This is a genomic window from Haemophilus parainfluenzae (assembly GCF_036288925.1).
GTDB lineage: Bacteria > Pseudomonadota > Gammaproteobacteria > Enterobacterales > Pasteurellaceae > Haemophilus_D.
Genome location: NZ_CP127167.1, coordinates 400,841 through 458,511 on the forward strand (window position 1 = coordinate 400,841; position 57,671 = coordinate 458,511).

50 protein-coding genes, 7 tRNA genes, 4 rRNA genes, 2 pseudogenes and 1 riboswitch (2 of these 64 running past the window's edge) are annotated in these 57,671 nt (G+C 40.6%); of the genes and pseudogenes, 17 read left to right on the plus strand and 46 right to left on the minus strand.

What is annotated here, in order from left to right:
* The 3 genes from QQS40_RS02015 to mazG all read right to left on the minus strand — a co-directional run.
* On the minus strand, positions 1-2,332 hold the 5' end (the start) of the coding sequence (locus QQS40_RS02015) for an Ig-like domain-containing protein (RefSeq protein WP_329505842.1). It extends 2,756 nt beyond the left edge of the window; only the first 2,332 of its 5,088 coding nucleotides appear in the window; its start codon is at positions 2,330-2,332; its stop codon lies beyond the left edge, outside the window.
* A gap of 21 nt (positions 2,333-2,353) precedes the next feature.
* Positions 2,354-3,244, minus strand: a complete 891-nt coding sequence (locus QQS40_RS02020; RefSeq protein ID WP_289902532.1) for an OmpA family protein — start codon at positions 3,242-3,244, stop codon at positions 2,354-2,356.
* A 288-nt stretch (positions 3,245-3,532) separates the two neighbouring features.
* Positions 3,533-4,321, minus strand: a complete 789-nt coding sequence (mazG, locus tag QQS40_RS02025; RefSeq protein ID WP_329505844.1) for a nucleoside triphosphate pyrophosphohydrolase — start codon at positions 4,319-4,321, stop codon at positions 3,533-3,535.
* Positions 4,322-4,600: 279 nt separating this feature from the next.
* Between mazG and QQS40_RS02030 the strand changes: the two are divergent.
* Together QQS40_RS02030 and QQS40_RS02035 are read left to right on the plus strand one after the other, a co-directional pair.
* Positions 4,601-4,924: pseudogene (locus QQS40_RS02030) on the plus strand (hypothetical protein); the annotation flags it as partial.
* Positions 4,825-5,372: pseudogene (locus QQS40_RS02035) on the plus strand (phage late control D family tail protein); the annotation flags it as partial. The pseudogenes QQS40_RS02030 and QQS40_RS02035, both read left to right, overlap by 100 nt.
* A gap of 16 nt (positions 5,373-5,388) precedes the next feature.
* Here the strand turns inward: QQS40_RS02035 and QQS40_RS02040 are convergent.
* From QQS40_RS02040 to QQS40_RS02110, 15 genes are all read right to left on the minus strand, one after another.
* Positions 5,389-7,446: an RNA/DNA-binding domain-containing protein gene (locus tag QQS40_RS02040; protein WP_329505846.1), complete on the minus strand. Its 2,058-nt coding sequence runs from the start codon at positions 7,444-7,446 to the stop codon at positions 5,389-5,391.
* Between the two features lie 45 nt (positions 7,447-7,491).
* Positions 7,492-7,719, minus strand: a complete 228-nt coding sequence (locus QQS40_RS02045) for an excalibur calcium-binding domain-containing protein (RefSeq protein WP_329505848.1) — start codon at positions 7,717-7,719, stop codon at positions 7,492-7,494.
* A 10-nt stretch (positions 7,720-7,729) separates the two neighbouring features.
* Entirely contained in the window at positions 7,730-8,137 is a 408-nt protein-coding gene (locus QQS40_RS02050; RefSeq protein ID WP_329505850.1) for a hypothetical protein, read from the minus strand.
* A 49-nt stretch (positions 8,138-8,186) separates the two neighbouring features.
* A complete protein-coding gene (locus QQS40_RS02055) occupies positions 8,187-8,429 on the minus strand; it encodes a hypothetical protein (RefSeq protein WP_329505852.1) in 243 nt (80 codons plus the stop codon).
* A 34-nt stretch (positions 8,430-8,463) separates the two neighbouring features.
* On the minus strand, positions 8,464-8,700 hold the full coding sequence (locus QQS40_RS02060; protein WP_329505854.1) for a hypothetical protein: 237 nt from the start codon (positions 8,698-8,700) through the stop codon (positions 8,464-8,466).
* Between the two features lie 332 nt (positions 8,701-9,032).
* A tRNA-Trp gene (locus QQS40_RS02065) sits at positions 9,033-9,108 on the minus strand.
* 15 nt (positions 9,109-9,123) lie between these two features.
* Positions 9,124-9,200, minus strand: a tRNA-Asp gene (locus tag QQS40_RS02070).
* Between the two features lie 14 nt (positions 9,201-9,214).
* Positions 9,215-9,330: ribosomal RNA gene (gene rrf, locus QQS40_RS02075) — 5S ribosomal RNA — on the minus strand.
* 50 nt (positions 9,331-9,380) lie between these two features.
* Positions 9,381-9,496 (minus strand): 5S ribosomal RNA (gene rrf / locus QQS40_RS02080).
* A 142-nt stretch (positions 9,497-9,638) separates the two neighbouring features.
* A 23S ribosomal RNA gene (locus tag QQS40_RS02085) occupies positions 9,639-12,536 on the minus strand.
* A gap of 179 nt (positions 12,537-12,715) precedes the next feature.
* Positions 12,716-12,791, minus strand: a tRNA-Glu gene (locus tag QQS40_RS02090).
* A 112-nt stretch (positions 12,792-12,903) separates the two neighbouring features.
* Positions 12,904-14,443, minus strand: a 16S ribosomal RNA gene (locus QQS40_RS02095).
* Together the 16S, 23S and 5S rRNA genes with 3 tRNA genes alongside form the textbook arrangement of a ribosomal RNA operon.
* Positions 14,444-14,783: 340 nt before the next feature.
* Positions 14,784-15,290, minus strand: a complete 507-nt coding sequence (gene hemG / locus QQS40_RS02100; RefSeq protein ID WP_329505856.1) for a menaquinone-dependent protoporphyrinogen IX dehydrogenase — start codon at positions 15,288-15,290, stop codon at positions 14,784-14,786.
* Positions 15,290-16,753, minus strand: a complete 1,464-nt coding sequence (locus QQS40_RS02105) for a TrkH family potassium uptake protein (protein WP_329505858.1) — start codon at positions 16,751-16,753, stop codon at positions 15,290-15,292. The genes hemG and QQS40_RS02105 overlap by 1 nt, the downstream gene beginning before the upstream one ends.
* 10 nt (positions 16,754-16,763) lie before the next feature.
* On the minus strand, positions 16,764-17,375 hold the full coding sequence (locus QQS40_RS02110; protein WP_049356230.1) for a YigZ family protein: 612 nt from the start codon (positions 17,373-17,375) through the stop codon (positions 16,764-16,766).
* Between the two features lie 116 nt (positions 17,376-17,491).
* Between QQS40_RS02110 and tusA the strand changes: the two genes are divergently transcribed.
* On the plus strand, positions 17,492-17,731 hold the full coding sequence (tusA, locus tag QQS40_RS02115) for a sulfurtransferase TusA (RefSeq protein ID WP_049356232.1): 240 nt from the start codon (positions 17,492-17,494) through the stop codon (positions 17,729-17,731).
* A gap of 28 nt (positions 17,732-17,759) precedes the next feature.
* Here the strand turns inward: tusA and QQS40_RS02120 are convergent, their stop codons facing one another.
* The 3 genes from QQS40_RS02120 to selA are packed head-to-tail and all read right to left on the minus strand — an operon-like array spanning position 17,760 to position 21,909.
* A complete protein-coding gene (locus QQS40_RS02120; protein WP_329505861.1) occupies positions 17,760-18,662 on the minus strand; it encodes an RsiV family protein in 903 nt (300 codons plus the stop codon).
* Between the two features lie 8 nt (positions 18,663-18,670).
* Positions 18,671-20,530, minus strand: coding sequence for a selenocysteine-specific translation elongation factor (selB, locus tag QQS40_RS02125; RefSeq protein ID WP_289902524.1), 1,860 nt, complete (start codon positions 20,528-20,530; stop codon positions 18,671-18,673).
* Positions 20,527-21,909: an L-seryl-tRNA(Sec) selenium transferase gene (gene selA, locus QQS40_RS02130; RefSeq protein WP_289902523.1), complete on the minus strand. Its 1,383-nt coding sequence runs from the start codon at positions 21,907-21,909 to the stop codon at positions 20,527-20,529. Before selA ends, selB begins: the two co-directional genes overlap by 4 nt.
* Positions 21,910-21,981: 72 nt before the next feature.
* Here selA and QQS40_RS02135 point away from each other — a divergent pair.
* A tRNA-Sec gene (locus QQS40_RS02135) sits at positions 21,982-22,076 on the plus strand.
* A gap of 148 nt (positions 22,077-22,224) precedes the next feature.
* Here the strand turns inward: QQS40_RS02135 and tuf are convergent.
* From tuf to rpsL, 4 genes are all read right to left on the minus strand, one after another.
* The gene (tuf, locus tag QQS40_RS02140) at positions 22,225-23,409 is read right to left on the minus strand and encodes an elongation factor Tu (RefSeq protein ID WP_049362643.1); all 1,185 of its coding nucleotides are present in this window, start codon (positions 23,407-23,409) and stop codon (positions 22,225-22,227) included.
* A 65-nt stretch (positions 23,410-23,474) separates the two neighbouring features.
* A complete protein-coding gene (gene fusA / locus QQS40_RS02145) occupies positions 23,475-25,577 on the minus strand; it encodes an elongation factor G (RefSeq protein WP_128787828.1) in 2,103 nt (700 codons plus the stop codon).
* Between the two features lie 84 nt (positions 25,578-25,661).
* Positions 25,662-26,132 (minus strand): 30S ribosomal protein S7, encoded by a 471-nt coding sequence (gene rpsG, locus QQS40_RS02150; protein ID WP_005699184.1) that lies wholly within the window; start codon positions 26,130-26,132, stop codon positions 25,662-25,664.
* Between the two features lie 146 nt (positions 26,133-26,278).
* Positions 26,279-26,653, minus strand: a complete 375-nt coding sequence (rpsL, locus tag QQS40_RS02155; RefSeq protein WP_005543325.1) for a 30S ribosomal protein S12 — start codon at positions 26,651-26,653, stop codon at positions 26,279-26,281.
* A 253-nt stretch (positions 26,654-26,906) separates the two neighbouring features.
* On the opposite strand from rpsL, the gene QQS40_RS02160 reads away from it, so the two are divergent.
* Together QQS40_RS02160 and dusA are read left to right on the plus strand one after the other, a co-directional pair.
* A complete protein-coding gene (locus QQS40_RS02160) occupies positions 26,907-28,292 on the plus strand; it encodes a chloride channel protein (protein ID WP_149785897.1) in 1,386 nt (461 codons plus the stop codon).
* A gap of 3 nt (positions 28,293-28,295) precedes the next feature.
* Positions 28,296-29,282 carry a tRNA dihydrouridine(20/20a) synthase DusA gene (dusA, locus tag QQS40_RS02165; RefSeq protein ID WP_289902435.1) on the plus strand — a complete coding sequence of 329 codons (987 nt, stop codon included), beginning with the start codon at positions 28,296-28,298 and terminating at the stop codon, positions 29,280-29,282.
* Between the two features lie 68 nt (positions 29,283-29,350).
* Here the strand turns inward: dusA and ribB are convergent, their stop codons facing one another.
* A complete protein-coding gene (ribB, locus tag QQS40_RS02170) occupies positions 29,351-29,998 on the minus strand; it encodes a 3,4-dihydroxy-2-butanone-4-phosphate synthase (protein WP_289902434.1) in 648 nt (215 codons plus the stop codon).
* Between the two features lie 88 nt (positions 29,999-30,086).
* A riboswitch (FMN riboswitch) is annotated at positions 30,087-30,260 on the minus strand.
* 127 nt (positions 30,261-30,387) lie between these two features.
* Between ribB and nadR the strand changes: the two genes are divergently transcribed.
* Both nadR and QQS40_RS02180 read left to right on the plus strand, forming a co-directional pair.
* Positions 30,388-31,494 carry a multifunctional transcriptional regulator/nicotinamide-nucleotide adenylyltransferase/ribosylnicotinamide kinase NadR gene (nadR, locus tag QQS40_RS02175; RefSeq protein WP_289902433.1) on the plus strand — a complete coding sequence of 369 codons (1,107 nt, stop codon included), beginning with the start codon at positions 30,388-30,390 and terminating at the stop codon, positions 31,492-31,494.
* Between the two features lies 1 nt (position 31,495).
* Positions 31,496-32,176, plus strand: a complete 681-nt coding sequence (locus QQS40_RS02180; RefSeq protein WP_329505868.1) for a metallophosphoesterase family protein — start codon at positions 31,496-31,498, stop codon at positions 32,174-32,176.
* A 52-nt stretch (positions 32,177-32,228) separates the two neighbouring features.
* Here the strand turns inward: QQS40_RS02180 and QQS40_RS02185 are convergent.
* The 7 genes from QQS40_RS02185 to waaA all read right to left on the minus strand — a co-directional run bounded on the left by QQS40_RS02185 (position 32,229) and on the right by waaA (position 36,716).
* Positions 32,229-32,305: transfer RNA gene (locus tag QQS40_RS02185), tRNA-Arg, on the minus strand.
* A gap of 53 nt (positions 32,306-32,358) precedes the next feature.
* Positions 32,359-32,435: transfer RNA gene (locus tag QQS40_RS02190), tRNA-Arg, on the minus strand.
* 23 nt (positions 32,436-32,458) lie between these two features.
* Positions 32,459-32,552 (minus strand) — tRNA-Ser (locus QQS40_RS02195).
* A 160-nt stretch (positions 32,553-32,712) separates the two neighbouring features.
* Positions 32,713-34,725, minus strand: coding sequence for a DNA helicase Rep (gene rep / locus QQS40_RS02200; protein ID WP_289902431.1), 2,013 nt, complete (start codon positions 34,723-34,725; stop codon positions 32,713-32,715).
* A gap of 13 nt (positions 34,726-34,738) precedes the next feature.
* The gene (locus tag QQS40_RS02205; protein ID WP_005694824.1) at positions 34,739-34,951 is read right to left on the minus strand and encodes a lipoprotein; all 213 of its coding nucleotides are present in this window, start codon (positions 34,949-34,951) and stop codon (positions 34,739-34,741) included.
* Complete coding sequence (gene coaD / locus QQS40_RS02210) at positions 34,948-35,424, minus strand: pantetheine-phosphate adenylyltransferase (RefSeq protein WP_289902430.1); 477 nt, start codon at positions 35,422-35,424, stop codon at positions 34,948-34,950. The genes QQS40_RS02205 and coaD overlap by 4 nt, the downstream gene beginning before the upstream one ends.
* Positions 35,421-36,716, minus strand: a complete 1,296-nt coding sequence (waaA, locus tag QQS40_RS02215; RefSeq protein WP_329505871.1) for a lipid IV(A) 3-deoxy-D-manno-octulosonic acid transferase — start codon at positions 36,714-36,716, stop codon at positions 35,421-35,423. Before waaA ends, coaD begins: the two co-directional genes overlap by 4 nt.
* 61 nt (positions 36,717-36,777) lie before the next feature.
* Between waaA and QQS40_RS02220 the strand changes: the two genes are divergently transcribed.
* The 3 genes from QQS40_RS02220 (at position 36,778) to QQS40_RS02230 (ending at position 38,783) form a co-directional block, all read left to right on the plus strand.
* Positions 36,778-37,536, plus strand: coding sequence for a glycosyltransferase family 2 protein (locus tag QQS40_RS02220; RefSeq protein WP_329505873.1), 759 nt, complete (start codon positions 36,778-36,780; stop codon positions 37,534-37,536).
* Positions 37,537-37,623: 87 nt separating this feature from the next.
* On the plus strand, positions 37,624-37,977 hold the full coding sequence (locus tag QQS40_RS02225; protein WP_128787400.1) for a helix-turn-helix domain-containing protein: 354 nt from the start codon (positions 37,624-37,626) through the stop codon (positions 37,975-37,977).
* Positions 37,965-38,783, plus strand: a complete 819-nt coding sequence (locus QQS40_RS02230; protein WP_253257864.1) for an IS3 family transposase — start codon at positions 37,965-37,967, stop codon at positions 38,781-38,783. The genes QQS40_RS02225 and QQS40_RS02230 overlap by 13 nt, the downstream gene beginning before the upstream one ends.
* 60 nt (positions 38,784-38,843) lie before the next feature.
* Here the strand turns inward: QQS40_RS02230 and hslU are convergent, their stop codons facing one another.
* Positions 38,844-40,178: an ATP-dependent protease ATPase subunit HslU gene (hslU, locus tag QQS40_RS02235; protein WP_329505875.1), complete on the minus strand. Its 1,335-nt coding sequence runs from the start codon at positions 40,176-40,178 to the stop codon at positions 38,844-38,846.
* A gap of 9 nt (positions 40,179-40,187) precedes the next feature.
* Positions 40,188-40,718 carry an ATP-dependent protease subunit HslV gene (gene hslV, locus QQS40_RS02240; protein WP_329505877.1) on the minus strand — a complete coding sequence of 177 codons (531 nt, stop codon included), beginning with the start codon at positions 40,716-40,718 and terminating at the stop codon, positions 40,188-40,190.
* A gap of 220 nt (positions 40,719-40,938) precedes the next feature.
* On the opposite strand from hslV, the gene aphA reads away from it, so the two are divergent.
* Positions 40,939-41,646: an acid phosphatase AphA gene (aphA, locus tag QQS40_RS02245; protein ID WP_014064597.1), complete on the plus strand. Its 708-nt coding sequence runs from the start codon at positions 40,939-40,941 to the stop codon at positions 41,644-41,646.
* A 64-nt stretch (positions 41,647-41,710) separates the two neighbouring features.
* On the opposite strand, the gene tpiA is transcribed toward aphA, so the two are convergent.
* Entirely contained in the window at positions 41,711-42,478 is a 768-nt protein-coding gene (gene tpiA / locus QQS40_RS02250) for a triose-phosphate isomerase (protein ID WP_329505879.1), read from the minus strand.
* A 199-nt stretch (positions 42,479-42,677) separates the two neighbouring features.
* Between tpiA and QQS40_RS02255 the strand changes: the two genes are divergently transcribed.
* Together QQS40_RS02255 and xerC are read left to right on the plus strand one after the other, a co-directional pair.
* Positions 42,678-43,112: a GNAT family N-acetyltransferase gene (locus QQS40_RS02255; protein WP_329505881.1), complete on the plus strand. Its 435-nt coding sequence runs from the start codon at positions 42,678-42,680 to the stop codon at positions 43,110-43,112.
* Positions 43,112-43,999: a tyrosine recombinase XerC gene (gene xerC, locus QQS40_RS02260; RefSeq protein ID WP_329505883.1), complete on the plus strand. Its 888-nt coding sequence runs from the start codon at positions 43,112-43,114 to the stop codon at positions 43,997-43,999. The genes QQS40_RS02255 and xerC overlap by 1 nt, the downstream gene beginning before the upstream one ends.
* 87 nt (positions 44,000-44,086) lie before the next feature.
* Here the strand turns inward: xerC and lptD are convergent, their stop codons facing one another.
* From lptD to QQS40_RS02290, 6 genes are read right to left on the minus strand one after another with little or no spacing between them, the layout of a single operon-like run.
* A complete protein-coding gene (lptD, locus tag QQS40_RS02265) occupies positions 44,087-46,429 on the minus strand; it encodes an LPS assembly protein LptD (protein WP_329505885.1) in 2,343 nt (780 codons plus the stop codon).
* Positions 46,430-46,475: 46 nt separating this feature from the next.
* A complete protein-coding gene (locus tag QQS40_RS02270; protein WP_308601806.1) occupies positions 46,476-47,027 on the minus strand; it encodes a DNA-3-methyladenine glycosylase I in 552 nt (183 codons plus the stop codon).
* On the minus strand, positions 47,024-47,842 hold the full coding sequence (gene aroE / locus QQS40_RS02275) for a shikimate dehydrogenase (protein ID WP_329505890.1): 819 nt from the start codon (positions 47,840-47,842) through the stop codon (positions 47,024-47,026). The genes QQS40_RS02270 and aroE overlap by 4 nt, the downstream gene beginning before the upstream one ends.
* 3 nt (positions 47,843-47,845) lie before the next feature.
* Positions 47,846-48,397 (minus strand): L-threonylcarbamoyladenylate synthase type 1 TsaC, encoded by a 552-nt coding sequence (gene tsaC, locus QQS40_RS02280; protein ID WP_329505892.1) that lies wholly within the window; start codon positions 48,395-48,397, stop codon positions 47,846-47,848.
* Between the two features lie 15 nt (positions 48,398-48,412).
* On the minus strand, positions 48,413-48,949 hold the full coding sequence (locus QQS40_RS02285) for a DNA topoisomerase family protein (RefSeq protein WP_049356812.1): 537 nt from the start codon (positions 48,947-48,949) through the stop codon (positions 48,413-48,415).
* 9 nt (positions 48,950-48,958) lie between these two features.
* On the minus strand, positions 48,959-50,875 hold the full coding sequence (locus tag QQS40_RS02290) for an ABC transporter ATP-binding protein (RefSeq protein WP_049356814.1): 1,917 nt from the start codon (positions 50,873-50,875) through the stop codon (positions 48,959-48,961).
* 139 nt (positions 50,876-51,014) lie between these two features.
* On the opposite strand from QQS40_RS02290, the gene QQS40_RS02295 reads away from it, so the two are divergent.
* Positions 51,015-52,055 (plus strand): LLM class flavin-dependent oxidoreductase, encoded by a 1,041-nt coding sequence (locus tag QQS40_RS02295; RefSeq protein WP_049356816.1) that lies wholly within the window; start codon positions 51,015-51,017, stop codon positions 52,053-52,055.
* Between the two features lie 32 nt (positions 52,056-52,087).
* Here the strand turns inward: QQS40_RS02295 and QQS40_RS02300 are convergent, their stop codons facing one another.
* Positions 52,088-52,990: a LysR family transcriptional regulator gene (locus QQS40_RS02300; protein ID WP_049356818.1), complete on the minus strand. Its 903-nt coding sequence runs from the start codon at positions 52,988-52,990 to the stop codon at positions 52,088-52,090.
* A 128-nt stretch (positions 52,991-53,118) separates the two neighbouring features.
* Between QQS40_RS02300 and hchA the strand changes: the two genes are divergently transcribed.
* On the plus strand, positions 53,119-53,985 hold the full coding sequence (hchA, locus tag QQS40_RS02305) for a glyoxalase III HchA (RefSeq protein WP_049356820.1): 867 nt from the start codon (positions 53,119-53,121) through the stop codon (positions 53,983-53,985).
* A gap of 136 nt (positions 53,986-54,121) precedes the next feature.
* Here hchA and glpE read toward each other — a convergent pair whose 3' ends face one another.
* The 3 genes from glpE to ilvY are packed head-to-tail and all read right to left on the minus strand — an operon-like array spanning position 54,122 to position 56,227.
* A complete protein-coding gene (gene glpE / locus QQS40_RS02310) occupies positions 54,122-54,439 on the minus strand; it encodes a thiosulfate sulfurtransferase GlpE (protein WP_049356822.1) in 318 nt (105 codons plus the stop codon).
* On the minus strand, positions 54,429-55,316 hold the full coding sequence (rarD, locus tag QQS40_RS02315; protein ID WP_049356824.1) for an EamA family transporter RarD: 888 nt from the start codon (positions 55,314-55,316) through the stop codon (positions 54,429-54,431). The genes glpE and rarD overlap by 11 nt, the downstream gene beginning before the upstream one ends.
* 32 nt (positions 55,317-55,348) lie before the next feature.
* A complete protein-coding gene (gene ilvY, locus QQS40_RS02320; protein WP_297568969.1) occupies positions 55,349-56,227 on the minus strand; it encodes an HTH-type transcriptional activator IlvY in 879 nt (292 codons plus the stop codon).
* Positions 56,228-56,915: 688 nt separating this feature from the next.
* Between ilvY and ilvC the strand changes: the two genes are divergently transcribed.
* Positions 56,916-57,671 carry the 5' portion of a ketol-acid reductoisomerase gene (ilvC, locus tag QQS40_RS02325; protein ID WP_005627251.1) on the plus strand. Its footprint extends 726 nt past the window's final position, so 756 of the gene's 1,482 nt are visible here — the first part of the coding sequence; the start codon lies at positions 56,916-56,918; the stop codon falls past the right edge of the window.

A 57,671-nucleotide genomic window follows, 5' to 3' on the forward strand; every position in this document is an offset into this window, starting at 1 on the left:
CATCATTTAATTCAGTCGCCGTCACTTTACCATCGTCCGCTTCAGCAATAGTAAGCTCAGGTTTACCACTTAGATCATCACTATTTGGTTTTGCTTCTGCTGAAGCATCATCACCTGTGTTACCTGCATTATCTTTTGCTTTTGCAGTAACAGTTGAACCATCTTTTACCTTATCTTTGGCAATAGTTGCAACACCTGTGTCTTTATCGACAACAACATCTGGATTATCTGATTTCCATTTACCATCATCACCCTTCGTTAACGTTGCAGGATGTTCGTTACCATCTTCGCCTGTATAAGTAATTTCAACCGTTTTGGTATCTTCATCTGCTGGCGGTGCAATGGTCATTGAACCATCATCATTCGCTGTCACTGTTGGTGCTGCTGGTGCAGTTTTGTCCACAGTAAATCCTGCTGGGGTACTTTCCGCACTGCTGTTACCCGCTGGATCGGTCACTTTCGCTGTTACTGTATAATCACCTTCACTCGGTACCTTATCTTTAGGAATAGTAACTTCCGCTGAGCCATTATCAATATCATCTTTAGTTACTTTATGCGTAACTTCTGACTTATTACCTTTTGGATCGGTTACCGTTAATGTAATTTCATCGCCCACTTCGGTATTTGCAGGGATAGTGACTTTTGTTGTAACACCATCTTCAAGCTCTTTCGCATTGATATACTCGTCACCGTTACCATCTGTGATAGTTACGATTGGTGCGCCATCTTTGGTGTTACTGTCAGTGTCGCCATTACTTGCTTCACCGTTGTTATCAACATCGCCTGGGATGCCCGTATCGACTGTGACTTTTTTCGGTTCGCTGGTTGCACTTGTATTACCTGCAGGATCAGTCACTTTAGCTGTAATGGTGTAATCACCATCTGTTGGCACGTTGTCTTTCGGAATCGTAATATCTACTGAACCATTTTTGATATCATCTTCTGTCACAGTATGTGGAATTTCAACTGTCTTACCGTTTGGATCGGTCACCGATACAGTGATGGTATCACCTGCTTTTGTTCCTGTTGGGATAGTTACTTTCGTTTGAATACCATCTTCAAGCTCTTTCGCATTGATATAGTCGTCACCGTTACCATCTGTGATGGTTACGATTGGTGCGCCATCTTTGGTGTTGCTGTCAGTGTCGCCATTACTTGCTTCACCGTTGTTATCAACATCGCCTGGGATGCCCGTATCTAATTCAAAAGATTCGGTATCACCTGAAACGGCTGGATTATTGCCTTGTTGAATGGATACACCGACTTTATAATTACCATCAGCCGGTAAGCTTTCTTTAGGGATAGTAAGGTCAATTTTACCATTAGTTACTTCGTCACCTGTCACAGTGTGGCTGATTTGTTCTGTAGTACCATCTGGTTTTGTGATAGTCACAGTTACAGTAGCGCCTTCAATTGTACCTTTTGGTAAAATAATCTGAGTTTGAACACCATCTTCCAATTCTTTACCATTGATATAACCATCTTGAGCTTCTGGAATAATAATACCTGGTTTGCCTTCTACTTGGTCAATACCTGAGATTGCATCGCCTTCAGAACCTTTATTGCCTGAATTATCCGTTGCATTCGCAGTTACTTTAGTATTATCTTTTACTTTATCAGCAGGAATAGTGGTTTTACCTGTATTTTCATCAACAATTAAATTTGTATCTGTTGAGGTCCATTTACCATTATTACCTTTTTCCACTGTAGAGGTATGCTCAACACCATTTTCATCAGTATAGCGAATAGTTACCGTTTTGGTGTCTGCTTCACTCGGTGGCACAACATCTACGGAACCGCCTACGTTCGCAGTTACAGTTGGCGCTCCTGGAGGGGTTGTATCTTTACTACCACTACTGCTATCATGACCCGCAGCAATCGCAATACCCGCAATAGGAACAAGAGCTAATAACCACCAAGGATTAAACGCCCACATTGCAGACTTCAGCGCTTCTCCACCTAACGCTTGACCAACTGACACTTCCTGAGCTAATAAAGTTACAGCATCAGTTTGTACACCAGTTTCTGGTACATATGGATAAAGATTTCCATTTTCATGTGTACCGACAAGCAAATTTGAATTATCTTGATCATAGTAATCTTCGATAATTAAATCTGGTTGTTCAATATCAGAACCTTCAAACGCAATTTGTAAATCATTACCAACACGCTTTGTGGTAATATTTTCAGGCGCATAGCCCGTGTTTTGATCAATTAATTGATAATTAACATCATTTTGTGCTTGTACACGAACTGCTTGCTTAAGATTTGTATTTAAATTAATGCTTTGAACTGTTTCAGATGCATTATTAATTTTTAGAATGATATTCATTATTCTAATTTTCCCTATCTATTAGTTATTTACTGTATGTAATTTAATTTCTACACGACGGTTTGGTTGATTACAGACTTGTAATTCAGATGTGTTACCAGCATGTTGTGCTTCGCAATTCGTGACTTTTAAATTTTGAGCACCGTAACCAGCTGCATGGACAAGATTAGATTTTACACCGCCATGAACCAATAACTCTTTTACGGTTTTTGCTCGTTGTTGAGAAAGTGTTTGGTTGTATTCAGCGCTACCTTGGGGATCAGTATAACCAGATACTTCAACCGAACGAATGTTTGCTGGATATTCCTGAATATCTTTTGCAATAGCGCGAATTTCATCACGTCCATTAGGAAGAATACTGTTAGCACTATATTGATCGAATGGGAATAATGCTGAAGCATTTAATACATAGCTTTTCGGCCCACAAGTATTTGCATATTCAACACGAGAGAGCGTATTGGCTTGGAATCTAGCATTAGCCATCTCTTCTTTTGCTGTATTTTGATCAACCTCTGTCATGGCAACATTGCCCATCTCATCTACACTCACTCGGAAATAAATTAATTTACCGCCTTCCAAGGTATAGTATTTACCGCCAGTGTGTTTAAAAACATAAGCAGGATCTTGCATCTTTGTAAATGCGCCAATACGTTGAGGCTGTGCACATACCACTACCTCTGAAAAGCCATTACGTTGTAATGATGTTTGATATTCACCATTTACAGCAATATTGACTGCTGGAGTAGACTCGCCACTGTTATCACGATAAACAACAATACCGGCATCAGTACTACTAATGTTTTCATTTAGAGATTTATTATCAAAATTTTGCCATTTTTCATTTGTTGCTGTACTACAAGCAGCTAATACCGCCGTCAAACTTACAACAAGTAAAGTTTTCTTTAAGAGCATATTTACACCTATTCGAATACGAGTTATTCATTTTATGAATCACCACTCAACACTTCGATAAAAAGTATTTAGACAAGTGGCTTGGCCAATATATGTTTAAATAATAACCTTGTCAATAACCAAAATGAGAATAAAACAAAAATGATGAAAATATAATCAGTCATCGAAAAGCTGATTACATTGAGTGGATAAATAACCGAATTTAATTATGGTAATTAGCATAAAAGGAATAGTTATCCATTTTATAGAATAAAAAATGGCAGAGGAAAGCACCCTCTGCCATTTCAATTATTTTTCTTCTTTTTTTACTTCATCCCACAAAATATCCATTTCGATTAAAGAAAGATCTTTAATTGATGAACCTCGTTCTAATGCCTTTTCTTCAACTTTTCGAAAACGTTGTTCAAATTTATTATTCGACTTACGCAAAGTTTCTTCCGCATTGCATTTGAGATGGCGAGACAAATTAACCGTTGCGAAAAATAAATCCCCGATCTCCTCTTCTATTTTTTCTTGATTACGAGAAGTTTGATTGATTTCATCCCTTACTTCTTGCAATTCTTCTTCAACTTTAGCTAGTACAGGTTCAACATCATCCCAATCAAAACCAATCTTTGAACATTGTTTTTGCATTTTTTGTGCTCTTAACAATGCAGGAAAAGCATTCGGAATATCATCTAGAATAGAGTATTTTTCTTGAACTGATTTCTCTTGTGCTTTGATACTATTCCAACGAGCTACTGCCTCTTCTTCATTTCCAGCTGTGGCATCTCCAAACACATGAGGATGACGACGTACAATCTTTTTAGAAATATCATTAAGAACATCATCAAATGTGAAATAACCATCTTCAGAAGCAAGCTGGCTAAAAAATACAACCTGTAATAAAAGATCGCCAAGTTCTTCCCTTAAATTAACAATGTCTTTCTTTTGGATGGCATCAATGACTTCATAAGTTTCTTCGGTTAAACAAGGAATCATTGATTCATAATTTTGTTTAAGATCCCAAGGACAACCGCCATTAGGATTACGTAATTGGGCAATTAATTGAATAAAATCTTGAATGGAATAATGCATAAGAATATCTCTGAAATACTAAAAATGCGATTAGTATAAAACGAATAGCAAAATAAACAATATTCTTAAAAAAGTTAAAGATAATTTGATATAAAATAATGGCAGGGGCGGAGAGGCTCGAACTCCCAACACCCGGTTTTGGAGTTATGTAAACTGTGAATAGTTAGCAGCCATTAAGAAAATAAATAACAAAAAATTCAATCAGTTATCCAATCAATCAAAATTTAATCACTTCCCAAATATTAGCACAAAGTTTATAGTCTTTGTCACATCTAAGACACATCACGCCTTGGCGTCAATACACTCAATGCACTTAATTATGGCAAACGAGCGCTTATTACGGGCGGTTTGGGGATCAGCGTTGCAACTGCCGCCCCTGTGCAAGTTGATACTCGTACCCCAATTTCTTCTCGTCCAATGATGGCACAAACCAGCCAACCAATGAGCGTAAATATCACTATCAATGCCGCACAAGGCATGGACGAACGCGCCATTGCACAACAAGTGGCAATAACTACAATTTCTCCATTGCAGAAAGCGAAAACTACAAAGCCGTGCGGGCGTATTGGCACGATACGGACAGCGGCAAGCGTGGCGAAATAACAGTGGATGAAAACACCAAGATTGTGAAAAAACAGCGAATGAAAAAAGGCAGAACGCTAAAAAACGCACAGTGAAAGGCAGACGATTAAGCAAACGCAAATACAACAAAATTGAGAAACAAGAACCCATTACAAGTGACAGTTCTCAAATAAAATCATTGCGACACACCTATGCAAGCGAAAAAACCGCCATTACTGCCGCAAAATCTGCCTTTGATAAGCTAAAACGTGGCGTGGCAACTTTTAGCCTTAATCTCGCCTTTGGTGAACCTGATTTAATGCCAGAAACGCCGATTGAGCTGTTAGGCTTTAAAGCCGAAATTGACGCCACAAATTGGCTGATCACAAGAGTAACGCACAATCTTTCAGACGGCAGCTTTATCAGTCAAATTGAATACGAATTGAAAGTGGAAGATGAAGAAGTGGAAGTGAAGAAGGTGAAAAAATAAAGCGGTCGATTGACCGCTATTTAACAACCCGATAGGATTGATCTTTATGAGTTGGCTGCTGTGGAAACGCAAGTTCTAGCACGCCTTGGTCTACAAATTCTTTTAGATGTAACCATAAAGCTGATTCTGTTATCCCTAAAAGCTTTGAAAGTGATTTCTTTGTAACAAACTGCTCATCACACAATTCAAGTACAAGTTCTTTCAGTTTTTTTCTATTCTTCTTCTTTTTTCTATAAAAATCATCAGGAACAATATTCTTAAGTTTTTCTAAAAAGTCTGGATTTAAATCATCTAACTCATTAATAATTGTCCGACCATCCTTTGTTGTTCGTCCAAGCTCATCAAGATCAAAGCTATAATAAACTAATTTATGTTCATTCTTAGCTTCTAAGTTAGCTTCTAAGTTAGCTTCTAAGTTAGCTTCTAAGTTAGCTTCTAAGTTAGCTTCTAAGTTAGCTTCTAAGTTAGCTTCTAAGTTAGCTTCTTCAACTAAACCTTCAACATTAAAATTTACCTGCGTATTCAATGTGACTTCATGACGTTTACCATAAATCTCTTTTAAATCGCCAACATCTACCCAAGGTAAAACATAGAATTTATCTTTTTTCTCACCTTTGCCTAAAAGTAATCCCTTTCTTTCTAAAGCAGGTAAAGCAAGTGTAATATCTCTGCTATGATAGTCTTTTTCTAACTTTTCAGAGAGAATGGAATGTTTAATCCATCCTCTATTTAAGGCGGTCAATAACAAAATTTTCTTGTGCAAATTATTATCTAAATTTTGATATTGAGCACCTAATCTCAGATGTAATTGTTGGCTGGCTTGAATAACTGAGCTATCTTGTAACGTTAAAGTTAAAAGTGTTTTTTCTGCATCCGTACTCAACACCGGTGTAGTTAATAATTCTTTACGATAATTTGAGAAGATAGTTTCAATTCCTTTCCCTTCTCTTTCACAAAGACCTATTCGACGAAACATATTGTGTAAAATTGCATTTCGACATATAGATTTTTTACCACTTTGAGCTTCTAGGATACTCACTAACATAACACCAGGGTTCTCAAAATTTAACATATTTAATGTTTGCGATATTTTGAGTGTTACTCTGTCATTCAAATAATCTGAATGTGTAAGCATATTAATAAAAGCTTCACGTAATGCACCAGTTATCAAGTTGTCTTCGCTTCTCGTTAGCTGGTCTAGTGCAAAATGTTTATTTTTAGCAAGATTAAATAATTTGGGTGCAACTTTTAAATAAAATTCAAATAAGTTTCCTTCATCTAGCTCATCACATGTAATTCGATCATCGTATCGGTGATCTGTTTCTTTTGATTTATACTCTAACAAATAATGAGGAAGTAAAGACCGAATAATATCTAATTTTCCAAACATTAATAAGCCAGCATAAGTTAAACCACTTTTCCCGGTTTTAAGATCTATTTGATAACCATTTATTTTCTTTAATAATGATAAGTCATCTAGAGCAAGTAATGGACTTGTTGAATTGTAATTTTTAATATATTGACGATATTTATCTAACGTAGGTAAATGAATTTCCGAAATTGATGTATTAGGAATAACGTTGTTATCTTGATTTATTTTAGTATAGCTAGAAAGAAAGTTTTTTAATTCTGCAGGAGATAGTTTATGATCACCTGTATTTAAACGAACGTAAGCATTTGTAATGTCCCCATTCAAATAAACTGGAATAGAATTGTTTTCCGCTTTTTGAACATAAATAGCAATTACACTCTTTTCTGCAAAAATATCATTCTCATAAAGTACACAATCATCATTTAAATAATGACAGCTCACCTTTTGTCCACTACGAGCTTGAGAATATAGATCATCTACAATTTTGCGAGCATCGCTTACACCGGTAATACAAAATTCTCCGCCTTTTTTTTCAGAAATACCAAGTAAAATAAATCCACCTTGTGTATTCGAAAAGGCACTAAAGGACTTCCAAAAATCTTTAGGTAAGCTATTCGCTGCAGCTTTACATTCTAGATTGGCTTTTTCCTGAATTTTTTTAGGGTCAGCTAAGAAATCTTTTATATCATCCCAATTTAACATTTATCGTTCTAACTCAATACTTAAAAAATTATTACTATCCACTACCTACCCACAAATACTCTCACAAGGCACGCCATCGTGATCACGGTCGAGTTTGTGCATGCCGCACTCTCTTAAATGGAATTTAGCATCATCGCAATTATCCATGTCCTTACAAGTGCGTTTTCCATCACTACAACTAAACTGTTCTGCATCTGCTTTTTTACTTTTTGCAAAAGTTGCTGTTGAGAAAGCAAGGGAAAGTGCGGTTAGAATTAGGATAAATTTTTTCATTGAATGCTCCTTAGAATTTCTTTAATCCATATTTAAATGTACGTTCCTCAAGTTCATTGTCAGACCAATCATGTTTTATTGGTGCTGCACAAACTGTTTTATCTATGTTTATTCTGTATCCAAAATTATTATCGCGATCCCTTACTTCGATAATTTTGAAATCAATATCTTGCCAGTAACTAGGTTCAAAATAGCTATCATCGCAGATTATCCTTACAACATATTTTGCATAATCACGTTGAATAATAGGTTTATTTATCCTTACAGAAATAACATGATTAAGGTAATTTACATCTTCTTCAGGATCTGCAACTGATGATACTTCATCAAATAAATCTACAATTTCATCAGGTACAGTTTGAGAATAAGCAGATACACTACAAAATAGTGTCAATAAAAACAAAAGTTTCATCTTCATAATTTTCACAATCAATCGCCATTACCACTTCTTCATCTTCAACGGCAAGCTAAAGCACGTTATGTGGCGTGGCTTGCGTTAAAAATGTTGTACCGAGTTTCTCTTGGAAAATCGCAAGTGCCCGCAGCATTTCTTGTGTTGCCTGCGGTGTATAGAGAAAAGTCATCTTCGCTTGTGGCGCACCTGAAACAAACTGAAAACATTCCACCGTCATTTCTCCTGTCTCGGCATGGAAAGTGATATTGAGCGGTAAATCAACTTCAATGGAAATAACCAGTATTTCGTCAGTCATGGGAGCCTTATTTTTATGGAGAAATTAATGACTACTATTTCAATTCAAGGAGGTTTTGTAGTGAACGTACATATTTACGCCCCACTTCATCATCTTGGTGAAGTTCAGCAAGAATCTGTTGATATTGTTGATTCCATCGCTCAAGTAGTGGAGAAAGAGCTTGCACGATTGCAGAGTTTTCGGAAGCGTTCGGCACTGCGAGACAAAGAATAGACTGTTGCATTTGCGCCTCAAGTTTTTCGAGACGTCCTTCAATGGAAAGTGCGGTCATAAAAACCCTCAGGGTAAGAGAACACATAATTATTAGTGACTGAGTATAACAAAGTAAACAAAAACAACAAGGAAAAGGGTATGGCGAAAACAGAAAAAAACGCGAACTAAAATCTGAAATTATTGCATTTTGTGTGACGGCAAGTTTTAAAGAAAAGTTACAAGAAATGGCTCAAGCGGATAAACGGGAATTGAATGATTTTATCCATTTGAAATTGGAAGAATGTATTAATTAATCAGTCAGTAAGATAACATTAAGCCAAACGAAGACGATGATTTCTCACAAGAAAATTTTTACAATATAATAAATTATTGAAAATGAAAGATTTTTAATGGCAGGGGCGGAGAGGCTCGAACTCCCAACACCCGGTTTTGGAGACCGGTGCTCTACCAATTGAACTACGCCCCTATTGGTATTAAGAATTGGCGGAATGGACGGGACTCGAACCCGCGACCCCCTGCGTGACAGGCAGGTATTCTAACCAGCTGAACTACCACTCCGCTAAATGAGGTATAATTGGCAGTGACCTACTCTCACATGGGGAAGCCCCACACTACCATCGGCGTAACAATGTTTCACTTCTGAGTTCGATATGGATTCAGGTGGGACCATTGCACTGTTGCTGCCAAAATTTTTATTTTGTTAATTTACTCTAAAAATAAACTAACAAAATAAAAAGTACCTGGCGGTGTCCTACTCTCACATGGGGAAACCCCACACTACCATCGGCGCATCGGCGTTTCACTTCTGAGTTCGGTATGGGGTCAGGTGGGACCACCGCTCTATCGCCGCCAGGATTATTCCTTTAATAACTTTTCTATTTCTCTCTGCTCCGCTATCTCTAGCGCTCACAACCAAACAAGCTGATTCAACTTTAAAACTTTCTTCTTCTCTGAGTTTGTTTTGTTTACCCAACACCCAAAACCCTTGAGCGTTGTATAGTTAAGCCTCTCGGGCAATTAGTACAGGTTAGCTCAACGGCTCACACCGCTTACACATCCTGCCTATCTACGTCTTAGTCTTAAACAACCCTTACAGATTTATAATCTGGGAGAACTCATCTCTTGGCAAGTTTCGTGCTTAGATGCTTTCAGCACTTATCTCTTCCGCACTTAGCTACCCGGCAATGCGTCTGGCGACACAACCGGAACACCAGTGGTGCGTCCACTCCGGTCCTCTCGTACTAGGAGCAGCCCCAATCAATTCTCCAACGCCCACGGCAGATAGGGACCGAACTGTCTCACGACGTTCTAAACCCAGCTCGCGTACCACTTTAAATGGCGAACAGCCATACCCTTGGGACCTACTTCAGCCCCAGGATGTGATGAGCCGACATCGAGGTGCCAAACACCGCCGTCGATATGAACTCTTGGGCGGTATCAGCCTGTTATCCCCGGAGTACCTTTTATCCGTTGAGCGATGGCCCTTCCATTCAGAACCACCGGATCACTATGACCTACTTTCGTACCTGCTCGACTTGTCTGTCTCGCAGTTAAGCTTGCTTATACCATTGCACTAACCTGACGATGTCCGACCGTCATTAGCAAACCTTCGTGCTCCTCCGTTACTCTTTGGGAGGAGACCGCCCCAGTCAAACTACCCACCAGACACTGTCCGAGACCGCGTTTCGCAATCTTCGTTAGAACATCAAACGTTAAAGGGTGGTATTTCAAGGTCGACTCCAACAATACTGGCGTATCATCTTCATAGTCTCCCACCTATCCTACACATCAAAATTCAATGTTCAGTGTCAAGCTATAGTAAAGGTTCACGGGGTCTTTCCGTCTAGCCGCGGGTACACCGCATCTTCACGGCGATTTCAATTTCACTGAGTCTCGGGTGGAGACAGCCTGGCCATCATTATGCCATTCGTGCAGGTCGGAACTTACCCGACAAGGAATTTCGCTACCTTAGGACCGTTATAGTTACGGCCGCCGTTTACTGGGGCTTCGATCAGGAGCTTCTCTTTCGATTACACCATCAATTAACCTTCCAGCACCGGGCAGGCATCACACCCTATACGTCCACTTTCGTGTTTGCAGAGTGCTGTGTTTTTAATAAACAGTTGCAGCCAGCTGGTATCTTCGACCGGTTCAACCTTCGCCCGCGAGGGACTACAATCTACGCCGGCGCACCTTCTCCCGAAGTTACGGTGCTATTTTGCCTAGTTCCTTCACCCGAGTTCTCTCAAGCGCCTGAGTATTCTCTACCTGACCACCTGTGTCGGTTTTCAGTACGGTTTAGTAAAGCCTGTCGCTTAGTGGCTTTTCCTGGAAGTGTGGTATCGGTTACTTCAGCTCCGTAGAGCCTCGTCATCATCTCTCAGTGTTAAGGAAGTTCGGATTTGCCTAAACTTCCCACCTACCAACTTAAACGCACATATCCAACAGTGCGATAACCTAACCTGCTCCGTCCCCACATCGCAGCTTTACCAAGTACAGGAATATTAACCTGTTTCCCATCGACTACGCTTTTCAGCCTCGCCTTAGGGGCCGACTCACCCTGCCCCGATTAACGTTGGACAGGAACCCTTGGTCTTCCGGCGAACGGGTTTTTCACCCGTTTTATCGTTACTTATGTCAGCATTCGCACTTGTGATACGTCCAGCATGCTTCTCAACACACCTTCATCCGCTTACACAACGCTCCCCTACCCAACAGTATTGCTACTGATGCCGCAGCTTCGGTGCTATATTTGAGCCCCGTTACATCTTCCGCGCAGGCCGACTCGACTAGTGAGCTATTACGCTTTCTTTAAATGATGGCTGCTTCTAAGCCAACATCCTAGCTGTCTAAGCCTTCCCACTTCGTTTCCCACTTAATATAGACTTTGGGACCTTAGCTGGCGGTCTGGGTTGTTTCCCTCTCCACGACGGACGTTAGCACCCGCCGTGTGTCTCCTGAGTATCACTCTTCGGTATTCGTAGTTTGCATCGGGTTGGTAATCCGGGATGGACCCCTAGCCGAAACAGTGCTCTACCCCCGAAGGTGTCCGCTCAAGGCTCTACCTAAATAGATTTCGGGGAGAACCAGCTATCTCCCGGTTTGATTGGCCTTTCACCCCCAGCCACAAGTCATCCGCTAATTTTTCAACATTAGTCGGTTCGGTCCTCCAGTTAGTGTTACCCAACCTTCAACCTGCCCATGGCTAGATCACCGGGTTTCGGGTCTATACCTTGCAACTAGACGCCCAGTTAAGACTCGGTTTCCCTTCGGCTCCCCTATTCGGTTAACCTCGCTACAAAATATAAGTCGCTGACCCATTATACAAAAGGTACGCAGTCACCCTTAAAGGGCTCCCACTGCTTGTACGTACAAGGTTTCAGGTTCTATTTCACTCCCCTCACCGGGGTTCTTTTCGCCTTTCCTTCACAGTACTGGTTCACTATCGGTCAATCAGGAGTATTTAGCCTTGGAGGATGGTCCCCCCATCTTCAAACAGGATATCACGTGTCCCGCCCTACTTGTCGTTAGCTTAGTACCATGACCTGGACTTCGAGTACGGGGCTATCACCCTGTGTCGCTAAGCTTCCCAGCTTGTTCCTCTGTCTCTGTCATTATCACTAACAGGCTCCTTCGCGTTCGCTCGCCGCTACTAACGAAATCTCGATTGATTTCTTTTCCTCGGGGTACTTAGATGTTTCAGTTCTCCCGGTTTGCCTCACTTACCTATGTATTCAGTCAGTGATAGTAGATTCTTCATCTACTGGGTTTCCCCATTCGGACATCTTGGATTAAACGCCTCTTATCGACTCATCCAAGCTTTTCGCAGATTAGCACGTCCTTCTTCGCCTCTGATTGCCAAGGCATCCACCTTGTACGCTTAGTCACTTAACTATACAACCTCAAAAATTCTTGATGTTGTGTTTTCAACTAAACACTTGATTGCTTTTGTTCAATCAAGATTTTATTCTTACTCAGACTTTTTCTTATCCTTAAGGACTTGAAAGTCTCTTCAGTTTTTCAGCTTGTTTCCTGGTTGTTAAAGAACAGAAGATAATAAAGTTATCTTTATTTGGCGTCCCCACGGGGATTCGAACCCCGGTTACCGCCGTGAAAGGGCGATGTCCTAGGCCTCTAGACGATGGGGACAACAAATAAAGATACTCTATCTTACATTTTGCTTACGCACTTTTCTCTCTTCATTCATTTTCTACAATATATCAATCAATCTGTGTGGACACTTATTGTCTCTCGTCTTTGGTAAGGAGGTGATCCAACCGCAGGTTCCCCTACGGTTACCTTGTTACGACTTCACCCCAGTCATGAATCATACCGTGGTAAACGCCCTCCAAAAGGTTAAGCTATCTACTTCTGGTACAACCCACTCCCATGGTGTGACGGGCGGTGTGTACAAGGCCCGGGAACGTATTCACCGCAACATTCTGATTTGCGATTACTAGCGATTCCGACTTCATGGAGTCGAGTTGCAGACTCCAATCCGGACTTAGACGTACTTTGTGAGATTCGCTCCAGCTCGCACTCTCGCTTCCCTCTGTATACGCCATTGTAGCACGTGTGTAGCCCTACTCGTAAGGGCCATGATGACTTGACGTCATCCCCACCTTCCTCCGGTTTATCACCGGCAGTCTCCTTTGAGTTCCCGACCGAATCGCTGGCAACAAAGGATAAGGGTTGCGCTCGTTGCGGGACTTAACCCAACATTTCACAACACGAGCTGACGACAGCCATGCAGCACCTGTCTCAGAGTTCCCGAAGGCACCATTCCATCTCTGGAATGTTCTCTGGATGTCAAGAGTAGGTAAGGTTCTTCGCGTTGCATCGAATTAAACCACATGCTCCACCGCTTGTGCGGGCCCCCGTCAATTCATTTGAGTTTTAACCTTGCGGCCGTACTCCCCAGGCGGTCGATTTATCACGTTAGCTACGGGCGCCAAACTCAAAGTTCAACCCCCAAATCGACATCGTTTACAGCGTGGACTACCAGGGTATCTAATCCTGTTTGCTCCCCACGCTTTCGCACATGAGCGTCAGTACATTCCCAAGGGGCTGCCTTCGCCTTCGGTATTCCTCCACATCTCTACGCATTTCACCGCTACACGTGGAATTCTACCCCTCCCTAAAGTACTCTAGACTCCCAGTCTGAAATGCAATTCCCAGGTTAAGCCCGGGGCTTTCACACCTCACTTAAAAGTCCGCCTGCGTGCCCTTTACGCCCAGTTATTCCGATTAACGCTCGCACCCTCCGTATTACCGCGGCTGCTGGCACGGAGTTAGCCGGTGCTTCTTCTGTAGTTAACGTCAATTGGCTAGCCTATTAAACTAACCACCTTCCTCGCTACCGAAAGAACTTTACAACCCGAAGGCCTTCTTCATTCACGCGGCATGGCTGCGTCAGGGTTGCCCCCATTGCGCAATATTCCCCACTGCTGCCTCCCGTAGGAGTCTGGGCCGTGTCTCAGTCCCAGTGTGGCTGGTCATCCTCTCAGACCAGCTAGAGATCGTCGGCTTGGTGAGCCTTTACCTCACCAACTACCTAATCCCACTTGGGCTCATCCTATGGCATGTGGCCCGAAGGTCCCACACTTTAATCTTTCGATATTACGCGGTATTAGCTACAGTTTCCCGTAGTTATCCCCCTCCATAAGCCAGATTCCCAAGCATTACTCACCCGTCCGCCACTCGTCATCAAAGAAGCAAGCTTCTCTATGTTACCGTTCGACTTGCATGTGTTAAGCCTGCCGCCAGCGTTCAATCTGAGCCATGATCAAACTCTTCAATTCAAGTTCAATCGCTCAATACTGCTGACATAAAATGTCACTACTTAATAAAGTATTATGAATTTCTAGTTAGCACCTATTAAGACTTCAAAATTAAAAAATATTTTTAAAACAAGTCAATCAACAAGTGCCCACACAGATTGTCTGATATATTGTTAAAGAGCAAAAAAGAACGACGCACTGGCTTTATTACGTTTCACAACAGTGCGTCGTTGTGTGGGGCGTATTATAGATATTTCAGAATTCTTTGCAAGTGCTTTTTTGTAAAAAAATGTGATTTTTTCTTGATTGAAGATCTTTTACTCAAATCGTCTAAAAAATACAATTTTTATGGTGTTTTATTCTACGAATTCAGGCTTTCTGCAAATGCCTTTACTTTTCCCCAATCGGTATATTCAATTTCTTTGGTCGAATCCGTTTCACCACCTGTAATTTTCATAATCAATTGGATCATGACTCGATCAATCCATTTATAGCGTGGATATAGCAATGCACCTGCAAATACGCCAACTTTTGCCGGAGTCCATTTTATGCGTTGAAGGAACTTACGCACATAGACATTTTCCTCTGGCGTATCTTTCCCTTCTTTTCTCGCTGTTAAATTTACGCCAAAAAAGACCGCACTTTTTGCATTCAGCAATTCATGATGGTGTTCAACAAAATGGTATAACTGTTTATTAAAATGACCATAACGAATGGATGCTCCAATAATCACCCGATCAAAAAATTGAAGATCCTGCTCCTCCATTAACGGTGAAACCACCACTTCTCCTTCAAGATACTGAGCCATAAACTCAGCAATCTTTTTAGTTTGTCCATCACAGCTTGAATATAAAATTAATGTTTTCATTATGCCTTCCAAAACGCTGGTGTGAAGAGCGCCAATAATGTGAAAATTTCTAAACGACCGCATACCATCGCAATGGTGAGTACCCATTTAGCACTATCTGGCATCGCTGTCATATTGCTGCTTACTGAACCTAATCCTGGTCCAAGGTTATTAATACTTGCTAATACCGCATTAAAGGCATCAAAAGGTTCGACACCACATGCAATCACACTTAATAAACAAATAGTGAATACCAATAGATACGCAGAGAAAAAGGCCCAAATACTCCCAATCACTCGTTCATCAAGGACATTTTTACCCCATTTAATTGGATACACTAAATTAGGATGTACAAATCGTTTCAGTTCTCTTGCACCTTGAAGATATAGCACTAAAATCCGTGCAACACGCAAACCGCCACCCACTGAACCTGCACAGCCACCAATAAAAGAGGCAATAATTAATAACATCGGCACAAAAGAAGGCCATTCAGCGAAATTCGATGTGGAGTAGCCTGTTGTGGTTGAAATCGATACAGCTTGGAATACGACTTGCTCAAAATCTTGCCATGAGGAATCAAAATATTGATGGCTTATCATCACCAATGTACAAACCACGATAAGCAAGATTTGAATACTCATAAAGAAGCGGAATTCTGGATCTTTTGTGTAAATCTTCAAAATATTTTCGCGTCCTAAAGTCGAAAATGCTCTGAAGTGCAATGCGAAGTTACAAGCCGAAATCCACAAGAAAATAACCGTGATAAAATTAATCGCCGAGCTATTAAAATAGCCGATACTGGCATCATGCGTAGAAAAGCCGCCAATGGATACCGTCGAAAAACTATGTGTAATCGCATCAAATGGTGTCATACCCGCTAACCAATAAGCCAAGGCGCAGGATATGGTTAAAAAGAAATAAATAAACCATAGCGCCTTTGCTGTTTCTGCTATCCTTGGTCGTATCTTCTGATCTTTCATGGGTCCAGACATTTCTGCACGATACAACTGCATTCCGCCAATCCCCAATAGAGGAATGATTGCAATCGCCAGCACAATGATCCCCATACCACCTAACCATTGCAAAAATTGGCGGTAAAATAAAATAGCTTTCGGTAAATTATCTAATCCAGTCATGACTGTGGCACCCGTGGTTGTTAACCCAGAAAACGCCTCAAATACGGCAGAAGCCACCGTTAAATGAGGTGAATCAAATAACAACAATGGCAAGGTTGCTAGCCCACCTAAGACAAACCAAAACGCCACTACAATTAAAAAACCTTCTCGAGAGCGCAATTCTTGCTTATGATGATGACAAGGCCACCAAAACAACGTTCCCACAGTGAAGCTTAATACAAAAGCTTGCATAAATGCTTTACCGCCACCATCACCATAAATAAGCGCCACAAAGGCTGGAATCAGCATCGTGCCGGAAAAGCACATGATCAAAATGCCGATAATCCGAATAATGGATAAAATATGCACAATATCTCGCTTAATTCATTTCTTCTAATTTCAACGTTCCTGCCGAACGCTCAATTAATGCTTGTTCAAAAGGTTTAATTTGACCTTCACTAATGCCTAACTGTAATGCAATCTGCACTTGAAAATCTTGTTGATAAATTTCAATTTGATGTTGTTCACATAAAATTTGAATCCAATTTAATTGTGCATAATCACAATGCACTTGGAATAACTGGCGTTCTACTTTTCGTTCAGTTTCTAATAATTTTAAAGCTTGTTGCACACCATTTCCATAAGCACGAACTAAACCACCCGTGCCTAATAAAATGCCCCCATAATAACGAACAACAACGGCACTAATTTCACCAACTTGACTACCTTGCAAAGTGGATAGCATTGGCTTTCCTGCCGTTCCAGCTGGTTCTCCGTCATCGGAAAAACCTAATTGTTGTGAGTCAGTCGGTTTACCGGCCACCGCCGCCCAACAATGATGGCGAGCATTAGGATGCTGTGTTTTAATTGCAGCCCAAAAAGCTTTAGCTTGCTCAAGCCCTTCCGTATGTTGTAAATACGTAATAAAGCGACTTTTCTTAATTTCTTCTTCAAAAATGACCGCACTTTTGGGGATAAAATATTCAGCCATGAAATAATTACTTAAATGAATTTGTTGCTTAGTTTAGCATTAATAGCAGATTTATCGAAATTTCCCCATAATTATTGTATGATGTCGCTCAATTTCAATAAAACCGATGAATAATAATGACTGAAATGACTGTTGATAAAACCCTTGATACCGTTGGTTTACGTTGTCCTGAACCCGTGATGCTCGTGAGAAAAAATATTCGTCATATGAACGAAGGTGAAGTGCTGCTTATTTTGGCAGACGACCCAGCCACGACTCGCGATATTCCCAGTTTCTGCCAATTTATGGAACATACTCTTTTAGCGAGTGAAACCCAAAACACACCTTTCAAATACTGGGTGAAAAAAGGTCAATAAAAATGCGGCCATTATTAACCGCACTTTGTTATTCTGCCGTATTACTCGAAACGGGGTAATATTTTTTCTGAATAAATTCAGGCTTCAATAAAGCAGGGGCATTCCACCACTCAATCACAAGCTCCTGCGGTCCTTCTGCATAAGACGCAATTTCATACACGTTATACACAAAGTGAATCCCATCATGATCTAAATAGAAATTATCGGTCACTTCAAAAGCGTCTTTTGATGTAAATGCTTCCTCATCTTTTACCTCACCATATCGAGTATAACGTTCCCAAAGCATCTCTTTTAATTTAGCTTGCTGATTTGGTTTAAACACATCATCAAATGAAAGTCGTTTTTTTGTTTCTAAATCAATATTAAGATAATGATCCCCCCCAACGCCATGAGCGCCACCACCATAGCTGTAATAGTTTATTAAAAATACAGCAAGCTTACCTCTTTGGTGATTAAATGCTAAATCTAAGGTTTCATCAACACCAATTATTGGGGATTCCAACATCTCTTTCTTAGCTTCATCATATGCTTTCTGGTAATCTGCTATAAGCTGCTCACGGCTTCTTGGTTTACCGTCAGCATTTTTGGAAATTTGTTCTAAAAGTAGTGTATCTAACCATTCAATATTCGTTTTTAGTGTCGAAATGCTGTAATGAAGTTTACCTTCTACAGGCACATATTCATCTTCTTTGGGCGATTTAGGATATTTGATGGTTTCCTCTTTATCAAAAATCACATCATCTTGAGCAATAATTGCTGGAATAACCTTCTCCACCTTTTCTTTTTCAGCTTTTAATTGTGTATTTTCTGCCGTCAGTTGCGCAATAGTCTGTGTTTGTTGCTCAATTTTTGCTTTCGCTTCTTTATCTTCGCAACCTGTTACAGTAAAAAGTGCGGTTAAAATTAAGGCTGAAATCAGTGTTTTTTTCATGTGTTATCCTATAAATCAAATGTATCTTTATCACGTAAAATATGGTCATTGCCTTTGCGGCGTAAAAAGCCAGTACGGTCAAAATACTCCATTAACTGTACGGTCAGTTTTCGACCAAAATTAAGCTTGTCACGTAATTCATTTACCGCAATCTTACCTTCTTCACCTGCTATTTGCTTAATTAAGCGAGCATAAGCATAAATGCTCTCAGTCAGGAAAAATCGATCTTTTACAATTGGGGTGAGATAGCCCAACTTACCTGCTTTATACATGAAATTACGCATCGCACTTTCATCTTGCGACAAGGCGGTTGCCATATCTCGCACCCAAATGGCTTGACCATGCGCTTTCTCAAATTCAGCTAACACCGCTTGCCATAAGCTTTGCTCTTCGGCTGAAAATTGGATTTTGTGTGAAGGCAAATGTAACCAACCACGAGTCTGCTGCAATTGGCCTTCATCAAGCATTTCTTCAATAAAATGATAAATCAGATTTTCCGGTTGGTTTAGTGTCGCAATACGGTATAAGCGGGCCTTACTCAAACCTAGCTGATCATTATGTTGCTCATGATAGGTAGCAAGTGCGGTCAAAATTTGCTGCGTTTTTTCACGTTGATAATCGCGATTAAAACACCAATTTTGGAAATGGATATCGCCATTCTCAGCTAATACTTCAGCCAGCTGATTTTCAGTTAGTTGCTCACTCCACATTAAAGCTTGAGCTGAAATCGCCTCTTTTTGTAAGGTTAATCCGATGCGTTGTGTGGCAGTTTGAGCCTGATTAAGTTTAGCCAAGAACGCTAAGCGAGCCTCTGTGCGCTTATAACGTTTTGGTGAATGAATTTCGAGTACCTTGGCACCACCAATTAACGCTTTCGCATCACCACTACGTAAAATTAATTTATCCCCAAAAGCTAAAAATAATGGCTGTTCTAAAATAACTTCTGCCAAAGTGCGGTCATTTTTCATTACATTTTTGCTTTCAAGCAAGGTGAGCTTACCCGTCGTACGGCTTGCCGCATGATAAATGTGCACTGGCTGACTGTCTTTCAAATTCACTTCAGGTGTAATTTCAATGGTAATACGATCGGTCGGCTCAAGTGGTTCTGAGGCTAACAACCAATCGCCGCGCTGCATTGGAGTACGATCTAAATCAACGTTTAAATTGAGCGCTAAGCGTTGACCAGCCAAACCTTTTTCGCTCGGTGTATTCTGAGCATGAATATTTTTTACGCGAACCTTTTGTCCCGTAGAAAGGAAGAGTTCATCATCAATGGCCACCGTTCCCGCAAATGCTGTCCCTGTTACCACTGTCCCCGCCCCTTTCACGCTAAAAACACGGTCGATGGCGTAACGGAACGGTTTATCTATTTCAGCTAATTCAGGTAAATTGGCCAAATAATCGCGTAACGCATTAATCCCTAAGCCTGTTTGTGCCGATGTAATAAAATAATGAGATTCAGCTAAGAATGGATAATCCGTCTGAATTTGTGTTTTTAATGCCTCGATTTGCTCATCTGTTGCTCGGTCAGCCTTGGTAATCACTACCATGATTTCAGTAAATTGAAGCTGACGCAAAATCGCTAAGTGTTCTTTAGTTTGTGCGGCAATTCCTTCATCTGCAGCAACAATGAGCATCGCATAATGCACACCACCAAGCCCCGCCAACATATTGGCGAGAAACTTTTCATGGCCAGGCGCATCAATAAACCCGAGTACTTTCTCTTTTAAAGGCAAATAGGCATACCCTAAATCAATGGTCATGCCACGTTTTTTTTCTTCCGGCAAATGGGCAGTATTTGTGCCTGTCAGCGCTTGCAAAAGGGCTGTTTTACCATGATCGACGTGCCCTGATGTTACTATGATCATAATTTTTCCACCGTATCTAATAATGCCTTAAAGTCAGCCACGCTACGTAAATCTAACCAAATTTTTCCTTTCTCAACGCGGCCGATTATCGGCTGTTCTAACGCTTTGAATACTGCTAAAAGTGCGGTCAATTTTGCCTCTGTTTTTTCTGCAATCGTCACCGCGAGAGAAGGAATCGTCGCCATCGGTTGAGAACCACTCCCAATCTGAGCAACACTTTCTTCAATCTCAACCTGGTAATCTTTTAAGCGGTTTACTAAACAGGCTTTAAGTTGTTCGGCTTTTTCTTTTAATACATCCATTGATTGGGTGAGCAAATGTAAAGTTGGCAATGTCTCAGTAAGTTTTTCAGGTTGGAGATAAAGGCGTAATGTTGCCTCAAGCCCAGCTAAAATCACTTTATCGCAACGTAATACGCGCTTTAATGGATGAGCTTGTAACTGAGCAATCCACTCTTTTTTACCGACAATAATACCAGCTTGTGTTCCGCCCAATAATTTATCGCCTGAGAATGACACCAAATTTACGCCCTGTGCGACTTTTTCTTGCACCGTTGGCTCATTCGGTAAATCATATTGGCTTAGATCAATCAATGCCCCACTACCAAGATCCGTAATCACTGGAATATCAAATTCTCGTCCAAGATCAACCAATTCTTGTTCTGAAACCGAAGCGGTAAACCCACTAATATGATAATTACTGCAATGTACTTTCATTAAGAAAGCGGTATTTTCATTGATTGCTTGACGATAATCTTTCAAATGTGTGCGGTTTGTTGTCCCCACTTCAACAAGTTTACAGCCTGCTTGAGCCATAATATCTGGAATGCGAAATGCACCACCGATTTCAATTAACTCACCACGAGAAATAATGACTTCTCTATCTTTAGCAAAGGTGGCCAACATCAAGAGTACAGCTGCAGCATTATTGTTAACGATACAAGCAGCTTCTGCACCTGTGAGTTGTGCAAGTAGTTCACTAATATAATTATCCCGATGACTGCGTTTGCCTTCTTCCAAATCATATTCTAACGCAACATTACCTTTCATCGCATGAAGCGCTGCCTGTTGTGCGCTTTCAGACCATAATGCTCGTCCTAAATTTGTGTGTAATACCGTTCCCGTTAAATTATGGACTGATTTAATTTGTACATGATTTTGTTGAGTCAAGCGATGCTGTAAATGATGTAATGTACTTAGATGATCGGCAAAAAAGTGCGGTAAATTTTTATGCTGTTTGATAAACTCGCGCCCATCAGATAATAATTGGCGTAATTCACGCACGACAGCTGAATGACCAAATTCAGTTAAAAGCATTTCACCTTCTGGTGTTTTTAAAAATTTATCTACCGAAGGAAGTTGTTGAAAAAGTGCGGTCATTTTTAATTCCTATTTCAAAATGGCATTGAATTGTAAACTAATTTACGCTAAAGTAACCGCAATTTCAATAACGGAAGGTCGTCATCTCCGGTGAGGTGGCAGGACTTCAAATCCTGTTGGGGACGCCAGCGTTCCCGGGTGGGTTCAACTCCCATGACCTTCCGCCACTTTTTTCCTCCAACAAATATTTCTCTCTTCCTAACATTCACTTTTTTAATTTGAATTTTCATTATAATTTTACAGAATTTTAGCAAACAAAAAGGCGCATCTTTCGATACGCCTTCTTAATCTAACTTGTTACAGTTAATACATCAATTATTTGATGATTTTCGCAACAACACCAGCACCTACTGTACGGCCACCTTCACGGATTGCGAAACGTAAACCTTGGTCCATCGCAATTGGGTGGATTAAGCTTACTGTCATTTTGATGTTATCACCAGGCATTACCATTTCCACGCCTTCTGGTAACTCGATTGTACCCGTTACGTCAGTTGTACGGAAATAGAACTGTGGACGGTAACCTTTGAAGAATGGAGTGTGACGACCACCTTCTTCTTTTGATAATACGTAAACTTCTGATTCGAAATCAGTGTGTGGCGTGATTGAACCTGGTTTCGCTAATACTTGACCACGTTCGATTTCTTCACGTTTTGTACCACGTAATAAGGCACCAATGTTCTCACCTGCACGACCTTCGTCAAGTAATTTACGGAACATTTCAACACCCGTTACAGTTGTTTTAGTTGTTGGTTTGATACCAACGATTTCAACTTCATCACCAGTGCGGATGATACCACGCTCAACACGACCTGTTACTACTGTACCACGACCTGAAATTGAGAACACGTCTTCGATTGGAAGAAGGAACGGTTGGTCAATTGCACGCTCTGGCTCAGGAATGTAAGTATCTAAGTGGTTTGCTAACTCAAGGATTTTTTCTTCCCATTCTGCTACGCCGTTTAATGCTTGTAATGCAGAACCACGTACGATTGGCGTATCGTCACCTGGGAAATCATATTGAGAAAGAAGTTCACGAACTTCCATTTCTACTAATTCTAATAACTCTTCGTCATCTACCATGTCGCATTTGTTTAAGAATACGATGATGTAAGGTACACCTACTTGGCGACCTAATAAGATGTGCTCACGAGTTTGTGGCATAGGACCATCTGTCGCTGCTACTACTAAAATAGCACCGTCCATTTGCGCCGCACCGGTAATCATGTTTTTAACATAGTCCGCGTGTCCTGGGCAGTCAACGTGTGCGTAGTGGCGAGTTGGAGTATCGTATTCAACGTGTGAGGTGTTGATGGTGATACCACGCGCTTTTTCTTCTGGCGCGTTATCAATTTGGTCAAATGCACGAGCTGCACCACCGTAGTGTTTTGCTAATACGGTTGTGATTGCTGCTGTTAAAGTTGTTTTACCGTGGTCAACGTGGCCGATTGTACCCACGTTTACGTGCGGTTTTGTACGTTCAAATTTTTCTTTAGACATTTGTTTAGTTTCCTAGAAAATGCTCTATAAGCCATTCGACTTATAGAGCGGATTGTTACAAAAAATTATTTTTTACGCGCTTCAATTACTGCAGCAGCAACACTTGTTGGGGCTTCAGCATATTTTAACGGTTCCATTGAGTATGATGCACGACCTTGAGTTTGTGAACGTAAGTCTGTTGCATAACCGAACATCTCAGAAAGTGGAACTTCTGCATCGATTTTAACAACGAATTCGTTCGCTTCTTGACCGTTAACCATAGCACGACGACGGCTTAAGTCACCGATTACATCACCAACATACTCAGGTGGAGTTTCTACTTCAACTTTCATGATTGGCTCAAGTAGAACTGGGTTTGCTTTAGCGAATGCTGCTTTAAATGCTAAAGAAGCGGCTAATTTAAACGCTAATTCAGATGAGTCAACATCATGGTATGAACCGAAGTGTAAACGTACACCAAGATCGACTACTGGGTAACCCGCTAACGGACCAGATTTAAGCTGTTCTTGGATACCTTTATCAACCGCAGGAATGTATTCACCAGGGATTACACCACCTTTGATTTCGTTTACAAATTCGTAACCAGGACCTTCTGGATCTAATGGATATAAGTCGATAACAACGTGACCATATTGACCGCGACCACCAGATTGTTTTGCGTGTTTACCTTCCACATCGTTAACACGAGTGCGGATAGTTTCACGGTAAGATACTTGTGGTTTACCGATGTTAGCTTCCACTTTGAACTCACGTTTCATACGGTCAACGATGATATCTAAGTGTAACTCACCCATACCAGAAATAATGGTTTCACCAGATTCTTCATCAGTGTGAACACGGAATGAAGGGTCTTCTTGAGCAAGACGACCTAATGCAAGACCCATTTTTTCTTGGTCAGCTTTAGTCTTAGGTTCTACTGCTACAGAGATTACTGGCTCTGGGAATTCCATACGCTCAAGGATGATTGGTGCATCGATAGCACATAATGTATCACCCGTAGTTACATCTTTTAAGCCGATTGCTGCAGCGATATCGCCCGCACGAACTTCTTTGATTTCTTCACGTTTATTAGCGTGCATCTGTACGATACGACCAAAACGTTCACGTTTTTGACGTACAGAGTTTAATACGGTATCACCAGAGTTAATTACACCTGAGTACACACGGAAGAAGGTTAAGTTACCTACGAATGGGTCAGTTGCAATTTTGAATGCTAATGAAGAGAATGGCTCATCATCGCTTGCGTGACGTTCACCTTCAGTTTCATCTGGATTGATACCTTTGATTGCTGGAATATCAGTCGGTGCTGGTAAGTATTCAACAACCGCATCAAGCATTGCTTGAACACCTTTGTTTTTGAATGCAGAACCACAAGTTACCAAGATGATTTCGTTTGCTAATACGCGTTGACGAAGACCTGCTTTGATTTCTTCTTCGCTTAACTCTTCACCACCAAGATATTTTTCCATTAATTCTTCAGTTGCTTCAGCTGCTGCATCAACAAGGTTTTGACGCCATTCTTCACAAGCTGCTTGCATATCTGCAGGAATATCTTCATAAGTGAAAGTCATACCTTGGTCTGCTTCATTCCAGTTGATCGCTTTCATTTTGATCAAATCAACAACACCAGTGAAGCTTTCTTCTGCACCGATTGGAAGTTGAAGAGGAACAGCATTAGCACCTAAACGAGTTTTAAGTTGATCAACAACACGTAAGAAGTTAGCACCAGTACGGTCCATTTTGTTTACAAACGCGATACGTGGAACTTGATATTTGTTAGCTTGACGCCATACAGTTTCAGACTGAGGTTGAACACCACCAACCGCACAGTAAACCATTACCGCACCATCAAGAACACGCATAGAACGTTCTACTTCAACAGTAAAGTCTACGTGTCCCGGGGTATCGATAACGTTGATACGGTGTTGTTGGAACTGTTGTGACATACCAGACCAGAATGCGGTAGTTGCCGCAGAGGTAATGGTAATACCACGTTCTTGTTCCTGTTCCATCCAGTCCATTGTCGCTGCACCATCGTGTACTTCACCAATTTTGTGACTTACACCAGTGTAGAATAAGATACGTTCAGTGGTAGTAGTTTTACCAGCATCAATGTGCGCACTAATACCGATATTACGATATCTTTCAATAGGGGTTGTACGAGCCATTATTATAACCTTGTTAAGTTTAATATCTGTTTATATAAGGGTAAGGCTTCATCGAGGATGAAGCCCTTAAATTTTAAAAGCGTATTACCAACGGAAGTGAGCAAATGCTTTGTTAGCTTCAGCCATACGATGAACGTCTTCACGTTTTTTCACTGCTGCGCCTTTGTTATCTGATGCATCAGATAATTCATTTGCAAGACGTAAAGCCATTGATTTATCACCGCGTTTACGTGCCGCTTCAACGATCCAACGCATACCTAATGCGTTACGACGAACTGGACGTACTTCAACTGGCACTTGGTAAGTAGAACCACCAACACGACGAGATTTAACCTCAACAGTTGGGCGAACGTTTTCAAGTGCAATTTCAAATGCTTCTAAAGGTTCTTTACCTGTGCGTTCTGCAAGTTTGTCTAACGCACCGTAAACGATGGTTTCAGCAACGGATTTTTTACCGTCTACCATTAATACATTAATAAATTTTGCAAGTAACTCTGAACCGAACTTCGGATCTGGAAGAATCTTGCGTGGTTCAACACTACGACGACGTGGCATTGCGAATTTCTCCGTATATTTAATCTTCAGGATATCCAAAACTCTATAAAAATTAACCGCACTTTAAAGTGAGCTAATGTGATACTGGAGTTTCTGATTTAAATTTTTACTAATTTAGACGTTTGGCCTTACTTAACGGAGTTCCATTAAGCTTTAGGACGTTTAACGCCGTATTTAGAACGACCTTGTTTACGATCTTTAACGCCTGCACAGTCTAATGCGCCGCGTACAGTGTGGTAACGCACACCCGGTAAGTCTTTAACACGACCACCACGGATAAGCACAACACTATGCTCTTGAAGGTTGTGACCTTCGCCGCCGATGTAAGAAGTTACTTCAAAGCCATTAGTTAAACGAATACGACATACTTTACGTAATGCTGAGTTCGGTTTTTTAGGTGTAGTTGTGTATACACGAGTGCACACACCACGTTTCTGCGGGCAAGCCTCTAATGCAGGAACGTTACTTTTTACAACCTTTTTCACACGCGGTTTGCGTACTAGCTGGTTGATAGTTGCCATTAAAAAAGCTCCAGTTTAAATGTTATTCATAATAGAATGTTTGTTACAAAATCTATCTTTCCATCCAATAGACAGAAGAAATAGACGCTGAATTTTAATGGTTTCACCTAGTATTGTCAATATTTAAACAAAAATGGATCGCAGAGGATCGCTTGTCAAAAAAGCTACGCCAAATGAGCGGTCCTTTTAAATTAATTGCCTGTCTTTAGTTGGGGTTTTATAATTTTAACTAAAATAATTTTGGGCAAAATTTATGTTACGTTCATTCCTCTACCATTTACGTTATTTTTATCATAAAAAGCTTCGACAAACCCATCGTATCTCTCATAAAACACTCGAATTTGTATGTTTACTGATTGGTGCGACATTTGTTGCCCTATTTTCCTTTGGATTTGCGAAACTCGCCGATATCGGACTTGAATTTAATGCCTATTGGTCTGCTAAATATCCTCTCACCGTTTGGATCGTTTTACCGCTTGGTCTTGCTTTTCTCACCTGGTTTACCGCCAAATACACACCTTATGTTGGTGGCAGCGGTATTCCACAAGTGATTGCCTCCATCAATCTTCCTTACAGTGGCTATAAAACGAAACTTGTTAAATTTCGCCAAACCATTTGGAAAATTCCACTTACTTTCTTTGCAATGGTTATCGGTGCGTCTGTTGGACGTGAAGGGCCTTCTGTTCAAGTGGGTGCAGCGGTTATGCTCGCTTGGGGAAATTTCTGTCGTAAATATAACTTCGCTTTCCGTGGTTTAAGTACGAATGAACTCATCGCAACCGGTGCAGCAGGCGGTCTTGCTGCCGCCTTTAATGCCCCTTTAGCTGGGGTCATTTTTGCCATTGAAGAACTGGGTCGAGGCGTGATGTTACGCTGGGAAAGGCGTGTATTACTCGGTGTATTAGCGGCCGGTTTTATTTTAGTGGCGATTCAAGGCAATAGCCCTTACTTTCCAGCCTATAAAGGTGCGACTTCTATTCCTTATTTATATCTTTGGCTTGCCATTTGTGGCATCGTCTGCGGTGTACTGGGTGGTATATTTGGACGACTCCTTGCCAAAGGGCTCGCGGGGCTTTCTCCACTCAAATGGCGTGATTGGATCCGCAAACACCCAATTTACATTGCCTTATTACTCGGTTTAGTACTTGCCGCAATGGGTACCTACAGCGAAGGGCAAACTTATGGAACGGGCTATAATGTGGTTGCAAGAGCATTAGAAGGACAACTCGTTTCACCTGAAGTGGGAATACTAAAACTCTTCGCAACGGTTACGACGTATTGGAATGGCATCGCGGGCGGAATTTTTACGCCATCTCTCACTACTGGTGCGGGTATCGGCACTATGTTATGGGAAATCAGTAACGGCATGGTCGATCAACGTTTCTTGGTCATTTTATGTATGGCAGCCTTTTTAGCTGGAGGCACACAATCCCCTGTGACAGCCAGCGTAGTAGTAATGGAAATGACGGGGGCCCAACCCGTGCTGATTTGGCTCTTGATTTCCAGTATTATTGCCTCCATAATTTCGCGCCAATTTAGTCCGAAACCTTTTTACCACTTTGCGGCTGGACGTTTCCGCCAACGAATGCAGGAACAACAAGCAGAAGATCTTCGCCGTAACAAAATTCAAGAGAAATAAAATATGTCAGAAAATCAGCCGCACTTTTATCGTGGACGCTTTTCCGTTGCGCCAATGTTAGATTGGACAACACGCCATTGTCGCTATTTTCATCGCCAATTTAGTAAACATGCGTTGCTTTATACTGAAATGGTTACGGCTCCCGCCATTATTCATGCCAAATACGATCATTTAGATTTTGATTTGCAAGAAAACCCAGTTGCCTTACAACTTGGTGGAAGTGATCCCGCACAGCTTAAACATTGTGCCAAATTAGCCGAAGAAAGAGGCTATCATGAAATTAATCTGAATGTGGGTTGCCCGTCTGACCGCGTGCAAAATGGTATGTTTGGTGCTTGCTTAATGGCAAAAGCGAATTTAGTAGCAGAATGTATTGCAGAAATGCAACGTGTCGTGAATATTCCTGTCACCGTGAAAACTCGTATTGGCATTGATGATTTGGATAGCTATGAATTTCTCTGCGACTTTATCGAAAAAGTCCATCACGCAGGCTGCCAAGAATTTATTGTTCATGCACGAAAAGCCTGGCTTTCAGGATTAAGCCCAAAAGAGAATCGCGAGATTCCCCCTTTGGATTATGAGCGTGTTTATCAATTGAAAAAAAACTTCCCGCAGTTGACTATTGCAATTAATGGCGGCATTAAAACCATCGAAGAAATGAAACATCATTTACAATTTGTTGATGGCGTGATGGTTGGGCGTGAGGCTTATCAAAATCCGTCGTTATTGGGCTATGTTGATCAAATGCTTTTTGATGCCAATGCGGATATCGTCACACCAAGACAAGCGGTGGAAGCCATGTTCCCTTACATTGAAAAGCAACTGAGCCAAGGTGTTTATTTAAATCATATCGTTCGACATATGCTCGGTGCATTCCAAAACTGCAAAGGAGCAAGACAATGGCGACGCTATTTAAGTGAAAATGCCTTTAAGCAAGGGGCGGGAATTGAAGTGGTTGAAACGGCATTAAGCTTTGTGGAAACGAATTAAGCCTAAAATGCAAAGTGCGGTCAGAATTTAACAAATTTTCTGACCGCACTTTTTTTCCGAGTATTTAATTAGCACTGATATTTCTGACGATATGCCACTAAATCTTCAATCGTTAATACCACATAACCAAATTTTTTCGCAAATTCGATAATTTCTGGTGCACGCGCCATGGTGCCATCATCATTCGTGATTTCACAAATCACACCCGCTGGCTTAAAACCACTTAAACGCGCTAAATCAACCGAAGCTTCGGTATGACCGCGACGGGCTAAAACCCCCCCTTCTGCGGCGCGTAATGGAAAAACATGGCCTGGACGATGAAGATCTGTCGGTTTTGCCTGATCTGCAATCGCAGCTTTAATGGTTGTTACTCGATCTTGTGCTGATACACCTGTTGACACACCTTCTGCTGCTTCAATTGTCACGGTAAACGCGGTTTTATTCACGCTATTATTATGCTCAACCATCGGCGGTAAATCAAGCTGTTTGCATTGTTCATCGGTGATACATAAACACACGATACCGCTGCCATAACGAATAAGTTTTGCCATTTGTTCTGGGGTAATGGTTTCCGCTGGGAAAATTAAATCGCCTTCATTTTCGCGATCTTCATCATCCAATACTAATACGCCATTACCTTGTTTGAATGCGTTCAATGCGTTAATTACCCGTTCTTCGCCGGTCGCACCAAATGCAGATAAAATTGACTGATTCATCGTAATTTCCTTTGTTGTTACGTTAAAATTAACCAGAATCAGGGCTGAGAAATGCAAATAAACAGAACGGAATTGGGAACCCAATCCGTTTTATTCTCTTTCATCCAGACTATACTGTCGGCTTTGGAATTTCACCAAATCTGCTAACCTTAAAACGATCAGAAACAATTTCGTCAAAAACATGATCAAAACTGTCCGCACTTTTAAGCGCTCGTGGGCTATCACCACCGGTAGGGAATTTCACCCTGCCCTGAGAATGCAGGTCGTAGTATAACGCAAAATGTCGCTGTAAAAAATCATTCAATGAAAAATGTTTTTATTTGCACAAAGATTGCATAAAATAGGACTATTCAGCCACCTCGCAGTGGTCATTTAGCGAAGGATACATTATGTCGAACAAACACGATAAAAAAGTGGGTGTAATTTTTGGGAAATTCTACCCGGTTCATACCGGCCACATTAATATGATTTATGAGGCATTCAGTAAAGTGGATGAGCTTCACGTAATTGTGTGTAGCGATACAGAACGTGACTTAAAACTCTTTTACGATAGCAAAATGAAACGTATGCCAACAGTACAGGATCGTCTTCGTTGGATGCAACAAATCTTTAAATATCAACAAAATCAAATTTTTATCCATCACTTAGTAGAAGATGGCATCCCAAGCTATCCGAATGGCTGGCAAGCTTGGAGTGAGGCGGTAAAAAATCTATTTGAAGAAAAACAATTTACCCCTACGATGGTATTTAGCAGTGAGCCGCAAGACAAAGCGCCATACGAAAAATACTTAGGGCTTGAAGTTTCTTTAGTGGATCCTGATCGCTCTTTCTTTAATGTATCCGCTACGAAAATTCGTACTACACCTTTCCAATATTGGAAATTTATTCCGAAAGAAGTCCGTCCGTTCTTTGCAAAGACTATTGCTATTTTAGGCGGTGAAAGCAGCGGTAAAAGTGTGTTAGTCAGCAAACTGGCAGCCGTATTTAATACCACTTCGGCATGGGAATATGGTCGGGAATATGTCTTTGAGAAATTAGGTGGCGATGAGCAAGCCATGCAATATTCCGACTATCCACAAATGGCACTCGGCCATCAGCATTATATTGATTATGCCGTCCGACACGCACACAAAATTGCTTTTATTGATACAGATTTCATCACAACACAAGCATTTTGTATTCAATATGAAGGAAAAGCTCATCCATTCTTAGATTCCATGATCAAAGAATATCCGTTTGATGTAACAATTCTCTTAAAAAATAATACTAAATGGGTGGATGACGGTTTGCGCAGTTTAGGTAGTCAGCAACAACGCCAACAATTCCAGCAATTATTGAAAAAATTACTCGATAAATATAAAGTACCCTATATTGAAATTGAGTCTCCAAGTTACTTAGATCGCTATAACCAAGTAAAATCAGTGATTGAAAAAGTGCTCAATGATGAAGTACTAGATGATCTGCAACATAGCAAACAAATTTTAGCAGGGAAATAAGATGATTTTATTCGCAGGCGATCCGCACGGAAGTTACGAACATCTTTATCCTTTCGTGCAAGAAAATGATAACGTTGCCCTGATTATTTTGGGTGACTTGCAACTTTCTTCGCCTGATGAATTAGATAAACTCGCAAAATATTGTGATATTTGGTTTATTCACGGCAACCATGATAGCAAAACCGTCGCCGCATTTGAGGCGATTTGGGGTACACATTGGAAATCACGTAATTTACATAATCGTGTTGTTGAAATCCAAGGTCAACGTATTGCTGGCCTAGGTGGCGTATTCCGAGGGCAAATCTGGATGCCTCCCAATAAACCGATGTATTTTGATCCCATCCACTATTGCCAATATAGCCCGCAAGAAAAAATTTGGCGTGGTGGTGTACCATTGCGTCATCGCACATCTATTTTCCCTTCTGATATCGAAGCAATTGAAAACGAGCAAGCCGATATTCTAATTTGCCATGAGGCACCGAAGCCCAATCCAATGGGATTTCGTGTGATTAATCAACTTGCTGAAAAATTAGGGGTAAGACACGTTTTCCATGGTCATCACCACGATAACGTCGAGTATAAGACAAATTTCCCATATAAAATCACGAATGTCGGTTTTAGAAGTGTCACAGACGTACAAGGAAATTATTTATTAAAAACTATTGATGATCGAGAAAAATGATCAAATAAAGAATTAATTGTTTTGATAAAAAGAAAAATTTGAAGAGAGAAGATGGCGCACCCGAAAGGATTCGAACCTTTGACCGCTCGGTTCGTAGCCGAGTACTCTATCCAGCTGAGCTACGGGTGCGTAGTGATGTTTTATTCTTCGTGACCATTTTAACTGATAGAGTCGATTTAAAATGGCGCACCCGAGAGGATTCGAACCTCTGACCGCTCGGTTCGTAGCCGAGTACTCTATCCAGCTGAGCTACGGGTGCAGAATAATAAAACTAACAACAAATGGCGGTGAGAGAGGGATTCGAACCCTCGATGGAGTTTTTGACCCCATACTCCCTTAGCAGGGGAGCGCCTTCAGCCTACTCGGCCATCTCACCACAATCGGTTTGTGGGCGGTATAATACGTTTTTTTGAAAATAAGTCAAATCATTTTTTGTAAAAGCCGTTTTGGTTGCTTGATTTATCTCCATTTTGCATAAATAAAGTGCGGTTGAAAAAACAAATAAATTTCTCACTGCACTTTAATTTTAATCATCTCTAGCCTTTTAAAATTGCCCGCAGACGATCGAGCTGACTAGAAGTTTGTTGTTGCTTCTGCTCTACCGTTAATTTTGGCTTATCTTTTTCCCATTGCACATCATCCTGCGGTAACTCTGCCAAGAAACGGCTAGGCTCTGGGCGAATTAACTCACCAAACTGACGTCTTTCACGACAAAGAGAAAAAGTCAGCGTTTGTTGTGCTCGAGTAATACCCACATAGGCTAAACGACGCTCTTCCTCTACATTGTCTTCATCAATACTGGTTTGATGAGGCAAAATCCCCTCTTCCATACCAATTAAATACACATGGGGAAACTCTAAGCCTTTGGAGGCGTGCAATGTCATTAATTGCACTTGATCACTCTCGTCATCATCTTCACTTCGCTCCATCATATCGCGCAAGGTTAAACGGGTAACCACTTGATTTAAATTCATCGGCTCATTCACCTCATCGCCTTTGAGCATATCTTCTACCCAGCTAAACAAGGTTGCCACGTTTTTACTCTGCATTTCAGCAGCTTTCGGACTGGTGGCATACTCATACAAATATTCTTCGTAATGCAATGAAGAAAGTAACGAACGCACCGCGGTTTCAGGATCGGAACGTAAACTTTGATCGTTCAACTCCACCATCCAACGACCAAATTTTTGCAATGCATCATAGGCTTTTGGCGTGACTCGTTGCATGAGTTCAAACTCAAAAATCGCCTCAAATAAGCTAATATGTTTTTCCTGTGCTAACTCGCCTAGTTTTTGTAATGTTGCCGTACCAATTTCCCGTTTCGGTGTATTCACGATACGCAAAAAAGCCGCATCATCATCTTGATTCACCACCAAACGTAAGTAGGCCATCATGTCCTTAATTTCAGCACGAGAGAAAAAAGACGTTCCACCAGAAATTTTGTATGGAATACGGTTTTGCATCAGCACTTTTTCCAATAGTCGGGATTGATGATTCCCCCGATACAAAATCGCATAATCCTTGAATTTAGTTTTACGGCTAAAACGATGAGCAATTAATTCCGCCACAATTCGTTCGGCTTCATGTTCTTCATTTTTCGCTTCAATGACTTGCAGTTTTTCACCTTCGCCTAAGTTGGAAAAAAGCTTTTTGTCAAATACGTGCTCGTTGTTATCAATCAAAATATTGGCACAATGCAAAATACGATGAGTGGAACGGTAATTTTGTTCTAATTTAATGACTTGCACATGCGGAAAATCATCACGTAAACGCACCATATTTTGCGGTCTTGCACCTCGCCAAGAATAAATGGATTGGTCATCATCACCCACTACGGTAAAACAAGCTCGCTCGCCGACGAGTAATTTGATGAGCTCATATTGGCTAGTATTAGTATCTTGATATTCATCCACCAACAAATAGCGGATTTTCTCCTGCCATTTTGACCGTACTTCTTCGTTCTGTTTGAAGAGTAAGGTCGGCAACATAATCAAATCATCAAAATCCAACGCATTGTAAGCTCGAATTTGCGCCGCATAACGCTCATAACACTTTGCAAAGGTTTGATATTTGGCATCTTTCGCTAAGGAATAAGCCTGTTTTGGCGAAACCAAATCATTCTTCCAATTGGAAATAACAGAAATTAATTCACGCAGTAAGTCTTTATCTTCCTGCAGTACATCTGCCGTCAGTTCTTTGAGTAAGGCAAGTTGATCGTGCTCATCAAACAAGGTCATATTCGATTTAAAGCCTAACGCTTTATATTCCCGTTTGATAATGTCGAAACCTAAGGTATGGAAAGTGGAAACAATCAATCCTTTGGATTTTTCTTTACCAATGGAATGGGCTACACGCTCTTTCATTTCACGAGCGGCTTTGTTGGTAAAGGTTACGGCGGCGATCTGTTTAGGTAAATAACCGCAGTGTTCAATCAAATGAGCAATCTTATTGATGATCACGCGAGTTTTGCCCGAGCCTGCGCCTGCCAGCACCAAGCAAGGCCCACTGACATATTCGACAGCCTGTTGTTGTTGAGGATTGAGTTTCATATCTTAATGCAAATTAATTTGACCACGCATAAGGCAATAATGCGGTATCTAATAAAAATGACAGTGGCAAATCTAAAATAGGTAAGCCCCATTTTTGTGCCATCTCTAAATCATAAGCCGCCCCCGCATAAGGTGTGTATTTTTCCGATGGATCGATTAATTTCACCACCGTACCACAACCGGTTAACGCTAAAAGTGCGGTTAAAATCAGAAGTGTTTTTTTCATTCACGACGTGCTTTTAAAGCTAAATAGACAGCTTCCGGCACCAGTTTTTTCACATCGCCATGATGTAAATAAATTTCTCGTACAATCGTGGAAGACACAAACGCCCATTTTTCTGTTGGTGGGAAAAACAAACTATCCACACCCTCGGTTAATAAACGGTTTAACGCGGCCAGTTGTAATTCATATTCGAAGTCCGTCGTTGTACGCACGCCACGAATAATTGCTGTAATCTTTTTCGCTTTGATTTCATTCGCGAGTAAATCATAGAATCCAAATACTTCCACATTGGGCAAATGAGCGACCGATTGACGCACCAGCTCAACGCGTTCTTCCAATGAGAACAATGGCTTTTTGCTCGGACTATTCGCCACCGCGACAAAAACTTTCGGGAAAATGACCGCACTTCGCGCAATAATATCTAAATGCCCGTTTGTAATCGGGTCAAACGTGCCAGGGTAAATTACGCTTGTCATTTATTGTTCTCCGAAATATGGGTTAAATAAGGATGAAGCAAATCTAAAAGACGCTGTAATGCGCCACGATTTTCGATTAATACCTCGTAACCTGCATTGCCTAAACGTTGACGCGCTCCTTTCGAATTCAATAACTTATCAATAATCTCTGACAATGCTTTTTCTGTTGAGTTGATTTGCAACACACCTTGCACTTCTAAGAGCGAAGTAAAAACTTCAGGAAAATTGAAGGTATACTTTCCACTCACAACGGGTAATTTAAATGCCAAAGGCTCTAAAGGATTATGTCCCCCATGTTTGACCAAACTTCCGCCGACAAACGCAATATCTGAAATACCATACATCAACATCAACTCACCCATGGTATCACCCAGAATCACTTGGGTATTTTCTGAAGGAATCTCCCCCGTTGAACGACGAATAAAGTGAAAGTTGGCTTTTTCAATTAAATCTGCCACAGGATTAAAACGTTCAGGATGACGAGGCACTAGCAATAACAGCAAATTCGGATGTTTTTTTAATAACAAATGATGCGCATGTAAAATAAGTTCTTCTTCCCCTTCGTGCGTACTCGCCGCAATCCAAACAGGACGATTTTTCACCCAATCTGCACTAAGCAGCGCAATTTTTTTTAATAAATCATCACTAACCACAAGATCATATTTAATATTGCCGGTTAATTGCAGACGATCTTTCTCGTAGCCTAACGCTAAATAACGCTTTCCACTGGTATTGTCTTGTGGGGCAATCAAACTGATTTGAGAAAACATTCGTTGTAGATGTTGTTTAACTTTGCCATAACGTCTTGCTGAACGTGCAGAAAGGCGTGCATTCGCCACAATGAAAGGAATATTTCGATGAGCTAAACAATCAATCAAATTTGGCCAAAGTTCCGTTTCAATGACTATGAATACTTTAGGTTGAATAAAATCAATAAAACGATGAATGGCATCGGGCAAATCATAAGGCAGATAACAATGCGTCACACTTTCCCCGAACGCGGCTTTTACGCGTTCAGAGCCTGTTGGCGTAACGGTTGTAAACGTTATCGGCAAATGTGGATAATCTTGCTGAATACGCTTTACTAAAGGCGTTACAGCTATCACTTCTCCAACCGAAGCTGCATGAATGACAACGCCATTTTGCGCTGGCTTACTTAATCTTTCATAAAACCCGTAACGCTCACCTAAACGCTTTCGATAATTAGGTAACTCAATACTACGTAGTAGCATAAAAAACAATACTAAAGGCTGAATCAAGTACATCAGACTGGTATAAAAAAAACGCCACATAAAATAAATTCGGTTATACTGACAAAAATTTCGGCTAGTATAACAAAAAAAGGATCAAAATATGCCAACAATTAGCGTTGCCATGATTGTCAAAAATGAAGCGGCAGATCTTGCTCAATGTCTTGATACGGTAAAAGATTGGGTAGATGAAATCACTATTGTCGATTCAGGCAGTACGGATAACACGCAAGAAATTGCGGAACAATATGGTGCAAAATTTTATTCACATCCTGATTGGCCTGGCTTTGGCAAGCAACGTCAACGCGCACAACAATATGTCACCAGTGATTATGTTTTGTGGCTAGATGCCGATGAACGCGTCACACCAAGACTGCGTGAATCCATTCAACAAGCGGTTCAACAAGATGTACCAAATACGGTTTATGATATTCCTCGTGTGAGTGAAGTGTTTGGACGTGAAATTCGTCATTCAGGTTGGTACCCCGATTATGTGGTGCGTTTATATCGCACAAATTATGCAGGATATAATGATTCGCTGGTACATGAAAAAGTGGTTTATCCTGAAAACACGAAAGTACAGAAATTAACTGGGGATTTGGAGCACTTCACCTATAAAAGCATTCATCACTATTTGGTAAAATCTGCAGGCTATGCCAAAGCTTGGGCAGATGAACGTCAAGCCAAAGGTAAAAAAGCAACATTGTGGCAAGGTGTCAGTCATGCCATTGGGTGCTTTGTCAAAATGTACATTGTAAAAGCCGGTTTCTTAGATGGAAAACAAGGTTTCCTGCTCGCAGTACTTTCCGCTCATTCAACTTTTGTGAAATATGCTGATTTATGGGAGCGTAATCAGCATTAATCAAAAGCAAAAAGTGCGGTCAAATCAAAATGATCTGCACCCCAAAAGTTGGACTCAACAAACCAACAATTGAGGTGCAGATTTTTTATGGGTAAACACTACACAATCGAATTTAAATTACAAATTCTTCAACCTATTTTGAATGGAAAAATGAGTATTAGAGAAGCAGCTCGTTTTTACAATATTCCTTCCAACGCCCTAGTCGGGACATGGTTGAAACGGTTTGAAAAAAGTGGCATAAAGGGACTTATTCCCCGTAAACCATCAGGACGACCGCCTATGAAACCTAAATATGCCAGAATGCCACCGCCACCCAAAACTGAAGAAGACCGTTTACGCCTGAGAATTTTACAGCTTGAAGCGGAGGTAGCCTACCTAAAGGAGTTGAGAAGGCTCAGACTTCAGGACGAAGCCGAGCAACGGAAATTATCCAAAGGTTAAGAACACGCTATCCGTTAAAATGGCTTTTAGGCTTTGCACAGTTAGCGCGTAGTACGTTTTTTGCGAAACTTCAGATTAAACCGGATAAGGATGAGGAGCTGAAAAAGGCCATTAAACGCATCAAAGCCAATCATCCTGATTATGGCTACCGACGTGTTCATGCCAGCTTGCCAGGCGTGAATCATAAAAAAGTTCAACGTTTAATGCAGACACTTGGGCTTCAAGTGCGGTCAAGAAAAAGCAAGAAATTTACCACCTATCGAGGCACGATAGGGGTAATTGCACCGAATCATCTTGAACGCGATTTTAGTGCAACGGCCCCGAAACAAAAATGGGTGACAGATATCACCGAGTTTAAGGCGAAAGATGGGAGTAAAGTCTATTTATCTCCAATTTTAGACTTATTTAACAATGAGATAGTCTCCTATAATCTCAGCTATTCCCCAAATTGGGCGCAAGTAGAGGACATGTTAATGCAAGCCGTCAAAGGATTAAATAAAGCTTGTGGTGTCATTTTACATTCAGACCAGGGATGGCAATATCAAATGGTAGCTTATCGTCGAATTTTAGCTGAACATGGCATCATTCAAAGTATGTCGAGAAAAGGGAATTGCTTGGACAATGCCGCAATGGAAAGTTTCTTTGGGCGATTAAAAACGGAATGTTTTTATGGTCGGGAATTTAAAACAAAAGAAGAGATAGTTGATGCTGTCAGAGATTATTTGGATTACTATAATCATCGACGGATTCAACTAAAATTAAAAGGACTGAGTCCGATACAATATCGAAAACAATCCTTTAAATAACAGTCTAACTTTTTGGGGTCAGATCAAAATCACCGCACTTTTTCTTTATCTAAACGTTCATTACAGAATGAATCGACTTAAATCTTCATTCTCAATCACTTCGCCTAATGCATCTGTGACATAAGCAGCATCGATATTGACGGTTTGTCCGTCCATTTCGCTTGCATCAAATGAGATTTTATCCATTAAACGTTCCATAACGGTATGTAAACGTCTTGCACCGATATTCTCCGTTTTCTCATTCACACGGAAGGCGGCTTCGGCAATTTTCTTGATTGCATCTTGTGTAAACTCAATGCTCACGCCTTCTGTTGCCATGAGCGCTTTATATTGCTCCGTTAAAGACGCATTTGGCTCAGTTAGAATACGATCAAAATCCTCTGCTGTTAATGCTGATAATTCAACACGAATCGGCAAACGACCTTGCAACTCAGGGATTAAATCCGATGGACGCGCCACTTGGAATGCACCTGATGCAATAAAGAGAATATGATCGGTTTTCACCATCCCATGTTTGGTATTAACGGTTGAACCTTCCACTAATGGTAATAAGTCACGTTGCACACCTTCACGTGAGACATCCGCACCACTGTATTCGCCTTTTTTACAGATCTTATCGATCTCATCAATAAACACGATACCATTTTGCTCAACCGCATCAATGGCTTTTTGTTTCAATTCTTCTGGATTAATCAATTTTACCGCTTCATCGTCAATTAAGGTTTTTAATGCATCCTTAATTTTCATTTTGCGTTTTTTAGTTTTATCCGAACCCAGGCTTTGGAACATGGATTGCAACTGATTGGTCATTTCTTCCATACCTGGAGGTGCCATAATTTCCACGCCCATTGACACGCCCGCAGACACATCAATTTCGATTTCTTTATCGTCTAACTGCCCTTCACGTAATTTTTTACGGAACGCTTGGCGAGTGCTACTATTGGTATCGTGGTTTTCCACTTCACCCCATTGATTTTTCGGTGGTGGTAGTAATGCATCTAAAATACGATCTTCCGCCGCATCTTCGGCTTTCGCACGATTTTTCGCAATTTCTTGTTGGCGGACCAATTTCATCGCACTGTCCGTTAAATCACGGATAATGGAATCCACTTCTTTCCCCACATAGCCCACTTCCGTGAACTTCGTCGCCTCCACTTTAATGAATGGTGCATTGGCTAATTTTGCAAGACGACGCGCAATCTCGGTTTTCCCCACACCCGTTGGACCAATCATTAAAATATTTTTAGGGGTCACTTCATGGCGAAGTGGCTCTTGCAATTGCATTCTTCTCCAACGATTACGTAATGCGATCGCAACCGCTCTTTTCGCCTCTTTTTGGCCAATAATATGTTGATCTAATTCGGAAACAATTTCACGAGGAGTCATTTCAGACATAATTTTTCCTTATTTATTCGGTACTTCTTCGATAGTGAAATTCGTATTGGTAAACACGCAAATATCACCAGCAATTTTTAAAGATTTTTCCACAATTTCACGAGCTGATAAATCGGTATTTTCCACCAACGCACGGGCTGCCGATAATGCATAATTACCACCCGAACCAATCGCTAAGATTTGATCAGCTTCCGGTTGCACCACATCACCAATACCGGTAATGATTAAACTTTCTTTTTCATCCGCCACAATCAGCATCGCTTCTAACTTGCGTAACGCACGATCGGTTCGCCAATCTTTGGCTAATTCCACCGCGGCTTTTAACAAATGCCCTTGATGCATTTCTAATTTACGCTCAAATAATTCAAATAAGGTGAATGCATCAGCTGTGCCGCCTGCGAAACCGGCTAGAACTTTGCCATTATATAAACGGCGTACTTTACGGGCATTCCCTTTCATGACGGTGTTGCCTAATGAAACCTGTCCATCACCCCCAACAACTACTTGGCCATTACGACGTACGCTTACAATTGTTGTCATTCTTTTTATCCTTCTTTTAAGAAAAGTTACTCGTTATATGGCGATCGATTCCACCAAATTCAAGGGGAAATTTTTCTTTGATGTTTTATTAAACAACCATCTCAAAAAAATGTGACAAAGATCACCTTTTTAAATAGCAAACGATTGCTATTATTTCACACCTTTATTTTAAAGGAATATGATTTGTTACAAGTAAAATAAACTACTTAATGAGGAAAACATGAAAAATTTACTTAAACTTTCTGCCATTGCAATTTTAGCGGCAAGCGCAGTCTCTACTTTTGCATCAAACAAAGAACCTTACACGGAACAAGGTACGAATGCTCGTGAAATGACAGAGCAAAAACCGATTCACTGGATCTCTGTTGAGCAGTTGAAAAAAGAATTGGAAGGTAAAGCACCCATTAATGTGAGCTTCGACATTGACGATACTGTACTTTTCAGTAGCCCTTGTTTCTATCACGGTCAAGAGAAATACTCTCCAGGTAAAAATGATTACTTAAAAAATCAAGATTTCTGGAATGAAGTGAATGCAGGTTGTGACCAATATTCCATTCCAAAACAAATTGCGGTGGATTTAATTAATATGCACCAAGCACGTGGTGACCAAATTTATTTTATTACCGGTCGTACAGCGGGCGATAAAGATGGTGTGACACCAGTGCTACAAAAAGCCTTTAATATTAAAGATATGCACCCTGTAGAATTCATGGGCGGTCGCAAACTTCCAACTAAATATAACAAAACACCGGGTATTATTGAGCACAAAGTGAGTATTCACTATGGTGACAGCGATGACGATATCCTCGCAGCAAAAGAAGCGGGTATTCGTGGTATTCGTTTAATGCGTGCGGCTAACTCCACTTATCAACCAATGCCAACCCTTGGTGGCTACGGTGAAGAAGTATTGATTAACTCAAACTACTAATCTTTATAAAAAAAGTGCAGATCACAGTGTAATCTGCACTTTTTTATTTCGTCACTAATAAAAATTAGTTTTTCGCTGCTGCCGCAGCTTTCACGATGACGGCGAATGCAGGCGCTTTAAGTGAAGCTCCGCCGACTAATGCACCATCAATATCCGGTTGAGTAAATAATTCTGCTGCATTAGCATCATTAACCGAACCACCGTATTGAATGATGACTTGATCTGCTACAGCTTGTGATTTTGCTGCGATGTGGCCACGGATAAATGCATGAACAGCTTGTGCTTGTACTGGAGTTGCGGATTTGCCAGTGCCGATTGCCCAAATTGGTTCGTAAGCAATCACTGCACCATTAAATGCTTCTACACCTAATGCATTGATAACTGCATCAATTTGACGTGCACATACTTCTTCAGTTTTACCTGCTTCGTTTTCAGCTTCAGTTTCACCAATACATAATACTGGTACTAAACCGGCTTCTTTTAATACACCAAATTTTTTCGCTACGAATTCGTCGCTTTCTTTGTGGTAAGTACGACGCTCAGAGTGACCGATAATGATGTATTTTGCACCAAAATCTTTTAACATTTCAGTTGAAATATCACCTGTGAAAGCACCTTTAACATTCACATCAACGTTTTGTGCACCTAAAGCAATTTGGCTGCCAGCAAGTGCTGCTTCCGCTGCACCTAAATACATAACAGGTGGGGCAATTGCCACATCACAACCTGTTACGCCTTGTAATTCAGCTTTTAATCCTTCGATTAATTCTTTGGTGAACGCTTTGGAACCGTTTAATTTCCAGTTACCCATCACTAAAGGACGACGTGCCATTTTTGTTTCTCCATATTGAATAAATAAAAAGTGTGTTTACTATACCAAACTTTGGGCAGATTTCTTTGTGCAAAATCACATTTTGAAAATTTTTTTGGGTAAATGATGATTATTTTGTGCTAAAAAGCTACAATCTACTGTATGGAACCGATAAAAAATAACCAATTTTATAAATAAACGGAAAATAGGTCTGGTAACAATGAAAATTTTCAAAGCCGAACAATGGAATATAGAAGTGCTTGCTCCACTCTTTGAAGCCTATCGACTTACCAACGGAATGAGTGAAAATCCTGACCGCACTTTAACCTTTTTAACAAATCGTATACGTTTTAATGAAAGCATGTTTTTTGTTGCTGTAAACGAAAACTCACAGGCGATTGGTTTTGTCCAACTTTATCCTCGCTTATCCTCTTTACAACTACAACGCTATTGGCAATTAACCGATATTTTTGTAAAAGAAGACAAACATCAAGCCGAGATTTATGCTGTCCTTATTTCTAAAGCGAAAGAGTTTGTCCGTTATACACAATCTAATCGTTTAGTGGCGGAATTGAGTCAAGCTCAACAGAATATTTTAGAACACGAAGGATTTAAGCTAAACACGAAAAAAAGTTTGTTTGAATTAACTCTCTAATGCATACACTCCTCAATCAATATTGGGATTACTTGAGAATTGAACGTCAAGTCAGTCCACATACGCTCACCAATTATCAACATCAACTGAATGCGATTTTAGCTATTCTGGCTGAAAAAGGTATTCAGCACTGGCAGCAAGTGAACCCTAGTGTAGTTCGTCTTATTTTGGCGGAAAGCCGTAAGCAAGGTTTAAGAGAAAAGAGCTTAGCATTACGTTTGTCTGCTCTTCGTCAATTCTTCAGCTATCTTGTGCAGCAAGGTCAAATGAAAGTGAATCCGGCAACGGGGATTTCAGCGCCGAAACAAGGCAAGCATTTACCGAAAAATATTGATGCTGAACAAGTTCAAAAATTGCTTTCAAATGACAGCAAAGATCCTATTGATTTACGTGATCGTGCGATGATGGAATTGATGTATAGCTCAGGGCTTCGCTTATCTGAATTACAAGGCTTAAACCTTAATAGCATTAACACTCGTGTACGTGAAGTGAGAGTGATTGGTAAAGGAAACAAAGAACGTATTGTGCCTTTTGGACATTATGCTTCTCATGCAATTCAGCAATGGTTGAAGGTACGCCCTTTATTTAATCCTAAAGATGACGCCCTTTTTGTGAGCCAACAAGGAAATCGCCTCACTCATCGCTCTATTCAAAAGCGAATGGAAACCTGGGGCATTCGCCAAGGATTAAACAGCCATCTCAATCCACACAAACTACGTCACTCTTTTGCAACGCATATGCTGGAAGCAAGTTCAGATTTGCGGGCTGTTCAAGAACTTTTAGGGCACAGCAATTTGTCCACCACACAAATTTATACACATTTGAATTTCCAACATCTTGCAGAGGTCTATGATCAAGCCCATCCTCGAGCAAAACGAAAAAAATAAGTAAAGTGCGGTCAAAAATCGTCATCTTTTTTAATCGCACTTCTAAAAAACAAAAAGGCTATCTTTCGATAGCCTTTATTCATTTTACTATAAGCTAAATGCTTGAATATAAGGAAGTTTACCTTTCTTCAGCATGTCCTCAATACCGCTTTGATGGTCATTTTCACCTAAGCCACGTAATTCAAAGGTAACACCAATGCTGTTGTCATAAACCACTTGATCATCACGTTGATTTTGTCGACTGGTGACATAACGTCTCGCCCCTACGCCAACAGACCAACAGCATGAGTTATATTGCACACCCACATATTGCTCAACCGGTTTTTTCAATGCAATGTCTTGATAGTATTTTCCGACAACTGCCCAATTATCTGAGACTTCCCATGCGGCTAGGACACCAATCTGTTTAATATCTTGTTGGTAACGGTTAGCAGACGCACCTAAATTTTGGTTGATATACTCTTTACTTGCGTAACGATAATTTAACTGAATCAGATTGTTCTTCATCGGGTTAAATTCAAAACTGCTATTTGCTAATGATGCTTTATCTAGCAAGGTATCATATTGGTAGCTACCGCGCCAATTCCATTTATCGCTCATTTTCCAGTTAGATTCCAACGCCCAAGAAGAAGAGGATTTTTGTGTGCGATTACTCGGGTTATCATCAATTCTGGAGGCCGTTAAATAATAAATTTGTCCTGCGGAGAAGTTAAAACGCTCATCGGCATTTTTATCATAAAAACGGGTGGTTCCTCCTACTGTCACCTGGTTAGCCGATGAAATACGGTCTAAACCACTATAGCGACGGTCACGAAATAAGGAATAATAATCTTGCTGAATTAACGCTGAATCATAACCAAAACCAAGATAATCATTGACCTGTTTTGAACCGATATTACTTTGATCTTTATACGGTCGATATAAGTATTGTGCGTGTGGTTCTAGTGTTTGTGTATAGCCATCAAATAAAGTTTTGTTGGTGGCTAAAACTGTTTGTAAGTCTACTTTTAATTGTGGCAATACACGATTTACGGATTTTTGTACCTCTTCTGCAGCAGCAGAAGATCCTTTCTTCTGATTATAATGCGTTGCATAAAGTTTGTTTTCAATGTTCAAGTTTCCGTATTTATTTGACATTACTGTCGTCAAACTCGGCTCAGTATGGAAACGCCAAGCCGTTGGCATTAATGCACTGTCATTATCAAAACGTGCGGCTTGTGAGAATAATTTAAAATCTAACCAACCATTTGCTAAATCATTTTTATAATAATTGAAGTCCATTTGTGGCATCGTACGATACGGCCCAACGGAAACTTCGTCAAAAATCTGAAACTGACGAGCTGAAATCGCAAAATTATAGTTTGGCTGATAATACGCAATACGAGCATGTTGGTTGGCATAACCGTCTGTGCTGCTGCCATAATCCGAATCAAAATCAGTGAAGTAGCGGTTATCACTGACTTTAGTATAATCAATATTCAAACGCCAATTTTCAAGAAAAGAGGAGTTGTGATTCCAATAAAATAAATGGCGTTTATGACTCTCGCTGATATATTCATCGTAACGATCTCGTCCTAAATATTCGCCCGCCAATTTACCTTCACCAACGGGTGTTAAATAACGGAACTCACCATTTAATTGCCAGCCACGCTGTGACATATATTTTGGTGCAAATGTGGCATCGTAATTTGGTGCAATGTTCCAATAAATTGGTTGTTTATACCAAAAACCATCACGACTAGAATGACCGACTGTTGGCATTAATAAACCTGAACGACGACGATCACCAATCGGTAATTGTAGATAAGGAGTATAGAATACCGGCACACCTAATACTTTAAAACGAGCATGCCAAAATTCAGCATATTCTTCTTTAATGTGCTGACGAATCTCAGAGGCATCTACCGCCCAAGCATTATCATCGGGTAAACAAGAGGTAAATGTCGCATTTTTCATTAAACGGTAATTATCACCTAACTCAATTTCCTGAGCTTTACCACGACCTTGGCGTCCTACAAGTTGGTAGTCTGCATCGGTGACATTACCGTTTTTACTATCTAAATTAAAACTCGCATCATTCCCTAATAGGTTAATTTGATTATCTTTGTAATCAAATCCTCCTCGCAAATAAGCCCAACGCTGAGCTTGATTGCTCTCACCTGTTTGTTTGACTTCAACTGAATTTCCGACCAGATGACGGTTTCCTTGTTTCAAATCCACATTGCCTTGATAAATCGCCTGAGTTGGCTGATTAATCTCTGCTTTATCTGCTTCAATATAAACCGGCAAATTATTAACATCATCTTTCACAACCTCACCAGTAAAATGAGGCACGCCAAGTAAACACTGAGCATGCAGATCTGCCAAACTTTGTTGACTATAAAGTGCGGTCAGAATTGAGATTGAAATTAAGGTATATTTTTTATTCATAATTCAGTTCTTATTCAGATGAAATTAGGGGGATTATACTGGAATATCACTTACAACAACAGCCATTTATATGGTCGTTGACTAACCCCATAGATTGCATAAAAGCATAGCACGTGGTTTCGCCAACAAAGACGAAACCACGTTTTTTTAAGGCTTTAGAAAGAGCTTTAGATGCTTCTGTTTTAGCCGGCACAGTTCGCAAATCAGGCACATCATTCACAATCGGTTTATGATTCACAAATGACCAAATAAAATCACTGAAATTTTCACCGCACTTTTCCATCGCCAAATAAGCTTTCGCATTTTTGACAATAGCCTCTAACTTGGCTCGATGGCGAATTAATCCTGCATTTTTCATACAAGCATCAATATCAAGTGCGGTCATTCTCGCGATTTTTTGGGGATCAAATTGATGAAAGGCTACACGGTAAGATTCACGTTTTTTCAAAACTGTAATCCACGAAAGCCCCGCTTGCTGCCCTTCCAAACAAATTTTTTCAAATAGCTTTTGGCTGTCGAATTCAGGCTTACCCCATTCCTTGTCATGATAATCAATATAAATAGGCTGTTCGCCAACCCAAGGGCATCGAGTCATCATAACATCGCCTTTTTGAGCTGTTCATAGATTGCGACAAAATCAGGCATCACCCCACGCCATAAATGGAAAGAATGTGCAGCTTGCGCGACCAACATTCCAAAGCCATCACTAACATTGGTTAAACCTAAACTTTTACATAATGCGATAAATGGCGTGTCCGCACCTTTCGCATATTGCATATCATAAAAAGCCGAGCCCAATTTTAAAATTTCAGTATTAATTGGAGCCGTTCCACCACTTAATCCAGCAGAAGTGGCATTAATCACTACATCATAAGTTTGTAGCGGAATAGAATCCATTGAGGCAGCTTGAATATTGCCGTAAGGCTGAAATCTTTCAGCTAATTCTCTGGCTTTGGAAAAAGTGCGGTTAGCAAGGACAATATTTTGTTGAGCTTGTAAAAGTGGCAATAATACGCCTTTTGTTGCTCCACCTGCTCCTAGAATTAATATGCGTTGATTTGGATGAAGCCAATTCAAACGTTGTAAATCTGTCACCAAACCGATCCCATCAGTGTTATCCGCATAAAGTTTCCCATCATCAAGTTTTTTTAGCGTATTACAGGCTTCCGCCAGTTTTGCTCGTTGGCTATATTCGTCTGCCAGCTGATAAGCTCGTTCTTTAAAAGGTGAAGTAATATTGCAACCTTTTGCGCCCTCCTCAAAAAATGCCAAAAGCTGTTGTTCAAAAGCATCAAGATCGCCTAACTTTGCAATGTATTCTATGGCTTGATGCGTTTGCGCGGCTAACTGACTTTGAATTAATGGCGATTTACTTTGCGCAATCGGATTCCCCCACACAGCATAAAGATCCATAAATTATCCCTGTCTAAAAAGTTGATTTGTGCGCAAGTCTCGAATTTCGGATGGATTGCGTGCCCCGCCTACCATTTCATCTAATACTGGAAAATCTGCACCGAATTGTGACCGCACTTCATCAGCGATGCGGCAAGGTGGCTCACCAGTCAAATTGGCGCTAGTAGAAGTTAATGCAAACCCCGTGAGTTCACATAAGGCTTTTACGGAAGGATGATCGCACAAACGTACTGCGATGCTATCAAATTTGCCTGTGAGAAAATGCGGGGTGGTCGATTTAGCGGGAACAATCCAAGTAGTTGGACGTTCATATTTACCTTGAAGGCGAGAAAGCTGCTCATCATTAATCTGCTCAAAATCGACAAAAGGACGGAAAAAATCCAAGCTAGATGCCACTAAAATCAACCCTTTTTCCACGGGACGTTGCTTTAAATCAAGTAATTTTTTTACCGCACTTTCACTTTGCGGATTACAGCCCAAGCCAAATACAGCTTCAGTGGGATAAGCAACCACTTGATTTTGTCGAAGGGCCTCGGCGACTTGTTCTCTATTCATTTCACTCTTTTACTTTTATTGCTCAAAAATATGACGGCAAGTTTTATTTGCACACTGGAAAATTTGTTTTTCCCCATCTTCGCTTTTTAACAAAGAAAGTGGAAAATGGCACGTTGGGCAAGGCACGGTATAAGGCTTGGCAGGCAAAGAAAATTTACATTTAGGGAAATTATCACAGCCGTAAAAAATCTTTCCTTGACGACCACGACGAGAAATCAAATGCCCCGTTTTGCATTCAGGACAAGCCATTTTTTCCTCAGATTCAGATTCTTCCCGCACCACAAAATCGCATTCAGGATAATAACTACAACCAATAAACATTCCAAAACTGCCTTGTTTCAACTGCAATAAATTACCGCACTTCGGACAAATTTCATCAAGTGTTTTTAATACTTTATGTTCCGATCGTTGCAAAGGTCGCAAATAATCACATTCAGGATAAGCAGAGCAACCTAAAAACAGCCCTTTTTTGCCTTGTTTAATTTGCAAAGGCGCACCACATTGAGGGCAATATTCCTGTTGTTTGCTATGATGAAAAAGGCTTTGATTCATAATCTGTCCTTATGCTTGAAGCATTTCTTCCAATTCTTCTTGGGCTGCCAACCAATCCATCTCGACTTCTTCCAATGCTTTCTTCACATCCACTTGTTGAGCCAAAAGTGCGGTCAATTTTTCTTTATTTTCCTCGCTGTAGAGTTCGGAATCAGCCAATTGGTTTTCAATCTCCGCAAGTTTGGAGGCATGTTTATTCATTTTTTCCTCCAATTGAGAGATTTGTTTACGAAGAGGCGCAGTTTGTTGGCGAAGTTCGGCCTCACGACGTTTTTGTTCCTTGCGATTTTGCATGGAATTTTCATTGTCGTCATTTTTCTCCGAGGATTTATTTTCTGGTGCACTATTTTGTTCATTCAGCCACTTTTGATAATCCTCTAAATCGCCTTTGAATTCTTCCACTTTTTTATCGTGTACTAAATAGAATTCTTCCACGGTATTACGTAGTAAGTGCCGATCGTGAGAAACCACCACCAAAGAGCCTTCGTAATCTACTAGCGCTTCAGTTAATGCCTGACGCATATCCAAATCCAAGTGGTTGGTTGGTTCATCAAGTAATAGCAAATTCGGTCGTTGCCAAACAATCAAAGCTAACACCAAACGGGCTTTTTCTCCTCCTGAAAAGGATTTCACTGTTTGATTTACTTTATCGCCGTGAAACGCAAAACCACCCAAATAATCTCGAACCTGTTGCTCAGTTTGCTCAGGCGCGAGTTTTTGCATATGCCAGAGAGCAGATTCGTCTGCACGTAGCGTATCAAGCTGATGCTGAGCAAAATAACCGAGTTGCACGCCTTTAGCTAATTGTACTGTACCAGAAAGAGCGGTGAGCTCGCCGGCTAACAATTTAATTAAGGTTGATTTACCTGCACCATTTTTCCCGAGCAAACCAATGCGCGAACCCGGTACTAAATTCAGCTTAATTTTACTTAAAATTTCTATCGCACTTTCACCGCTACCATAACCTGCACTCGCCTGCTCAATCATCACTAAAGGATTCGGCAAGGATAGTGGTGGACGGAATTCAAAAGTAAAAGGATTATCCACATAAGCCGGTGCAATCAGTTCCATGCGCTCTAAGGCTTTCATACGGCTTTGTGCTTGTTTAGCTTTGGTCGCTTTGGCTTTAAAGCGGTCGATATATTTTTGTAAATGGGAAATCTTTTGTTGTTGCTGACGATACATGGCTGTTTGTTGTGCCAGTTTAGTTGCCCGTTGCACTTCAAAGGAAGAATAATCGCCCGTGTATTCGTTAAGCTTCTGATTTTCGATATGGAGGATTTTCGTCACAATCGGATCGAGAAAATCACGGTCGTGGGAAATTAATACCAAGGTGCCCTGATATTGCACTAACCAACGCTCCAACCAAATTACCGCATCCAAATCCAAATGGTTGGTTGGCTCATCCAGTAATAATAAATCTGACGGACAAAGCAGAGCTTGCGCCAAATTCAAACGCATCCGCCAACCACCGGAGAAGGATTTCACTGGTTGAGCGATTTCTTCTTGGTTAAAACCCAAACCATGTAATAAGGAAGCTGCGCGAGATTGAATTGTCCAAGCATCCAAGGTTTCTAATTGCCCATGAATACGTGCAATGGCGTTACCGTCATTGCGTTCATTTGCTTGTTCAAGCTCTTGTTGCAAGCGGCAATATTCACGATCTCCTTGAATCACATAATCAATCGCTGAAATATCCAATGCCGGCGTTTCTTGATTCACCCAAGATACCCGCCAGTTGGATGGATAAGTGATCTCTCCACCCTCTGGCGTTAATTCTTTTTTTAATAGGGCAAAAAGAGACGACTTACCGCAGCCATTCTTCCCCACCAAGCCGACTTTTTGTTTCGGATTAATGGTTGCCGTGGCATTTTCGAGCAATTCGGTTTGCCCGCGCTTTAGGGAAATATTATTAAATACAATCATTTTTTCGAATACATCTGAATTTGTGCCTATTTTGCAATATTTTTCCTTTTCTCGGAACAGTCTATTCCCATTTTATCGATATTTCTGCCAGAAAAAACACGTATAATGACGCTCAACAAATCAATCATGAGGAAATAAAATGAAGCTCTCTATTCTTAATCTCGCCCCTGTTCGAGAAGGGCAAACTTATTTGCAAGCCGTTGAGTCTATGGTAAATCTTGCAAAACATGCTGAGAACATTGGCATTGAGCGCTATTGGATTGCTGAGCATCATAATATGAAAAATTTGGTGAGTTCAGCGACCGCACTTTTAATTCAACATACGCTAGCCAATACGAAGACCTTACGCGTGGGGTCTGGTGGCGTGATGTTACCAAATCATTCGCCGTATGTAGTAGCGGAGCAATATGGCACACTGGAGACGCTTTATCCAAACCGTGTTGAACTCGGTTTAGGCCGTGCGCCAGGAACGGATATGCAAACGGCTGCAGCACTTCGTCGTGGACGAAACAGTCTGGATTTCCCTGCGGAAATTGCGGAACTTCGCGGTTACTTTAAAGATTGCAACCCTGTTTCAGCTTACCCTTCCGCCGGCTTGAATATACCATTTTATATTTTAGGATCTAGCACCGAAAGTGCCTATCTTGCGGCAGAGCTTGGCTTGCCTTATGCTTTTGCTTCACACTTTGCGCCACGCATGATGGAAATGGCGGTGGAGATTTACCGCAAAAACTTCAAACCATCGACCTATCTTGCTGAGCCTTATGTCATCTTAGGTGTAAACGCGATTGTCGCCGAAACCGATAAAGAAGCAAGACAACTCGCGACGACACAAACATTATTTTTCTTAAATGTGGTGACTAACGCACAACAAAATTTACAACCACCGATGGCATCAGAAGAAGATGTTTGGAAAGCTCAAATGCACGCCCAAAAGAAACCGCACTTTGGCCCAGTCGATTTCGAGGAAATCCCAATTTACAACCAAGAGCGTGCCGTAGTGGAACAAATGACCGCTTGTTCGCTTATCGGTAGTCCTGAAAGCGTGGATTTTCAACTCAAGCAATTACGTGAACGGGTACATTTTGATGAAATTATGGCGGTGAGCTATATTTTTGATGAACAAAAACAAGCCCAATCTTATACAATGTTGAAAGCGATTGTGGATAAGCTATCGTGAAAAAAACATGGCGAGATTATCTCGCCATATTTTTATGCCTTAACCATTTTCGCTAACAAGATCTCTTTTAGTTTGTTATATACCCATATCACCCGCTCGGCGACAATCGTTTGATATGGTCGATATAAATAAAGCTGCCATTTTTGCTTTTCAATTTCAGGGAAGAGCTCCACCAATTGACCGTTTTCTAAATAGGGATCACAAACACTGTTGATAAGATAAGAGCAAGCGCGTCCAGCCAATGCTGATTGCAGTTCGCTTTGCACATCTGAGGCAAAAAAAATCGCGCGGTTTGGCATAAAGCGTTGTTCAGCATTGATTTGCCACTGCCAAATACGTTTAAGCTTAGGGTCAATCAAACCACTCAGCGGATAATTTTGAGCTAAATCTTGCAGATCTTTAGGAAAATCTAATCGTTTGAGTAAAGTTGGCGAAGCGACAATTTTTTCCGAAAAAGTGCAAATATGCTGCGCCACCCAATCCAGCTCGGGTTCTTGACAAATTCGCAAGCCAATATCGATCTGGTCATCCACACTTTTGAGCTTATCAATGCCCACCCACCAGTCAATCGCAATATCCGGGTAAGGCTCAAGTGCAGTTAATAATTCAAACAAAATTTCATCGTTATAAGGCATCGGAGGCAAAGTAATTCTCACAACGCCTTGCATTGCTTTATCTTTCACATTGTTTATGGAAAACAGCCGTTCACCTTCCGCCAAATATTGTGTGGCTTTCGGCAAAAATTGTTCGCCAAACTCTGTTAGCTTGATATTTCGTGTGTTACGTTTAAACACACTTTCACCTAATAAAGCCTCAAGATCGGCGATCATTCTTGTTACCACTTGAGGTGAAACGGCAAGCCGCTGAGCCGTTTCGCGAAAATTTAAGGTTTCAGCTGCGGAGCAAAAATAGCGAAGAGCCTCTAATTTATTCATCATTATTCCTTTTTTAAGAATAGTTTATTCTCATTTTATTGATTTTCAGTTCAAAAAACTAGGCTATACTTCACATCATTACGACAAATAACCTGTTTTAAATTTTCTTTTAACATTAGGAGAACAAAATGGCAGATCTCAAAAGTCCTGTGGCAGACCGTGCAGAACATAATGCGTTTTTCCCTTCAACGTACTCATTAAGCCAATATGTGGCAAAAAAAACGGATTTCGATGGTTTTAAATTCAACAAACCTTACACAGGCGGCAAACACAAAATTTTAATGGTCGCATCAGACGAGCGTTATCTTGAAATGAAAAATGGCAAATTATTCTCAACAGGTAATCACCCTGTAGAAACAATGTTGCCAATGTTACACATTCACCACGCAGGTTTTGAAATTGAAGTAGCAACCCTTTCAGGTAACGCTGTAAAATTTGAAATGTGGGCTATGCCAACAGAAGATGAAGCGGTGATGGGCTTATACGAAACCTACTTGCCGAAATTCAAAAGTCCACGTAAATTAGCGGATATGTTGGCGGAAGTCACTGCGGAAGATTCGCCATACTTAGGCGTGTTCATCCCTGGTGGCCACGCAGCATTGCACGGCTTACCGTTCAGCACCGATATGAAAGCTGTGTTAAACTGGGCGATAAAAAATGATAAATATATCATCAGTTTATGTCATGGTCCTGCGGCATTCTTAGCGGCAAGCGTGGACGAAAAACCAGAAGATTTCCCATTCAAAGGTTATGAAATCTGCGTGTTCCCAGACGCATTAGATGAAGGCGCAAACGTGGATATCGGCTACATTCCAGGTAAATTACAGTGGTTATTGGCTGAGCGCTTAGAAGCTTTAGGAATGAAAATATTGAATGAAGGCATTACCGGTCAAGTACACAACGATCGTAATGTACTAACTGGCGACAGTCCACTGGCGTCAAATAATCTTGGTATTTTAGCGGCGAATGAGTTGTTAAAGAAAGTAGGACAATAAGCCTAAATCAAGAAAAAGTGCGGTGAAATCAGATTTCATCGCACTTTTTGTTTATTAAGCCGGTTTTATGTCTACTAAATTCCCCCTATTAGAAAATAGGTATCAGATTAACCGCATTTTAAATCAACGAAAAATATTAATAAGCTGTTTCTATTGGTAAACCTGCCTTCTCCCAACCATCAAACCCACCGATTAAACTAAATACATTTTCATAGCCTTGCTCAACGAGAAACGTCGCCACATTTCGGCTACTCACGCCATGATAACAACTCACAATAATCGGGGAATCGAAATCCACCTGTTCTTCAAATTGTAAAAAGCTTTGGTTGGTTAAATGAAATGCCCCTTTTGCGTGGGAATAAGTAAAACGTTGTGGATCCCGAATATCTGCAAGCATGGCACCATTTTGTACCATTTCCCAAGCTTGTTCTGGACTAATTTCTTTAAATGACATGGTTTATTCCTTTAGCCCGTTGTTTATACACACCATCAAAAATAATCAGACTCATGGCCAATACTAAACAAATGAATAACGGATAGCTATTCGCATCCATTTCTTCTCCAATTAAAAATGAAATAATCACCATCAAAATGGTTTCAACATAACCTAAAAGGCCAAGTAAATTCATTGGCAGCATATTGCTCGCAATAACATAAGCAATCAATGCTGAGCCACTAATAAGCCCGAGTAATACCAATAATACCCAAATATTAGGATTCGATTCCTGCACGGTGGCAAAATCGGTTTGAAGGGCAAAGTAAACGCTTACTGGTAGTAATGCGATCATTTCTAAACAAAATGCGCCAAGATCAGTATTTTTTAAGGCTTTTCTTAGAGAGAAATAAGTCGTGTAGCCAACACAAATGACAATAGCTTCCCAAGATAAGCCACCTTTTAATATGATGTTGGAAATCACCCCGACTGTAGCAATTAATACCGCAATCAATTTTAGTGTCGAAATTCGTTCTTTAAAAATGAGTCGCCCCGCAGCCACCATCACAATTGGTAACAACAAATAACCGAAAGAGACACTTAAGGAGCTACCATTATTGGGTGCCCACAAAAAGAGCCACATTTGATAGCCCATTAATGCACCACAAATAATATAGGAGAGAACAAAGAGCGGTTGTTTTTTTATGCGTTTTATATGTTCCACTAATGCCTGTTTCTGTTTAAACATGATGACGGAAAGGGCGACGAAAGGAAATGTAAAAATCATTCGGTAGCCGAAAATATCCGTGCCGCTGAGGGGTTTCAGCAGCGTGGAAAAGTAATACATATAGCCAAATAAAAATGAGGCTAAAAGTGAAATGAGTACGCCTCTTAACATAATAAATCCTTAGGTCAATTTTGCTTATTATTCTAGTCTAACATCTCCCAAAATGCACGAATTAAGGGGTTTGCCAAATTTCTTTTTTGTACACAAACGCCCAAATCAAATGCCTCGACAGGATTGTCCAAATGCAAACGAGATACCTCCTTTGCCATCGGGTTATTATCAATCACCACATCAGGCAACATCGCTAATCCAAAACCGAGCGCTACCATTGGCACGATCCCTTCGTGTCCTGCTACGGTGGCATAAATTTTTGGATGTTTAATGTGTTTGCTACGTAGCCATTGTTCAATACGCTGCCGCGCCATTCCATCTAACGGCAAAATGAAAGGCATTTGCTGCCAATTGATGGGTTCTTCCTGTAATAATTGTGTCGCTAAACAAGCCACGTGAGGTGCAATCAATGAAAGGGAAATATCATCAATCTTATAAAACTCTAACCCTGCCGGCAGGTTGTTTGGTTTTCCTACCAATGCAAGATCCACTTGCTCTGATTGAATAAATTGTACCGCTGAAGCGGGATCACCAGTTGTCAGTTGAATTTCTACTTTAGGATAACGTGTACGAAACTTGGCTAACACCTGTGGCAAGTGGCTATATGAAGCCGTTACCGAGCAAAATAAACGTAACTCCCCGCTTAATTCCGCAGAATTATCCCGAAGTTGGCGCTTAAACTGTTGCCAATTTTGCCATTCTGTTTTCGCAAATTGCAAAAATTTTTCACCTTGTTCGGTTAAACGCACTTGTCGATTATCACGAATAAATAAAGGCTGTTCTAATTCTTCTTCCATTCGTTGAATCTGACGTGAAAGCGTAGAAGGAGACATGTGGTTTTGGGTGGCGGTTCTGGCGAAGTTTTTTGTATCACTGAGGTGAATGAATATTTGTAGGTCGTTAAATTCCATAATTTCTTCTTTTATTTAATATCAGGTTTCGCCGATGGCGACTTACTTTCTTTTGCTTGTACAAAAGAAAGTAAGCAAAGAAAAATACACCCCAGTTAAATCGCTGATCTTTGCTTTGTTTCAATTTTCTTTACGGCAATTTTCTAAACTCGCTGCGCTCAAACAGACGAAAATTGCCTAAAAATTGAAAGTCACAAAAGCGATTTATATGGGGCTTAAGATGTATTAGCACATTATTTTAAAATGAAGTTGATTATAAGATTATTTTTATAATGAAAAATATTCAATTTTTAACCGCACTTTAAATCAAAGAAAGAATAAAATATTTTCCCTTCTTTGCCGCCTGAAAAATTGGAAATTTGTAGGAAATTTTCGTCTGTTTGAGCGTAGCGAGTTCAGAAAATTTCCGTTAAGCAAATTTTCAATTTTTCAGGAAATAAGGCAAAGCAGGGTGTGCTTTCTTTTTGCCTACTTTTACTTTGCACAAGCAAAGAAAAAGTAGGTCGCTCATCGAGCGAAATACGATGCCAATTCACAAAAAAACAAAATAATTGCACAAATCGCAACATGACATTCCTATAATATCACTTTACGCAACAACAAAAAATCCTATAATCAAACCACAACAAAAAAATATGCAAACACAACCTCATACAAACATTAATCAACATCATACAAAGGATGAAAAATGGCTAACTATTTCAATACATTAAATTTACGCGAAAAATTAGATCAATTAGGTCGTTGTCGTTTTATGGATCGCAGCGAATTCGCTGATGGTTGCAACTACTTAAAAGGCAAAAAAATCGTTATCGTAGGTTGTGGTGCGCAAGGTTTAAACCAAGGTTTAAATATGCGTGATTCTGGTTTAGACATTTCTTATGCATTACGCCCTGAAGCGATTGCGGAAAAACGTGCTTCATTCCAACGCGCAACCGAAAATGGTTTTAAAGTGGGCACTTACCAAGAGTTAATCCCAACTGCAGACTTAGTGATCAACTTAACGCCAGACAAACAACACTCTAAAGTCGTGGCTGATGTGATGCCGTTAATGAAAAAAGATTCTGCATTCGGTTACTCACACGGTTTCAACATCGTTGAAGTAGGTGAGCAAATCCGTGAAGATATCACTGTTGTAATGACTGCACCAAAATGTCCAGGTACTGAAGTACGTGAAGAATACAAACGTGGTTTCGGTGTACCAACATTAATCGCAGTTCACCCAGCAAATGACCCACGTGGTGAAGGTATGGCAATTGCAAAAGCATGGGCAGCAGCAACCGGTGGTGACCGTGCAGGTGTATTAGAATCTTCATTCGTGGCAGAAGTAAAATCTGACTTAATGGGTGAACAAACCATTCTTTGTGGTATGTTACAAGCAGGTTCAATCGTATGTTACGACAAACTTGTTGCTGATGGTAAAGATCCAGCATACGCGGGTAAA

Bases quoted from the DNA above. Each gene is read 5' to 3' on its own strand.
- QQS40_RS02300 (WP_049356818.1), bottom strand. From the start codon at position 52,990: ATGAATAAATTAGAGGCTCTTCGCTATTTTTGCTCCGCAGCTGAAACC.
- QQS40_RS02295 (WP_049356816.1), top strand. From the start codon at position 51,015: ATGAAGCTCTCTATTCTTAATCTCGCCCCTGTTCGAGAAGGGCAAACT.
- hslU (WP_329505875.1), bottom strand. From the start codon at position 40,178: ATGTCTGAAATGACTCCTCGTGAAATTGTTTCCGAATTAGATCAACAT.
- lptD (WP_329505885.1), bottom strand. From the start codon at position 46,429: ATGAATAAAAAATATACCTTAATTTCAATCTCAATTCTGACCGCACTT.
- tuf (WP_049362643.1), bottom strand. From the start codon at position 23,409: ATGTCTAAAGAAAAATTTGAACGTACAAAACCGCACGTAAACGTGGGT.
- rep (WP_289902431.1), bottom strand. From the start codon at position 34,725: ATGAAACTCAATCCTCAACAACAACAGGCTGTCGAATATGTCAGTGGG.
- tpiA (WP_329505879.1), bottom strand. From the start codon at position 42,478: ATGGCACGTCGTCCTTTAGTGATGGGTAACTGGAAATTAAACGGTTCC.
- rarD (WP_049356824.1), bottom strand. From the start codon at position 55,316: ATGTTAAGAGGCGTACTCATTTCACTTTTAGCCTCATTTTTATTTGGC.
- QQS40_RS02050 (WP_329505850.1), bottom strand. From the start codon at position 8,137: ATGAAGATGAAACTTTTGTTTTTATTGACACTATTTTGTAGTGTATCT.
- rpsL (WP_005543325.1), bottom strand. From the start codon at position 26,653: ATGGCAACTATCAACCAGCTAGTACGCAAACCGCGTGTGAAAAAGGTT.
- ribB (WP_289902434.1), bottom strand. From the start codon at position 29,998: ATGAATCAGTCAATTTTATCTGCATTTGGTGCGACCGGCGAAGAACGG.
- QQS40_RS02220 (WP_329505873.1), top strand. From the start codon at position 36,778: ATGCCAACAATTAGCGTTGCCATGATTGTCAAAAATGAAGCGGCAGAT.
- hchA (WP_049356820.1), top strand. From the start codon at position 53,119: ATGGCAGATCTCAAAAGTCCTGTGGCAGACCGTGCAGAACATAATGCG.
- coaD (WP_289902430.1), bottom strand. From the start codon at position 35,424: ATGACAAGCGTAATTTACCCTGGCACGTTTGACCCGATTACAAACGGG.
- QQS40_RS02120 (WP_329505861.1), bottom strand. From the start codon at position 18,662: ATGAAAAAAACACTGATTTCAGCCTTAATTTTAACCGCACTTTTTACT.
- rpsG (WP_005699184.1), bottom strand. From the start codon at position 26,132: ATGCCACGTCGTCGTAGTGTTGAACCACGCAAGATTCTTCCAGATCCG.
- QQS40_RS02055 (WP_329505852.1), bottom strand. From the start codon at position 8,429: ATGACTGACGAAATACTGGTTATTTCCATTGAAGTTGATTTACCGCTC.
- QQS40_RS02285 (WP_049356812.1), bottom strand. From the start codon at position 48,949: ATGAATCAAAGCCTTTTTCATCATAGCAAACAACAGGAATATTGCCCT.
- tsaC (WP_329505892.1), bottom strand. From the start codon at position 48,397: ATGAATAGAGAACAAGTCGCCGAGGCCCTTCGACAAAATCAAGTGGTT.
- QQS40_RS02205 (WP_005694824.1), bottom strand. From the start codon at position 34,951: ATGAAAAAAACACTTCTGATTTTAACCGCACTTTTAGCGTTAACCGGT.
- aroE (WP_329505890.1), bottom strand. From the start codon at position 47,842: ATGGATCTTTATGCTGTGTGGGGGAATCCGATTGCGCAAAGTAAATCG.
- QQS40_RS02040 (WP_329505846.1), bottom strand. From the start codon at position 7,446: ATGTTAAATTGGGATGATATAAAAGATTTCTTAGCTGACCCTAAAAAA.
- xerC (WP_329505883.1), top strand. From the start codon at position 43,112: ATGCATACACTCCTCAATCAATATTGGGATTACTTGAGAATTGAACGT.
- QQS40_RS02110 (WP_049356230.1), bottom strand. From the start codon at position 17,375: ATGGCTGAATATTTTATCCCCAAAAGTGCGGTCATTTTTGAAGAAGAA.
- waaA (WP_329505871.1), bottom strand. From the start codon at position 36,716: ATGTGGCGTTTTTTTTATACCAGTCTGATGTACTTGATTCAGCCTTTA.
- nadR (WP_289902433.1), top strand. From the start codon at position 30,388: ATGTCGAACAAACACGATAAAAAAGTGGGTGTAATTTTTGGGAAATTC.
- hemG (WP_329505856.1), bottom strand. From the start codon at position 15,290: ATGAAAACATTAATTTTATATTCAAGCTGTGATGGACAAACTAAAAAG.
- QQS40_RS02225 (WP_128787400.1), top strand. From the start codon at position 37,624: ATGGGTAAACACTACACAATCGAATTTAAATTACAAATTCTTCAACCT.
- tusA (WP_049356232.1), top strand. From the start codon at position 17,492: ATGACTGAAATGACTGTTGATAAAACCCTTGATACCGTTGGTTTACGT.
- glpE (WP_049356822.1), bottom strand. From the start codon at position 54,439: ATGTCATTTAAAGAAATTAGTCCAGAACAAGCTTGGGAAATGGTACAA.
- fusA (WP_128787828.1), bottom strand. From the start codon at position 25,577: ATGGCTCGTACAACCCCTATTGAAAGATATCGTAATATCGGTATTAGT.
- selB (WP_289902524.1), bottom strand. From the start codon at position 20,530: ATGATCATAGTAACATCAGGGCACGTCGATCATGGTAAAACAGCCCTT.
- QQS40_RS02020 (WP_289902532.1), bottom strand. From the start codon at position 3,244: ATGCTCTTAAAGAAAACTTTACTTGTTGTAAGTTTGACGGCGGTATTA.
- QQS40_RS02255 (WP_329505881.1), top strand. From the start codon at position 42,678: ATGAAAATTTTCAAAGCCGAACAATGGAATATAGAAGTGCTTGCTCCA.
- QQS40_RS02060 (WP_329505854.1), bottom strand. From the start codon at position 8,700: ATGACCGCACTTTCCATTGAAGGACGTCTCGAAAAACTTGAGGCGCAA.
- QQS40_RS02045 (WP_329505848.1), bottom strand. From the start codon at position 7,719: ATGAAAAAATTTATCCTAATTCTAACCGCACTTTCCCTTGCTTTCTCA.
- ilvY (WP_297568969.1), bottom strand. From the start codon at position 56,227: ATGGAATTTAACGACCTACAAATATTCATTCACCTCAGTGATACAAAA.
- QQS40_RS02290 (WP_049356814.1), bottom strand. From the start codon at position 50,875: ATGATTGTATTTAATAATATTTCCCTAAAGCGCGGGCAAACCGAATTG.
- QQS40_RS02180 (WP_329505868.1), top strand. From the start codon at position 31,496: ATGATTTTATTCGCAGGCGATCCGCACGGAAGTTACGAACATCTTTAT.
- mazG (WP_329505844.1), bottom strand. From the start codon at position 4,321: ATGCATTATTCCATTCAAGATTTTATTCAATTAATTGCCCAATTACGT.
- QQS40_RS02160 (WP_149785897.1), top strand. From the start codon at position 26,907: ATGTTACGTTCATTCCTCTACCATTTACGTTATTTTTATCATAAAAAG.
- QQS40_RS02270 (WP_308601806.1), bottom strand. From the start codon at position 47,027: ATGATGACTCGATGCCCTTGGGTTGGCGAACAGCCTATTTATATTGAT.
- selA (WP_289902523.1), bottom strand. From the start codon at position 21,909: ATGACCGCACTTTTTCAACAACTTCCTTCGGTAGATAAATTTTTAAAA.
- dusA (WP_289902435.1), top strand. From the start codon at position 28,296: ATGTCAGAAAATCAGCCGCACTTTTATCGTGGACGCTTTTCCGTTGCG.
- hslV (WP_329505877.1), bottom strand. From the start codon at position 40,718: ATGACAACAATTGTAAGCGTACGTCGTAATGGCCAAGTAGTTGTTGGG.
- aphA (WP_014064597.1), top strand. From the start codon at position 40,939: ATGAAAAATTTACTTAAACTTTCTGCCATTGCAATTTTAGCGGCAAGC.